We start from the raw sequence: 54,303 nt of genomic DNA, 5'->3' as shown, positions 1-54,303 counted from the left end.
TTCCCATTCCGAACACGGAAGTTAAGCCCTCCAGCGCCGATGGTACTGCGACAAGCGGGAGAGTAGGCCGCCGCCAGTTTTTTTTCAAAATCCCCAACCACAAAGTGGTTGGGGATTTTTTATTTATTGTAATTAGGAAAGGTGAAGGAGTTAAGATTGGAGGGGGGACGTCTCGATTAATTTTTTAGTGTTTTTACCTAGGGAATATCTTTTCGATTTTGTGGCGAGCACTGCGAAAAGAGCACTCTAATGGGCGGAGAAGGACTCCTTGTATTAGTAGAATACACGGATTGGAGCTATATCCTTTTTTGATCGCTGATTGCGAGTTCTAGATCCTCCGTCAAATTATTCTACTAAATAAAGATATCCTTTTCTCTCGGAGGAGACAGAGAGCGGGTCGGTTCATTGACAATCAAGGAGCTTCATGGGTTCTACGAAGAAACCGCCCAATTTCTTGAACGGCTTTAATATTTTTTTGCGTTTATTCTACGATTTCAGCTTCTACAATTTTGTCGTCTTGCCTTTTTTTAGCTTCCCAAGCCACGAATCTTTCGGCCTCTGAAGTAAGCATCGGTATTGCCAAAGCCAGTACCGCTAAATCATCCAAAACTCCAATCACTGGAATCCACTCTGGAATGAGGTCAATTGGCGAAAACACGTATAGCAGCATCAATCCAGGGAGGATCACATTCTTGATTTCTGGTTTGTACCCATTTTTTTTCATGGTCGATTTGATCATTCTAAGGATGACGGGTAATTTTTGGATCAAACCTTTATGTTTGAAAGCTTCCTTTGCAAGTTGTATTTTTGATAATTTCATTTTTGTGTTGGTTTGAAATGCTATTGAGCCCACAAATTACGTACCAATATCTTCTTATTTGGAGTCCATCATTGTGTCGATATATTGTCAATCATATCATGTACAGATTTGGAATTCCAGTCCTTCGCTGCATCCTCCTTTACTAGTATCCTGCCGTTTTTGTCCAGAAGGAATGTAGTGGGAAACGCTTTAGGCAAAACATTGGTGGTTACTGGACTTTCTGCGATATATACGGGAACCGTGTAGTTGTTTTGCTGCAAAAACTTTCTTACATCCTCTTCTTTTTCCTGCATTGCTATGAGCACAAAATCCACTTTATCCTTTTTGCTATCGTAAAGTTTTTGAATGGTTGGCCATTCTTCACGACAGGGCGCACACCAAGTTCCCCAAAAATTAAGCAAAACCAGTTTTTTGCCTTTAAGGTTTTTTAGATTGGTGGAAGTGGTATTGATTCCTTTCAGCTGGATGTCGTAATCGTAATCGTTCAGTGTAACTGCATTTTCCACAGCTGCAATCGGAAAAAACAGGTCTGTCAATTTCAACCGAATTGATGGAAATGCAAGAATTACGACCAGGATTGCGGATGAAATTAAGTAGAAAATATTTTTTTTAATAAAAGTCATGATCTTCATTTAGTATTCTATTCGATGATAATGCATGATGGAATCTAGGATCAGAAACCTATTTTTAATTGATGTCCAACTATTCTAAATTAATTCCAGAATTTCCTCGATAGCGTCTTTGCCACGGTTCTTGGAGTAATATACCTGCAAATCGTTGTAGAATTCTTCTCTTGGGTAGGTTTCGGGATTGGCTTTGAATTTGGCCAGAAGTTCGGTGCCATATTTTGGGCGTGGTCCCCAATGGTTGATGACTTCGAAATCCTTATCGAGAAGAATCACAATTGGAATAGACTGAGTTCCATTTACCAAAAACTGATCGATCAACGAATGGTCGGTATCGCGCAGAAAAACTTTTGCTTCATTACCTGCTGACTCGAAAAATTTTGCAACAGCAGGAACAGTTGCACTCGCATCGCCACACCATGGTTCGGAGATGATCAGAACCTTACCATCAAATTTCTTTGATTTTACTTTTTCCATCTGGGTTTCATCCACTTTAAAAGTTTTTAAAGTTCGTTCCATTCTTTGGAGGCCGAGCTCGTAAAATTCTTGCTTTTCGTCTGTTTTGTCGGGATTGTTGGTTGCCCGAATTTTCGCTACGTTCATGTACTGATCAAAAGTCAGTGCTTTTTGCCAATATTCTTTCATTTTTAAAATTTTACACAAATTTCGTTTATTTGTACCTGATAAAATGTAATCGAAATCACATTCTTATTAAATCCGCCTCATCCGATTAATTAAGAATAGATCTGCCAAGACAAAACTTGCCAGACTTTCCACAATGGGAACTGCTCTGGGTAAAACACAGGGATCATGTCTCCCTTTTCCTTCCACAATGATAGAATTTCCATCCTTGTCTACGCTTTTTTGTGGTCTTAAAATAGTTGCGACCGGTTTAAAAGCCACTCGAAAGTAAACATCCATTCCATTTGAAATTCCGCCTTGAACTCCACCTGAGAGATTTGTCTGTGTGGTGAAATTTTCATTAAATAAATCATTATGGTCTTTGCCAGTCATAGTTGCGCCACAGAAACCACTTCCGTACTCAAAACCTTTAGCTGCATTAATGCTGAGCATTGCCTTCGCCAATTCTGCCTGCAGCTTCCCAAATACCGGTTCGCCAATTCCAGCCGGAAGATTTTTTATGACGCACGTAATGGTGCCGCCAATCGTGTTTCCTTCCTTCTTAATTTCCTTGATTTTTGAAATCATTTTTTCCGCGGTTGCTGAATCTGGGCATCGCACATTATTAGAATCTATCTTGGAGAAATCTAATTCCTGATAGGGTTTTTCGCAAAAAATGTCGCCAACTGAAGAAACATATGCGGTAATTTCAACCTTTTTGGGCAGAAGTTGTTTTGCCAAACTTCCTGCTACGACCCAATTCACGGTTTCGCGAGCAGATGATTTACCGCCTCCCCGATAATCTCTGATGCCGAATTTTTGATCATAGGTGAAATCAGCATGGCTTGGCCGATATGCTGTTGAAATATGATCATAGTCTTTGGATTTCTGGTTTTCGTTTTCAATGAGGAAACCGATCGGAGTTCCAGTGGTTTTTCCTTCAAAAATTCCGGAAAGAAACTTCACGGTATCACTTTCTTTTCTTTGGGTGACGATAGCACTTTGACCAGGTTTTCGGCGGTCGAGTTGGTATTGAACAGCCTCAAAATCAATTTCCAGACCGGCTGGAAAATTATTGATAATACCACCAAAAGCGATTCCGTGGCTTTCGCCAAAAGTAGAAAGTGTGAGGAAATTTCCGAAATTGAACATATGACAAAGTTAATGATTTGAATTGAGTTACAATGCACCAGGTGCAGTGTCAGTTTTACCCTTTGAATTGATTTTCACCAATGAAAAAAGCCGCTCCAAAAATGGAAGCGGCTTATTTGTATTTGATTGATCAATTATAAACTGACGATGATTTTTCTTGTTATTTTTTGTTTGCCCGAGTCTATGGTAAGGAAATAAACTCCATTGGTCAATTTTACGGGAATTTCAGTCATGCCATTTAAATCTTGAATTTGTGTGTAAACGATTCTTCCGGACGCATCGGTAATAATTAAATTTGATTTTTTTATAGGAGTTGTAGTTTTGATCTTCAAAGAATTTTTCACAGGATTTTCAATGGAGATACCATTCAGCAGTTCGTGGTCTGATGCGGCCAAAGTTTGGTCAATTAATATTTCATTTAAAACAAACGGCACGTTTTGATCATCTAAAGTCACGTGATTTTGGTTCGTGGAAGGGACATGATAAGCGGCAAAAGGAGTTGTGGAGGAAGAATTGATGGTGGCGTAATAATTTCCCTGATTATTGCTTACCGCCAGAGAACTTACTGCGGGAATAAAGTCGAAATGCATAATTTTCAAATTATTCATAAATTCTGTAAGCATGAGGTTTCCGGTGGAAGTATCGGCTAAATTGGACATATCGAATCTGCCGCCTGGTGCGGAATCCAGTCCGTCAGAGGTGGCAGGTGATTTTGCGCTGGCCGTACTGGTGTAAACTGAAAACCAGACGATAATCCATTGCTGACCTTGGAAACTGCTGATCTGTGCGGTTGCATTTTTTGCTGGAGTGAAATTGGTTTTTATAATCGCCCGTTGTGTGGAAGAGGAATTGAAAGTGTGATCCATTACCACCATTCCCGGTGTTCCGGTCATGGTTCCGTTGCCGGCACCGTTGCTTATGGCGATATTTCTTATGTTTTGTGGGAATCCCATCGCATTCAGCTCATTTTGAAAAGATGTTCTATAATTGGGTGCTCCAACTGGAAGAAGGATCGCAGGATCAAAATCAGTGATGCTTCCCACTTTCAGGTGACCTTCAAAATGATCAAGAAGCATCTGTCTTGCAGCAGGACTCTTCAACATTCCATTGACCACGCCCTGCATGGTGGTATCGCCAACCGGTCCAAATCCCATATAGTTAAAAAGATGCTGAAATCCTAGAGGGACATTGGCTCCCAAATGCGGCGAGTCAAATGAAACATAAAGTCTGGTATCGGGATTTAAGCTGTTCTGCTCCATATATCGAAGTGCATACCGGGAGATCAGACCGCCCATACTTGGACCGATCACCACATTTTTGGCATTTCCCACTTTGGCAAGGTTGAGCTGATTGAGTAATTCTACCAGAATCATTGCATTTCTTTGAATATAATCCACGCCGCCATCAATAATCGTAGTAGTTCCGGGTCTGGTGTATGTTGGAAAGTTTAGGACAATAATGTCAAATCCTTGCGCTCGGACTAAGTCTCCCAGATTCTGGTTGGTTCCGTAATTGAGGAGTTGATAGATTGCTGCGGTATTTCGGGTATCGCCAGGATCAAAACCGTCAACCAAAATTATTGGTTTGTCTAAGACACCGTCATTACCCATATACACTTCATATTCGCCATTTCCGACGAAAGCTGCGTTTTCACCAAATCCCTGATATGGAATGGTGGAAGAAATGGGAGTGACCAAATTAGGTTCGAAACTTTTTTTTTGCGTGATTTTGGCTGCCCTTTTTTGATACTGAACATCGATGATGAAAGATTGCGTCAGTATTTTTCCATCTGTAAAGTGGATTTTGTAGAGAACTTCATTCCATCCATTATTCGGAAAACTAAGTTTAAAAGGCTGATCTTCACTGATGATTTTCCAGGTTTTTCCGTCTTTAATTTCTATGTGAGAAACTGTTCTTTTCGAGGTGTGAAAAATCAGATCAGTTTTTAAAATGAATTCAGGAAGGTTTGATTTTGTTTTTCCCAAAATCGGTGCTAAAAGATTGACCTGATTTTCCTCAAAAACATTTGGTGAATGATTAGTGATCACATACTGATTTTCAGAATTGAGGGTAACCTGCTTAGATTCTAACGAAGTTGCTTTAATGTTTTCAAATTCAGTAATGAGTAGTGAAAGTGGGATATAATTATTGCTGAAGCCATGATCAGCCTTCGTTTTGATGATTTCTAATTTTGGCAGTCTTTGCAAATAATCCGCACGTTGCATTTCATGATAGACCTGCAAGAAAATCTGTGTAGAAGTCTTCTGGGGTTGCAGCTCTGTTGCTTTTGAAACGGCGAAAACTCGGTCGTAGAGAATTTTGGTTTTGGTATGGTCTTTCAAAAGATCAAATGTTTGATCCTGGGCAAATAGATGGACACAGAATATCCACAAGAAAAGGAATGTAAATTTGATTTTCATCTTAATTATTTTTATCAAATATATACATTCTTTGAATATAATTTCAAAAAGTAGAACATTTGTAATTTAGAGTGCAAAAAAAAGACTGCTCTTTCGAACAGTCTTTAATTTATAGGATGAAGCTTTTTAAACTTTTTCTACCTGCATATAGCTCAATTCCATAGGTGTTTTTCTTCCGAAAATCATTACAGAGACTTCAATTTTCTTTTTGTCTTCATGTAGTTTTTCAATAGTTCCGTTGAATCCGTTGAAAGGTCCGTCTATCACTTTCACATTTTCACCCACCACAAATGGAATTGCGGTTTCTACAGCGAATTCTGAGAGTTCATCCATTCTTCCCAGCATTCTGTTTACTTCAGATTTTCTCATGGGAACCGGATCTCCTCCTTTTGTCAAACTAAGGAATGAGATAACTCCTGGAATATTTTTGATGATATGTGGGATTTCACCGACCAAGTTCGCTTCCACCATTAAGTAACCGGGGTAATAAGGTTTTTCTTTTGGCACCTTTTTCCCGTTTCTCATCTGGATTACTTTTTCCATAGGAATGACTACCTGAGTGACGAAATTTTCGAAGCCAAGACGCTTCATTTCGTTCTCAATATAAGTTTTCACCTTATTCTCCTGTCCGCTGATGGATTTCAGCACGTACCACTTCAAGTCACTCATTTTGGAAAATACTTTTAATTAAATAGGTTGATGAAGAGTGTCAAAATATTATTGATGATCTCGCTGAACGCAGAATCCACCCCAAAAGTAAAGAGCGCCAATATTACAGTGGCCACAGCGGTTACGATTGTTGAGGATTGCAGGTCTGACCATTTTGGCCACTCCACCTTATCTATAAATTCGTGGTAAGAACCTTTTAAATAGTTAATTAAATTGTTCATTATCTCAATTTTGCACGGGCACAAGGATTCGAACCCTGATCAACGGTTTTGGAGACCGGTATCCTACCATTGGACGATGCCCGTAGATTAAAAAACGTTGTTAGCGCATTAAGCGCTAACAACGCTAGTATGCAGTATGTATAAATTAGTCGATGATTTCAGTTACCTGACCTGCACCAACTGTTCTACCTCCTTCTCTGATTGCAAATCTAAGACCTACGTTAAGAGCGATTGGCTGAAGCAATTCTACAGTGATTGTCAAGTTGTCACCAGGCATTACCATTTCTACGCCTTCTGGTAAGAAGATTTCACCAGTTACGTCAGTAGTTCTTACATAGAACTGAGGACGATATTTGTTGTGGAATGGAGTGTGACGACCACCTTCTTCTTTAGAAAGGATATAAACCTCTGCTTTGAATTTTTTGTGTGGCTTCACAGAACCTTGTTTAGCGATAACCATACCTCTCTTGATGTCGGTTTTTTCAATACCTCTCAACAATAGACCTACGTTGTCACCAGCTTCACCTCTGTCAAGGATTTTACGGAACATTTCAACACCAGTTACGGTAGAAGTCAATTTTTCATCACCCATACCTACGATGTCTACAGGATCTCCAGAGTTGATTACCCCTGCCTCGATTCTACCTGTAGCCACAGTACCTCTACCTGTAATAGAGAATACGTCTTCGATTGGCATCAAGAATGGTTTATCTTGCTCTCTTACCGGCTGCTCGATCCAAGTGTCAACAGCATCCATCAATTGTTCAACTGTAGCAACCCATTTTGGTTCACCGTTCAGCGCTCCAAGAGCTGAACCTTGGATCACTGGAGAGTTGTCACCGTCATATTCATAAGAAGAAAGAAGATCTCTCAATTCAAGCTCTACAAGCTCTAGCAATTCAGGGTCATCTACCATGTCAACTTTGTTCATGAAAACAACGATTCTTGGTACGTTTACCTGACGGCAAAGAAGGATGTGCTCTCTTGTTTGAGGCATTGGTCCGTCAGTTGCAGCGCACACAAGGATTGCTCCGTCCATCTGCGCAGCACCAGTTACCATGTTCTTCACATAGTCGGCGTGACCAGGACAGTCAACGTGAGCATAGTGTCTTTTTTCTGTTTCGTATTCAATGTGTGAAGTATTAATGGTAATACCTCTTTCTTTTTCTTCTGGTGCAGAGTCAATTGCAGAGAAATCTCTCTTTTCAGCAAGACCTTTATCAGATAATACTTTACTGATAGCAGCAGTAAGTGTAGTTTTACCATGGTCAACGTGACCGATGGTACCAATGTTCAAGTGCGGTTTGTTACGATTAAACGTTTCCTTTGCCATGATTCAAATTATTTATTTAATTAATTATTTATTTTTTCGGTTTGCAAATATAGTGAATTTTTGAAAATCAAAAACCATTTCATTAAAAAAAGTTTTTAATATTCAATCTCATTATGTTACAGCACAATCCGTTGTGCAAAAACCGGACTGCAAATTTATGGAAATTTATTGTAAATTATGCTGCGGTGATATCTTTTATGAAAATTTTAAATAACAGTTATTCCGTGCCAAGTCTTCCGTTTTCCTCCAGATTACATTATCTTTATATCTGTAAAAAAGGCATGTTGTGGACAACCTCACTCAGGAACTGCGCCGAAAAAGCTTGCAGGCAAACAGATCCAAAGGAACCACGATTAAAGTTCTTTTGGGCAAGGCGCTTTTTGCGAAAGGTTTGAGGTGCCGGAAAAACAACAGGAAAATTCCTGGTTAGCATGACTGAATTAAAGATTGCCCTCTTCGCAGATGGCGAATTCTGGCGCAAAAAAGATGGGGAAACCAGCAGGGAAAAACCCGGTGAAAATGCCGCTTTACGGTTTGAAAAAATGGAGAGAAACATCGAATGAGATTTTAAAGTGAGTTAAAAACTTAGAAGCAAAGGTTGGTAGGTTCTGAGTTTCTGTGAAAGTGACCTTAAGAAATACATTGACGAAATTGCGGGCTTCCTGAAAGATATTGCGGAAATCAAAAAAAAACAGGAAATTCAGTAAGGGAAAGTTTTGCGAAACCAGAAGATCGTCTCCAAAAAGGAGCGCCTTATCCAAAATTATCTGTAAAAAAGAAACGACCATTTTCCTCAAAGTTTTAAGAAAACCGCCTTGAAATACTCCTGGGAATTTCTCTATCAAAAATATCCGGAAGAAATCACCATGCAGGCTGCCGAAGATTTGTTGAAATAGGGAACGCCAAAGCCCAAAAGGCATCTAGCGAAAAAATCATAAAAAATCGCAATCTATTAAATAATCTCCGTCTTTTTGGTTCTGTTGAAAATCCAGAAAATAATCGGGAATATCAATAATGTTAAAACGGTTGCAGTAACCAAACCTCCTATGATGACGATTGCCAAAGGTTTCTGTGATTCCGAACCGATTCCGGTGGAAAGCGCGGCAGGCAACAAACCAATGGAAGCCATCAACGCAGTCATCACCACTGGTCGCGTTCTCACTTTTACGCCTTCCAGGATTCCGGCGGCAACATCCATTCCGGATCTTATGTTTTGGTGAAATTCGGAAATCAGAATTACCCCGTTCTGGATACAGATCCCAAAAAGCGCAATGAAGCCGACTCCCGCGGAAATCCCGAAATTGATTCGAGTGAGATGCAGTGCTATAATTCCACCAATCAAGGCGAAAGGCACGTTGGCCAAAACCAAAAGTGAATCCCTCAAATTACCGAAAAGGATAAATAACAGGAAGAAAATCATCAACAAACTGATCGGAACCACTTGTCCCAGGCGTTTTGTTGCCCGTTCCTGATTTTCAAACTGCCCGGTCCAGCCAATGCTGTAACCTTCTGGAAGTTTGATTTGGGCGACCTTTTTCTGGGCTTCGGCAATCGTGCTTCCCAAATCCCGGTCTCTGATTGAAAACTTGATTCCGATGTACCTTTTAATATTGTCTCGATAGATAAACGCCGCACCATTGTCTGAATGGATTTCCGAAATTTCCTTTAGTGGAATCAATGTTCCAGCCTGGGTCGGAACCATCAGTTGGGCAATATCGGTTTCGTCTTTTCGGTATTCTTTGGCATATCGGATTCTGATGTCGAATTTCCTTTCACCATCAAAAAGTTCCGAGGCGGTTACTCCACCGAAAGCTGTTTCCAGAACAGATTGCGCATCAGAAAGTGCAACGCCGTACATCGCCATTTTATTCCGATCCAAAACTACGCTCACCTCAGGTTGACCGATGTTTTTAATGATTCCCGGTTCTTTGACTCCATCTATATTCTTGATTACTTGAAGAACCTGTTTCGCATATTTATCCAGGGTATTCAGATTGTCTCCGTAAATTTTCACTCCGTTTTCAGCCTTGAAACCCGCTACCGCTTCTGCCACATTGTCGGAAATGGGCTGTGAATAATTATAGGTAATTCCTTGATATTCTTTTAGTTTGCTGTCAATTTCTTCGATCAGTTCGTCCATGCTGATTTTTCTGCTCCATTGATCTTTAGGTTTTAAATTCACGCCAAACTGCACGAAACCAAATCCATTGGGATCAGTTCCATCGTTGCTTCGGCCGGTTTGAGCCAATACTCCGGTTACTTCCGGAAAAGACAGAATCGTTTTCTTCAGCTTATCTGTAGTTTGCAGCGATTGATCTAAACTTGTGCTCATAGGCATTTCGGCGGTGACCCAAAGCGCGCCCTCATTCAGCGGCGGAAGGAACTCCGTCCCTAAAAATTTACCGGAAAACAACGTGATGCCCAAAAAAGCAGCTGCGATAATTAAACTCAATTTTTTATGTTTAAAGGTTATGGTGAAACCTTTTTCCACGATTCTCTCGCAAAATATGACAAAAGGGTTGTGTTTTTCCCGAACATTTTTGTTCAACAAAATATGCGTGAGAACAGGAACCAAAGTGAGGGTGAACAGCAACGCTCCCAAAAGCGCAAATCCCAAGGTGTAAGCAAGCGGCGAAAACATTTTCCCTTCCACTTTTTGGAAAGAAAATATTGGGATCAGCGAGGTGATAATGATTAATTTCGAAAAGAAAATTGCTTTTCCCAAGCCGGTTCCTGTGGTTTTTATCCAACCTCCTTTCGCCAGTTTGTTGAAGCGCTCCATTCCATATTTTTTTGCCTTGTGATCGAGCATTACGAAAATTCCCTCCACCATGACCACGGCTCCGTCAATGATAATACCGAAATCCACCGCACCGAGGGAAAGCAAATTTGCGCTCATTCCCATCATTTTTAAACTTAAAAAAGCAAAAAGCAGCGAAAGCGGAATGATTATCGAAACGATGAGCGTGGTGCGCCAATCTGCCATGAAAAGGAATACAATCACCGTCACAAAAATAATTCCTTCGATCAGGTTGTGCATGATTGTGTGCGTGGTGAAATCCATCAGGGTTTCACGGTCATAGAACGTTTCCAGTTTCACGTCTTTTGGTAGAATCTTATTGTTGAGTTCGTCAATTTTTGCCTTTACTAACTCCAAGACTTCTACCGGATTTTCACCTTTCCTCATGACGATGGTTCCGGCTACCACATCGTCTTTGTCATTATAGCCGGCTTGTCCTACTCTTGGCAGGGAACCTTCCCGAACTGATGCCACGTTTTTAACCAAGATCGGATTCCCATGATCGTTTCGGATGGTGACATTTTCTATATCTTCAATGGATTTCAGCAAACCAATTCCTCGAACCACATAACTTTGACCGCTTTTTTCAATCACATCACCGCCCACATTTAAGTTGCTTTTTGAAACGGCATCGTAAACCTGGGAAGTCGTCAAACCATATTGGTCAAGTTTTCTGGGATCAATACTAAGTTCATAAATTTTTTGCTGCCCCCCAAAAACATTGATGTCTGCAACTCCCGGAATTCCACGCAGGGCGCGATCAACCACCCAGGTTTGCAAAGTAAGCAGCTCCCGGGAATCCTTTTTCGGACTTTTCAGAATGTATCGGTAGATTTCTCCAGTGGGTCCATATGGTGGCTGCACTTCTGGCGAAGTTCCATCCGGTAGTGTGACGGTTCGTAACTGATTGTTCACCTGCTGTCTTGCAAATGCATCGTCCACGCCGTCTTCGAAGATGATTTTGATGATGGAAAGTCCGAACATCGTGGTGCTTCGCACGCTGGTTTTTTTCTGCACCGAACTCATCGAAAGCTCAACCGGTGTGGTCACAAACCGCTCCACTTCTTCGGCACTCCTTCCGTTCCACTGGGTGATAATCACAATTTGGGTATTGGTGACATCAGGAAATGCCTCGATTGGCATATTTTTAAAACTGATGAAACCGGCAATCGCCAAAATTCCTACCCAAACGAAGGTAAACGCCTTGTTCTTAAGGGAAAATGTGATGATATTTTTGATGAACTTGTTCATTGAATTTCCTTTGAATGGTTTGTGCCTGAGATTGTTCAGGTTTTCGACTTCAGATGTTCTACTTCTTCAGAATTCGAATTTTCTATTCGCTTAGGCTTCTGTACAAAAGCAACTGATTGGTGGTGACAATTTTATCTCCTTCACTTAAACCTTCTGAGATATATGTTTTGCTATCATTTTGTTTCAAAATTTTTACTTCCTGAACCCTGATGTTGCTTTGGGATTTAAAAACTACCACGAAATATTTGTTATCGTCGAAAATCAATGCTTTTGTCGGGATAGATACGGCGGTATTGTTTTCGGTACTCACCACTTTGATGGTCGCCTTGCTTTCTGGAATCAAGCTCCCATCAGTATTATTCAAAACTACTCTTGCCTGCATCGAATTGGTTTCCGGATCGATGATTCTAAAGATTTTATCTATTTTTCCGTAATAGACTTTTTCCGGATTGATGAGGGTGGAAACTTCTGCCTTCATTCCGATTGCAATTTTATTGATGTCACTTTCATTTACATTCACGATTGCCCACACATTTGATGTATCGGCTACATCGAAGATGTTATCACTTTTGTCACTTCTCAGCTGCATGTCTTTGTTGATGTTTTTCTGCACGATATACCCGTTGATCGGTGAAGTGACAGAATAGATGTTCCCGTTTTTCACATTGTAAATTTGGCTTACCTGCTGTGATCTTCTTAGTTCGTCCTGTGCTTTCGAAACCTGGCTTTTCGCCTCGATCACCTCTTTTTCTGTGCTGAGCTTTCCTTCGTACATTTCCTTTGCCACACGGAGATTGTTTTCAGCAACAGCGAGTTCGGTCTTTGCGGTGCTCAAATCTCTTTGGAACCCGGCAACTTCGGTAGAGCGAATGGTTGCCAAGACTTGTCCCTTTTTCACATAATCCCCTAATTCAGCGTTGACGGAAATCACGTTTCCTCCCACCAAAGGATAAATGTCGATATATTGATTTCTGTCGGCACCTATTTTCCCGAAGAATCGGGTTTCATCACTGATGTATTCTTTCTGAACTTCCGCAAGGGTCATGGTTTTCATCATGGTATTGCTGATCACGAAAGCTTTTTCACTTTGCTCCTGCTCTTTTTTTATTTCGTTCTTTCCGCATCCCATCAGGATGAAAGCCGTAATTATCAATACTATATTCGATTTCATTTTTTCCTTAGTTAAAGATTTTGGTTTGGGTGAGTCGGCTGAGTTCTTCTGCAGAAATAAGGATTTGTTTTTGGATTTCCAGCAGTTGAAGCGTGGTTTGCTTGTAACTGTCCATGAAATCAGTAAACTCAATGAGTGTCACATTTCCGCGCCTGAAATTTTCGGTCATTCCTTTATATACGGTTTCCAAATCGTGCACGTCTTTTTGCGGCATTTCCTGATACATGTGATATTGGTTGGACCAGGTTTGATAAGCAGATGCCACTGCATTCAGTAAACTCAATTTCTTAAAATCGGTATTTTTTTGGGATTGCTCTATCTGCATTTGCGCTTTTTTCACATTTCCTCCGTTTCTTTTCCAAAGTGGAATTGGGATGCTTACATTGAAGTTGACTTCGTTTTGGTAGAGACCGCTAGATTGATTCCACTGCAAACCTGCGGTCAGGTCTGGAATATTCATCGATTTTTGAAGATTGTAATTAACTTTATTGTTTTCAATGGCCTTTAGACTAAAAAGATAATCTGCATTATTTTGGAGCGCTTGCCGCTGAAGTTCCTCCAAATCTTGAAGCGGTGCGGATTTCAACAGTTCATTCGACTCATTTGCTGAAAGCTCGGCTATGATGATTTGCGAATTCCCAGTCAAAGTCATCATGGTTTGGTTCAATGAAACAATCTCATTATTTATCTGGATTTTGTCGTTGTTTAAGCTTAACACAATCGCATTCAGGCGAACCTGGTCTTTCAAAGAAATATTTCCTTTTGCAGTTTGAACGCGGTATGCTTTTAGCAAATCGCTCATATAACTGAGCTGGTTATCTATATTTTTGATTTTTTTCTGGTTGAAATAAAGGGAGTAAAATGTTTGGCGAAGCTGCGCCTTCAAATCCACCAGAAGCTGGTTGAACTGAAGTTGGGCAAGTTCCTTATTTGATTTTGCAAACTCTATTTCGAGTTTTCTTTTACCACCAAGTAGGAAGAGTTGCTGAATCCCGGCACTTTTGGAGGATCCCAGATTAAAGAAGCTGGGCTGGTTTGGATCCACCATATTGCCCTCAAAATTCACCTGCGGCAGATCCCAGATTTTTGCCTGCATCATATCGGCATCATTAAAGCTGATATGATATTGCTCGGCAATCAGTTGAAGGTTGTTTTTCAGGAATTCTTCTTCGCATTGCTGCAGCGTTTTGGGTTGCTGCGAAAAGCAAAGAAACGGCATGAAAAGAAAGATTGCAAGATTTTTTATCACGATTAAATGAATTGGATTAATCGTGCGCAAAGGTTCGGGAATTAACTTAAAAGCTTCTTTAAAATAGCTTAAAAAAAGCTTAAAATGGCTTCTTCCGCCTTATTTTACTCGGAAGTTCAGTTCGAAGACATTGGTTTCGGGCAGTTCCTGTTTGTAGGAAATGGTTGCCTCATGAAAATCCAAAATACGTTTGCAAATCCGGAGCCCCAAACCCGAGCCGGCTATTTGTTGGGAATTGGTTCCCCTTTTGAAGGCATTGAAAATCCGCTTGGAATCTTCTTCTGAAATAAGGACACCGCGGGATTTCACTTTTGTGGTCAGTTCGGTTTCACTTTCAAGGATTTCCACTTCTACTTCCGGTTTGAAAGAATATAGGCAGGCATTTTTGAACAGGTTGATGAACACGATTTCCAGAAGTGGCTTGATTCCCTTAACAGTCAGATTTCCGAATTCATTTTCTTCATTGATATTGAAATTCAGCTCAAAATCAGCATTGTTTTTTTTCACTTTTTCAAAAGCATCAAAAATCACTTCATCCAGACGGACTTCTGAAAAATCCTCTTTAAGATGTTCTTCCTCGAGTTTTGAAAGCAGCAGGAGCGAATTCACGGTGTCTGAAAGGTGGTAAACTTCATGGGTAATTCCCTTGGTGTATTTTTCGAACTCCGGATTTTGATTTTCCAGTTTAGTTAAATTCTCCAGCTGGAATGCAATTCTCGTAAGCGGCGTTTTGATTTCATGGGATGCACTGGCTGTAAACTCTTTTTGTGAAGAATAGGATTTGTCAATTCTTCCGAGCATGGTGTTGAATACTTTAGCGAGGAGGTTGATTTCGTCTTTCTTTTCGGTTTCGGGAAGTCTTTCAGTCAGGTTATTCGCAGAAATTCGCGTGATTTTTTGCTGAAAAACATCCAGGGGAGCCATCATTTTTTTTGCAAACGAAAAGCTCAGAACCCACATCAGTGCGGAAGCTAAAAAGAAAGAAACCAAGACCAGCGTTCCTAAATAAGAAAGTTTTTCCTTTCCCATGATGTCGGTAGATTCTATCAGGAAATAGTGGTTTTTGATTTTTTCTCCATAGACCTCGGAATTTTTTTCACTGTGATACACTTTGTGCTCATTCTTCATCGTCACCAAGTCCTCTCGGTCCCAATCCACGGTTTTGTCTTTGATACTGCTGTAAACCAAATCGAACTGTTCATTAAAAACCAGAATTTCTTCCTGCTGTATGGAGTAGGTAGGAGTGTTGTAAATCTTGGAGAAATCCCTGATGTTGTCGCCGTCTTCATCAAAATAATTGGCCACGGTGGAAATCCTGTCTTTAAGAATGGCCACGAATTCGTCTTTCCGGAATTTGGCAAAAAACAGGTAAATGAAAATCAGGATAAATCCCAAAAAAAGGGAAAAGAGCAAACTGAGGTTCAGTGCAATCTTATTCTTTATATTCACTGCTGGACTTTTAAGTAATAACCAAATCCAGAGCGGGTGTGGATTAATTTGGTGTCAAAATCCTTGTCTATTTTCTTCCGCAAAAAGTTGATGTAAACCTCAACGGTATTGGTATTGGTATTGAAATTGTGTTGCCATACCAACTCCGAAATCTGTTGTTTGGAAAAGGTTCTGCCGGGATGTTCCGCCAATAATAAAAGGAGTTGAAATTCCTTTACAGTAAGTGGGATTTCCTGGCCGTTTCTGAAAACTTTCTGTTCTGTTTTGTTGATGGTCAGGTTGTCGATCGAGATTACTTCGTCACCGGACTTGTTTTCCGCACTGTTTCTTCGGGTGAGTGAATTGATCCTCATAAGCAATTCTTCAAACTGGAATGGCTTTACCAAATAATCGTCCGCCAATCTGTTAAAAGCATCCTTTTTGTCTGAAAGGTCTCCGTAAGCGGAAATCATGATTATTGGCGTGTTTTTGTCGTCCAGCCGGATTTTTTCACACACTTCCAATCCGTTTATTTTTGGAACATTGATGTCGAGAAGGTAAATGTCATATTGTTTTTGTTGAACTTCACGCAAAAAAAGTTCACCATCATATACTTTTTTGACTTCGAAATCATTTTGTTCCAAAAATTTTCCCAGCTCCGCCGAGAGAATTAGGTCGTCTTCTAATAAAAGGATTTTCATAATTATTTAAGATGTAGACAAATTTAATAAATTATGATTGATAAAATGCTATTTGATTATCTTGTGAAGGCAAAATTAGGTTGTCATTATTAAGATAAATCAGTTGAAATTACGAAATTCATAAATAATTGAAAAATTTACTGACCGTTTTGATGCTAAAGGGAAACTGGATTTTCATGATCAGCTTCTGACGGTTTGAAATATCTTTAAGATACGCTAATCTGCTGAAATTAAGGCGAAACCGTTTAAATTTTGGGTATTTTTTGGTTCGCTTCAGTTCGGGGAATTCCTCAATATTATTCAAATGCGTTCCAGAACTTTCCCAATCAAAAATAAATCAGGAAATTTAACCCGTGAAAACTTTAATCTCTGTCATCGGAACCACCGGAATCGGGAAAACCAAACTCGCCATCGGAATTGCAAAACATTTCAACACTGAAATTGTTTCCTGCGATTCGCGACAGTTTTTCCGAGAGATGAAAATCGGGACCGCAACTCCGTCTAAAGAAGAATTGGCTGAAGTTCCACACCATTTTATTGGGAATCTTTCGGTGAACGATTATTATTCCATCGGCCAGTTTGAAAAAGAAGCAGAAGAAAAATTGGCAGCACTTTTCCAAAATCATGATGTCGTGGTTCTGGTAGGTGGAAGTATGATGTACGAAAAAGCTGTTATACAAGGTCTAAACGATTTGCCGGAAGCCGATGAGGAGAACCAAAAAAAACTTCAGCAAATCTGGGACGAAAACGGGATTGGGGAACTGCAAAAAATGCTCGAAAAACTTGATCCAGAATATTACAAAACCGTTGACAAAGACAATCCAAGAAGATTATTGAGAGCCATCGACATTATCTGGCAAACCGGTAAGTCCTATACCGAAAACGTTAGTTCACAAATAAAAAAACGTGATTTTCAAGTGATCCGAATCGGAATTGAAGCGCCTCGAGAAGTTATTTACGAAAGAATCAATCAACGGGTGGACCAAATGATTTCCGAAGGTTTAGAGAAAGAAGCCGAAGGACTGATCCCGTTCAAAAATCTGGTTCCGCTGCAAACTGTGGGCTACACCGAATTGTTCAAATATTTTTCCGGAGAGTGGACTTTGGATTTCGCCATCGGGGAAATCAAGAAAAACTCCCGGAGGTTCGCGAAGAGGCAACTCACCTGGTACCGAAAAGAAGAAAACATCAATTGGGTCAATTTTGAAAATTCGCTCAAAGAATGCTTATCTTTGCTCAAGAAATTAATGTGAAAATGCTACGATTTACCACTGGTTCAATCGCTGATCCGGATAAAAATTGGTAAATTGCTTCATTGATAAATTGTTAAATTAAGAAAATGGCAAATACTCCTTCAAATATGCTGGAACTCGGAACCAAGGCTCCGTTTTTTGAACTTCCGAATCCTTCACACAGCAATGAAATCCAATCCTTGAACGACCTGAAAGGCGAAAAAGGAACTTTGGTGGTTTTTATGTGCAACCATTGTCCGTTTGTGCTCCACATTATCGATAAACTCTCTGAATTGTACGAAGATTATCAGGAAAGAGGAATTGAGTTTATCGCCATCAATTCAAATGACGTGGAAAAATATCCCGCGGATTCTCCAGAAAAAATGGTGGAATTTCAAGTGGACAAAAAATTTGATTTTCCGTATTTATACGATGAAAGTCAGGCGATAGCAAAAGCTTACGACGCTGCATGTACACCGGATTTTTATTTTTTCGATGATAAACTGGATTTGGTCTATCGTGGACAGATGGATGATTCCAGACCGGGAAACAATAAAGAAATTACCGGCGAAGATTTAATTATTGCTTTCGAGAATCTTCTTGCAGGCGAACCGCAGGAAGAATTGCAAAGACCAAGTATGGGTTGCAATATCAAGTGGAAAGAATAAAGAGCCGGCAAAAGATCAAATCAATAAAGCCCTTTTTTTGAGCCGGTTCTTAAAAGAAAGGGTTGTGTTGCCGCTCAAACCCTATATTAGTCGGATTTCCATGACCGTTGAAAACTTTTGTTTCCGCATCCAAAACGAAAAGTTTAGTTCTTATGCTTTCCAAAAGTTGTTTGTGATTCCCTTTGTATAAATCCGTTCTTCCAATACTTTCTTCAAAAAGTACATCCCCTGAAATTACGAATTTCTGTGCTTCGTGGTGAAGAGCGATATGTCCTGGCGAATGTCCGGGAACATGCAGGATTTTAAGAAAATCTTCACCTAAATTGATCGTTTCGCCTTCTTTCAGGAAGTGGATTTCTCCGGAAAATGGTCTGAAGAAAAAACCGAACCGTTGTGCATCCATCGGGTTTCTCTCCAGGATTTCCTTTTCGGTTTCATGCATCAAAACCGGAATCTGAAATCGATCATAAACGGTCTGCAAACCTAAAACGTGGTCGATGTGTGCATGAGTAAGAATAATATTTTTGACTTCAAGTTGATTTTCAGCAATAAAATCTACCAGGATCTTCGTTTCATCTTCTCCGAAATTTCCCGGATCGATGATGAATGCGTCTTTATTTTCATTATAGAGCACATAGGTGTTTTCTGAAAATGGATTGAATGCGAAAGATTTGATTTGAATCATGATTGAGGAGTAATGATTTTTGATTACTTGCAAAATTACGGTATTAATTTTTTTTTGACTCATTTTTTGAGGGACTCAAAAACAAAAAACCATCCGCAATTTTCTGCCTCAATTTTCGTTATCTTCGTATCGATGAAACAGCTATCTTTTTTCCTGATCGTTTTCAGCACTTTTCTTTTTGGTCAGCAGATCAGAAGTGTGCAGTTATTTAATCCTCAAACCAACGATGAAACGCCGGTAATCGGCTTTAATGAACAGTTGATTTTAAGGTTTGACGACCTTTCCAATTCCAGCACAATTTACCGCTATACCATCAAACATTATGACCGAAACTGGAATGACGACGGGCTTTTCTTCACCGAATATGCAAACGGAAGCTTGAATGGTCTGATTGACCAGTTTCAATATTCTTTCAATACGTTGCAGGCCTATACCAATTACACTTTGATATTCCCCAACGATAAAATTCAGCCAAAAATCTCCGGAAATTTTGAGCTGATTGTCTATTATGATTCGCCGAGCAAACCTCTTTTCACCAAGAGATTCTGTGTAGTCGAAGACGGTGCAAACCTGGGCGTAAAGGTGACCAGAATGGCAGATGCCAGAAAGCCGAATTTCAATCAAAGGATAGAAGTTCAGGCGATTGGAAATAATTCGGTTTTGAATTCAAATCTGAATTCGGTCTCATTAAACGTAGTTCAAAATAACAACTGGAACGTTTCTGTCCTCAATCAGAAGCCGAGTACCGTTTTGGGGAGCAAACTGCTTTTCCAGCAAATGAACTTGGTTTTTCCCGGAAACAATGAGTTTTATTACTTTGACAACAAAAATATGATCGGCGCGTTCGATATGGTGGCGAATGGCGAAATTATTGACGGCGTGAATTATACTTATCTCTATCCGGTTTGGGCATATCCGCTAAATTATCAGTATCAACCAGATGTAAACGGTGCGTTTTATTTTAGAAGGAATGATTTGGGAATAGAGCGGAATGCTGACCGGGAAGCAGATTATTCCTGGGTTTATTTTGCCCTGGATTCTGAGAAAACCGATAGGGAAATCTTTGTTTTAGGTGGGTTCAATGATTTTATCCCATCAAAGGAAAATCAAATGACTTTCGATCAAAACTCCAAAAAATACATCGCGAAGATTTATTTGAAACAAGGATTCTACAATTATATGCTCGCCACAAAAAATCCCGATGGATCCTTGAATTTTGGCGAGATTAACGGAAATTTTTGGCAGACCGAAAATCTTTACCAGGCGTTTCTTTATTATCAACCTTTTGGAAGAAATTATGATGGACTGATTGGTTACGGAGAATTCCGGACTCCAGTGAGGTAGTAAGCGTTTTTCCGGATCATCAATCTTGTGAAGACTCTACACCAAATAAAATTCCTTGAGTTTCTCTTCGCATAGTATTTTCACCACTTCAATCCAACGGTCTTCGTCATTCAGACAAGGGATGTAGTGGAAGTTTTCGCCTCCTCCATGAAGAAACTGCTCTTTTCCTTCTACCGAAATTTCTTCCAGAGTTTCCAGACAATCGGAAACAAATGCCGGACAAACAACCGCCAAATTCTTGATTCCTTTTTTTCCCAGGCTCATCAATGTTTCATCGGTATAAGGTTCAATCCACTTGTCTTTTCCTAATCTGGACTGAAAGGAAATGATCGCTTTATCCCGCGGCAAACCTAATTTTTCAAGAACCAGTTCGGTGGTTTTGAAACACTGATGACGATAGCAAAACTGGTGGCTTGGATTATTTTCTCTTTGGCAGCAGTCGTTAAGGTTACAGGTTTTGGTGGGATCGGTTTTGTAAATATGTCTTTCCGGAACACCGTGATAAGAAAACTGCAAAGCGTCAAAGTTTTCGGGAAGTTTTTCTTTAATGCTTTCCGCCAAACAGTTGATGTAGATGTCGCGGTCGTAAAAAGGTTGCACGTAATTGATTTTTAAATCTGGAAAAAATGCTTTCCGAACTTCCTCTGCTTTATCAACCACGGTTTCAGTCGTACTCATCGCATATTGCGGGTAAAGTGGGAACAAAGCTATTTCGTTTACACCTTGGTCAACCAGCTTTTGAATTCCAGTTTTAATGCTTGGTTCTGCGTAACGCATCCCGATTTCCACAGGAACGTCCACCAACTTCTGAAGTTTTTTCTGAATGTGTTCGGTGATGACAATCAAAGGCGATCCTTCTTCGGTCCAAACCGTTTTGTAGGCTTCAGCAGATTTTGCGGGGCGCGTTCTCAAAATGATTCCACGAACCAGAAGCGAACGGAAAAACCAGCGGTAATCGATGACTTTTTCGTCCATTAAAAATTCGTCGAGATACTCTTTTACATCTTCAACTTTTGTCGATTTCGGCGAACCGAGATTGACCAATAAAATTCCTTTTTTATTCATAAGTAATTAGCGGAAAGCAATGAATAATCTTGGGTGATTACCATTATTTAATAATACGCACTGTTCAATTTTTTCACCCATTCACGGCTTCCACTTTTTCCACCAGTTCCGGGACAAACTGTTTTAAAATATTTTCGATTCCGCCTTTCAGGGTTGCGGTAGAACTTGGGCAGCCGGAACATGCACCTTGAAGGAGCATTTTCGCCACTTTAGTTTCTTCATCATAACCAATCAGCGAAATTTTTCCGCCATCACCTTCCACAGCTGGAGCAACGTATTCATTCAGAATGTCAGAGATTTTCTGCTCTTTTTCTGTGTAGTCTCTGTTTATCAGCTGTTCTACCGGATTTTCATGTTTTGCAGCCGGAATATGGGAAACCACTTTATGATTTTGCAAATAATCCGCTATGAAATCACGAACTTCTACCATGATTTCATGCCACTGAAAAGAATCGTCCTTGGTCACTGCCACGACATTATCCGAAATAAAAACTTGCGTGACATATGCAAACTGGTCAAAAATTGCTTTTGCCAAAGGTACTTCTGCTGCCTCCTCAGGAGATTTCAATTCCAGAAAACCATCTAGCAAAGTCCGGTTTGCAACGAATTTCATCACATTTGGATTGGGAGTCATTTCCGCAAAAATCTGCGTATCTTCCTTAGATTTCTGGAGATAAACTCTAGGGTTTTTTGAAAGTTCATCTTCAATCACATCCTTCAAACTTTCGGCAATATGTTCCCATTCCACGGAATCCTGTTTTGCAACGGCCACAAAATTGGCAGTAATGAAGATCCGCTCCACGAATGGGTACTTCAAAAGTTCCTGAGCCAAAGGAATTTCTGAGAGATCTGAATTTCGGTCAAGCTCCAAAGAACCGGGAATCAGGTTGTAGTTTGCCACAAACTTCATCACTTTTGAATTCTCGGTAGGCTCTATGATCATCTTTGTCATTTTATTTATTAAATTTGAGATGCAAAAATACGGATAAAATAACGGAGTTTGGGATTGTGATTTTAGACTTTGTCAATGGTTTATTTTGAAAATAGAAATTCGTTTTAAACCTTAACATTAATAAACCTTGAACTAATATTTATGGCAATAATTAAAGAACTTTTGGGAAAATCCCCACAAATAGGAGAGGGAGTTTTTTTGGCGGAAACAGCAACCGTCATCGGAGAGGTAGTGATGGGCGAAAACTGCAGCATTTGGTACAATGCGGTCATTCGCGGAGATGTACACTACATCAAAATGGGAAATAAGGTGAATGTTCAGGATAATGCGATGCTGCACTGCACTTATGAAAAATTCCCCCTGAATATCGGCAATAATGTCTCCATCGGTCACAATGCGATTGTTCACGGTTGCACGATTCAGGACAATGTACTGATCGGAATGGGCGCCATCGTGATGGATGATTGTTTGGTGGAAAGCAATTCCATAGTCGGTGCAGGTTCGGTGGTCACTCAAGGAACTCACATCAAATCCGGTGAAGTTTGGGGCGGCGTTCCGGCAAGAAAAATTAAAGACATTTCCGCTGAACTTTTGGAAGGCGAAGTGAACCGGATTGCGAATAATTATGTGAAGTATTCCAGTTGGTACAAGTAAGTACCAAAACCAAGGTTATCACTTGTTGTCAAACGATCTGTCATTAAACAAAAAATGAAATCTTTTCCCGAATTACAAACCGAACGGTTAATGCTTAATCGTCCGCTTCATACCGATGCGGATGATTTGGTGCAATATCTCGGTGCTGATTCTGCTTTTTCGGAAAATACCTTAAACATTCCTTTTCCCTACAAAAAAGAAGATGCCGAGTTTTTCCTGAACGAATTAGTGGATAAAGGTTTTGAAAACGGAAACAATTTTATTTTTGCCATCCGCAAAAAAGGAAATCCAAAATTAATTGGCGCCATAGGAATTCATCCAGACAAAAACCACCACAAAGCGGAAGTCGGTTATTGGCTCGCCAAAGAGTTTTGGAACAATGGCTATATTTCGGAAGCCTTAAAGCAAATCATCCAGTTTGGTTTTAAAGAATTAAAACTCCAAAAAATATACGCCAGTCATTTTCCCCATAATCCGGCATCAGGAAAAATTATGATGAAATGTGGAATGGAAATGGAAGCTTGTTTGAAAAAGGAATATTTCAAAAACGGCCAATTCATGGATGTTTACCGGTATTCAATTTTAAAATAGTCCTCAAAATAATTAGATTCACAATCCGCCAAAATGAAAAAATAAGAGTTTCTATTTTTGAATTATTGTACTTCTGAAACGCTTGAATTACTACCAATCAAAACCAATTTTCCGCCTTCACAACGAATTCCGGAAGGAGCCGGAACTACCGCACAATCCGAAACCAGTCCGTATTTTTTGTTGAATGCGGATTGCGCATCGGTGAAATTTTTGATTTTCAGCAAGATCTCGTTTTCAATTTTTACAGGATATGCAATGAAAGAACTCGGTCCGCCGCAAGGTTTCGAACCGATTGGGGAGATTCGCCATAATGTTTCATCAGTACATTTTTCTTTCCCAATTTCCGATTCAATTTCTTTGATCATCGCCGATAATTTCTCTCGGTCGCTTTGTTGCAAAAGGTTATTGTCCGGTTTCAGGGCCACATCTTTCGGAAGCGTTTCCTGGGTCATGTTTTTTTTCGATTTACAGGAATTTAATGCTAAGACAAATATGGAGATCAGGAGGAAATACTTCATGTTTAACTATTTCTAAAGTCTTGCAAAAATAATGTCTTTTTTCTGGATTGGCTGTTTTGTGAAGAAAATTTTTTAGGTGTTTTCACTTGCAAAATGCTCAGACTTTTTTCAGTATTTTTGAAGAATGAACGAATCTCTCTTCAATTTAGTAGAGCATACCAACAGAAGCATCTTTCTCACTGGAAAAGCCGGAACGGGGAAGACCACTTTTCTGAATGATTTCGTGCTGAAAACCAAGAAGAAACATATTGTGGTCGCACCTACAGGAATTGCGGCGATCAATGCCGGAGGAGTTACGATTCACTCGATGTTTGGACTTCCACCGCGGACTTTTCTTCCCACAACTGAGAGAATTGATGGCAATCTGGCGATGAACATTGCCGATTTAATGCACCATTTTAAATACCGGAAAGACAAACTGAAACTCCTTCGTGAAATCGAAATCATCATCATCGATGAGGTTTCTATGCTTCGAGCAGACGTTCTGGACATGATGGACTTTTCTTTGAGGCACGTCCGGCGAAATCAGCAGAAATTTGGCGGAGTTCAAATGCTTTTCATTGGGGATTTGTACCAACTTCCACCAGTTGTTCGGGATGAGCATATTCTCAGTCAATATTATCAATCGCCGTTTTTCTTTGAAAGTTTGGCGCTGAAAGAAATTCCATTAATTACCATCGAACTGACCACAGTTTACCGCCAAAAAGACGAGAAATTCTTAGATATTCTTAATGAAATACGGGATGGCGAAATCCGCGACATCGATTTTGATGCCTTGAACGAAAGATATATTCCGGATTTCGAGCCTACCGATGAACAATATGTTTATCTGACTTCGCATAACAGAATGGCGGATGAAATCAACCAGAAAAAATTGGCGGAACTTCCCGGGAAAACATTTTCCTTCGACGCAGAAATTGTGGGGAACTTTAATGAAAATCAATATCCGAATGATGAAGTTTTAGAACTGAAAATCGGGGCACAGATTATGTTTATCCGCAATGATGCAAGCGGCGAACGGAGATATTTCAACGGAAAATTGGCAGAAGTAGTGGATTTGGATGAAAAGGAAATCACGGTGGTCATCGATGGAGATGAGGAAAGCTATGTTTTAAAGAAGGAAATTTGGGAGCAGAAGAAATATTCCCTGGATTCGGAAAAGAATATTACCGAAGATGTATTGGGAAGTTTCAAACAATACCCGATCCGCTTGGCTTGGGCGGTTACGATCCATAAAAGTCAGGGACTCACTTTTGACCGGCTGATCATTGATGCGGGGAAATCTTTTGCTTCCGGACAGGTGTACGTCGCGCTTTCCCGATGTCGGACTTTGGAAGGAATTGTCCTAAAATCGAAGATCACTCCCGAAGTTATTTTCGCAGATAGAAGAGTTTCCAAATTCCAAGACGAAACCCATGCAAATGAACGAATCGAGGAAATCTTAAACGCCGAAAAATATGATTATTCCATTGGGAAAGTGCTGAACCGACTGGATTGCAAATGGTTTATATTTTCTCTCGATCAGTGGAATAGATCCGCACGAAGCGCAAAAGCTATCGATAAAGACAAGGTGAACTTTCTGTTTTCTGCGATCCGGCCGGAAATTGAGCATCTGATTGGTATTTTCGAAAAATTTGAGAAAGTCATCAGGCAAAAAACCCAGAGGTTTATTTTGGGAACTGAAGACTGGAATGAGGTGGAAATCAAATCTAAAGGCGCCGTAAATTTCTTTTTTAAGAACGTGAACGAAAAAGTATTCTCGCCATTACTCGATTTTTATGCTGAAAACAAAGGTTCGAAAGGATTGAAGCAATACAATGAAGATTTCCGGGTTTTTGTGGATGATTTGGAAGATTACCTGAACGATTTGAAAAAAGTTTATCTTTTGGAAACCCTGCTTTTCGATGCGGAAAATGATGTAAAAGTCACTACCAAAATTTCGAAGGTTCCCTCCCATATCCTCTCTTTCCAACTATTTGAGGAGGGAAAGACTATTCCCGAAATCGCTAGAGAACGCGGTTTGGTCACCGAAACCATTTTTGGTCACCTCTCCAGATTCGCCTCGCAGGGAATTTTGGATCTCAACCGGATTTTCGACAAAGAAAAAATCAAAATCTTTGAAGAAGAGTTCAGGCAAAATTTTGAAAAACACCAGTCTTTAAATGATTGGAAAAGGTCGTTGCCAAAAGAATTTGAGTTTAATGAGATTCGGATATTGATGAATCATTATGTCCATAAATACGAAAAAAAACAACCGTAGTTGGCAATTGAAATTGGTTGGTTTTGCTCCAATGCTCTGCTCGTAATGTTGTTGAAATTTAAGATTTCTTAGTATTCTGTATTTTCTTGATCAGTGTATAAAACACCAAAAATCCCAAAACAAAAATCGAAATTCGGGATAGCAAATCTCCGGTTCTGGTGTAAAAAGTCATTCCGTCATAAAGATTCACTTTGGCGAATAATGCGGTTTTATCTCCATAAAGCGTGTCTGCCAGTACCTCTCCTTTTGCATCGATATGTGCGGAAATTCCACTGTTTGCGGAACGGGCAATTTCACGGCGGGTTTCAATTGCGCGGAGTTTTGCATAAGACATCAGCTGCTTGTGACCTTGCGTGACTCCCCACCACGAATCGTTCGTCATGATCGCTAAAAAGTTCGCACCCTTTTTCACATATTCGGTGGTGAATTCGCCATAGATACTTTCGTAACAGATGATAGGCGCCAGTTTTCCTTTATTGAAAGGATTCGTGAAAACCTTGCGCTCCTGATCAATTCCCAAAGAAGCTACCGTTCCACCCAGATTCAGCATCGCATCGCCGAGAATCGGTTTCAGCACGTTCATATAGGGAAAAATTTCAACACCTGGAACGAGTTTTCCTTTATGGTAAACTTCCACCTTTTTGTCCGGGATAATTTGCACAGCGGAATTATAGCTTTCTGCAAAAATACCTTCTGAAACTTCGTATGCTGCATCGCTTTTCGCTTCTTCGCCCCGAAAAAAACGGTGCGAGGAAATTCCTGTTGCAAAAACGGATTTCGGGTGTTTAGAGAGAAATGCCTTGATGCTGTTTAAAAGCAAACTGTGTTCAAAACCTTTCTCCGAAATCGAGCCGAAACCGGGCAGTGAAGTTTCGGGGCCGATATAATAATCGATTGGTCCTTTGGAATTTTGTTCTGCCAAAGTCAGCAATTCATTCAAAATCGTCAAGCTGTCTTTGGCATATTTTTCATGATAGGGGTCCAGTTCCGGTTGGAGCATTAAGACATTGATTTGGCCAATCGGCTTTTCATCGAAACTATGGTATTTTGCCATTGAAATCAACATCGGAACAAAAATCAAGACCGCAAGAACTGAAGTGTTGATCATCAGAGATTTTCGTTTTTTTCCGGCATCCCAAATTCTTACGGTATAGAAAACGTAAACATTAATCAGCAAAATCCAGAAACTTCCGCCGGTGGCACCCAAGGTGTCGTACCACTGGATCAGTTTGGGATATTCTGAAAAAGCATTTCCCAGATTCAGCCACGGCCAAGTCAGCTCCCAACTCATATGGAATTTTTCGAAAGCCATCCAGATCGCAACCAAAAAAGTGAGTCCCCAATACGTTCCCTGCGCCTTTTTGTACCAGTGATAAAGCTGGAAAACCAGCGAATACAGGAGAGAGTTCACCAAAACCGGAAACACCACCGCCATCAGAGAATGTGTGCCATCAGGATTTTTTGAGCCATAAAGCCAGCCCGTTGTCACGATGTTCCAAATCATAAAACACAGATAAGAAAGACCGAAAATCGCCCAACCTTTCCTTTTTATTTTAGAAAATTTGGTGAGGTCGTGTTCCATCATCATTAAAGGAACCAGAGCGAAAAAGAGGAAGAACGGGATTCCGTAAGTGGGCCAGGAAATGCTGAGAAGTACCGCTGATAAAAGCGTGAGGATGATGTATTTCATAGAAAAAGGTTTGCAAAAAGGAGATTTAGATCCTTTTTCAAAATGCCAAATTTAAAACAAACCTTTAATGATTCAAAATTCTGGATAGGTTAATGCACAGGAAAATCACTCTTGATCTCCACGCTCACTCCGTCCATTTCGCCCTGCATCGGCGGATTGGTTTTGGTCATTTTTACTTTGATGAAAGTGACTTGCGGAAATTTCAGTTTGATTTTTTTCAGGATTCTTCCACAAACGTGCTCCATCAGTTCGGAAGGGATTTTCATTTCTTTGTGGATGATATCGTTGACTTCCGCATAATTGATGGTGTCATTTAAGTCGTCTGTTCCCACTGCTTTCCACAGATCCGCATGGATTTCTATGTTCAAAATAAAGTGAGTCCCGATGATTTTCTCTTCTGGTAAAACGCCATGATAAGCGAAAATCTTTAGGTTTTCAAAAAATATTTTACTGGTCATCTGAAATACGAATTAAGAAAGTTGAAAGAGGAATTTTTGAATTAAGATTATTGTGCAGCGAATTCAGCACGAAATTACTGCATGTTATCTACTTAATCGTCTTAGACAACTCCATCATTTTCTCGATCGGAACCAGCGCTTTCAACCTCAATTCCTCATCAATGACGATTTCGGGGAGTTCATATTTCATGCACAGATAAAGTTTTTCCAACGTGTTTCTTTTCATGTAGAAACATTCCGAACAATTGCAGCTTTCGTCGAAAACCAATGCGGGAAGCAGGGTTTTGTGTGGTGCGCGTTTTTGCATTTCGTGTAAAATTCCTTCCTCGGTTGCGACGATGAATTTCTGTGAATCATCCTTTTCTACAAAGTTCAAAAGTGCAGAAGTGGAGCCTACAAAATCCGCCAAATCCAAAACCGGAGTTTCACTTTCAGGGTGTGCAATGAGTTTCGCATCCGGATTTTCAGCCAGCTGTTTCGCAATTCTTTCCATGGAAAACGCTTCGTGCACGATGCAGCTTCCATCCCAAAGAATCATGTCGCGGCCGGTTTTTTTCATCAAATATCTGCCGAGGTTTTTATCTGGGGCAAAAATAATCGGCCGGTCTTCCGGGAGTGATTTGATGATGGTCTCCGCATTGGAGCTGGTCACAATGATGTCGGATTCGGCTTTGGTTTCCGCATTACAGTTGATATAAGTGGCGATTAATGCATTCGGATGCTTTTCTCGCATTTTTCTTAAACCTTCGCCACTGCAGCCATCGGCGAGCGAGCAACCAGCCTGTGTATCTGGAAGGACGACTTTTTTGGTCGGGTTCAAAATTTTTGCGGCTTCCGCCATGAAGTGAACGCCGCAAAACGCAATCATATCCGCATCGGTGTCTCTCGCCGCTCTAGCCAATTGCAGCGAATCCCCGAGATAATCTGCGATATCCTGAATTCCCGGCGGTTGATAATAGTGTGCCAGAATGATGGCGTTTTTTTCCTTTTTTAGGTCCATGATGGCCTTGATCAATTCTTCACCTTGCGGAATCACAAGGTCGTCGATTTTTAAGAATCCCTTCACTGGGAGGTTTGAAATCGCCTTATCTAAAGTTGCTGTGCTCATTTGTTTTGGTTTAAAGTCTGTCTGCCGACAGGTAGATTTCAAGTTATAAGTTGGTAGCTGGTTTCAGGTTTTGGAACCGGTTCTCCAATTCGGACCCTAAATTTAAGAATTAATAAATGCTCCGACCAATTTTTCAATATCCGATTTTGCTTTGTCCAAATCTTCGTTCACCACCGTTTTGTCGAACTCATTCTGAAAGGTCATTTCCAGCTCCGCTTTCTCCACTCTGGTTTGGATGGTTTCTGGGTCGTCTGTTCCTCTGGCAATCAGTCTTCGTTCCAATTCCTGAATGGATGGCGGCATGATGAAAATGGAAAGAGCTTTGTCACCGAAATACTTTTTCAGGGAAATTCCACCTTTTACATCCACATCGAAAATCACGGTTTTGCCTTTTTTCCAGATTCGCTCCACTTCGGATTCCAGTGTACCATAATATTTGTCTTCGTATACTTCCTCAAATTCTACGAATGCTGCTTTCCAAATTTTCTGCCGAAATTCTTCGGGAGAAATAAAATAGTAATCCACCCCGTCTTTTTCTACTCCGCGCGGTTTTCTGGTGGTGCATGAAATGGAAAACTCCAACTCCGGAAAATGTTCCAGGCAATGCTTTACCAAAGTAGTTTTTCCACTTCCTGAAGGGGCTGAAAATATGATGACTTTATTCATGAAATTCTAGATTTTGAGACATGAGCGTAGAGGATTATACTCCTTTATTGCTCATCTTTAAGTCTCACGTCTATAATACGTTTAATGTTTGTTCCTTGATTTTTTCCAGATCATCCTTCATTTTTACCACGAGTTTCTGAATTTCGGCGTGGTTTGCTTTTGAACCTAAAGTGTTGATTTCCCGACCGATTTCCTGCGAAATGAATCCGAGTTTCTTGCCATTAAAATCTTCATCGTTCATCACTTCCAGATAATATTTTAGATGTTGCGCAAGTCTGACTTTCTCTTCCGAAATATCTAATTTTTCCGTGAAATACGCCATTTCCTGATAGAAGCGGGTCTCGTCGATATTGTCGAACTCATTCAAGGTTTTTCGGTAGCGTTCTTTTACACCATCCATTCTTTCGCTTTCAAATGGGATCACTTGAGAAAGACTTGATTCGATGCTTCTGAGGTTTCTTTTCAGTTCCTCTTGCAGCGTGTCGCCTTCTGTTTTTCTAAACTGGTCGAACTTTTCTAAAGCTTCATTTAATAGTCCGGAAAGGAAGATCCATTCATTTTCATTCAGTTCGTCTGGTCTTGTGGAGACGGCTTCTGGAAATCGGATCGCCATTTTTAGGTATTCAAAATCGGGTCCGTCCGAAGAAATTTTCTTTAATTCTTCCATATAGGATTTTACCAGGTCTTTGTTGATGCTCACATCGCTGGAATCTGTGAGGCTTTCCATGTTGATGAAGCAGTCTACTTTTCCGCGCAGGATTTTATCGTTCAGTATTTTCCGGATATCGAATTCTTTTTCCTTATACCTTAAAGGCATCTTGATATTCAGGTCAAACGATTTGCTGTTGAGCGATTTCAGGTCGATGGTGATTTTTTTTCCGTCGAAAACACCTTCACTTCTTCCGAAGCCGGTCATTGATAAAATCATAGTCTGGGTTTAATCAGCAAAGATAAAAATTTCAAAATCTATTTGCGGTTTTCTATGGTCATATTTTCGAAAAAGGGGAGAGATTTCCCTAATTACCGAAAAGATTATTTTATATATTTGCAGATATAATTAAAGTATTGGCAATATGCTTAAATCACTTTTCCACTGGAAGGTTTTGGTAAATTTACTTGTTGCAGCCGCTGTTTTTGTGGGTCTGGTCTGGCTTACTTTCCGTTGGTTGGAGATTCATACCAATCATGGCAAGGAAATCCCGGTACCGAATGTGATGAACAAGACTGTGCAGGAAGCCATCAAAATTCTGGACGATTCTGGACTTGAATATGAAGTGGACAGTTTTAAATACGACCCAAAATACCGTCCGTTCCAAGTTCTGCAGATCTATCCGTCTCCAGGTTCCAGAGTAAAAGATGGGCGAACCGTCATTTTGAAAGTGAATCCAAGAACTTATGCGCAAGTTTCTGTTCCGGATATTCTGGATAGATATAAGGGTTTGGCTTTTAGGCAATTGGAGCAGGTGGGCCTTAAAGTGGGTGACACCATTTTTGAACCAAGCATTCAGCGGGATGCAGTAATCAGGATGCTCTATAATGGATCCACTTTAAAACCAGGTGCTCTTCTCCCCAGATTTTCCACCATTGATTTGGTCATCGGAGCGGGGCCGAGGCGAAATATTTCGGTGCCTAATTTGGTAGGACTTACTGTGCAACAAGCTAAAGCAATTATCACACAAAATTTATTTGAAGTTGGATTAGTAGAATATGAAGACGGCGGCAAAGATGAATCTGACATTGTCTATTTCCAAGATCCGCCATCAATGGATGTCCGCGACCAGGGAATGCAGATCGATCTATGGGCAAGCAAGAAAACACCAGCCGAGTTGGGTGCAAAAATTTCGCAACTGAATTCGATCTACAGAATTAAAATCGATACCACCATATCGTCTTCAAGCTATAGAACCCCTGTTTATCAAAAACCGGCACCGCAGAAAGTGGGCGAACCGAATCCCGAACAAACTGTTACCGAGCAAACGAAGACAGAAATTCCAAAGACAGAAGTCGCTAAACCTACAGTTGAACCAAAACCCAAACTGACTGAAGTCAAACAGAAAACAGCAAATACTACGGCACCAAAGCCGGCTGCGCCAAAGCCCGAAGAAAAGCCAAAAGCCAAAAAAGTGATTGTTGAATAATTTTCAATCTAAATAGATATAAAACTTCAACGGAAAGTTGGAGTTTTTTTGTACATGAAATGAAGGAAGAAAACGAAGAATTTTCAGACGAAGATTTACTCAGCCAGGAATCAAATGACGCTGAATCTGATGGGCTTTATGAACACTTTAGCATTAAAGTGGACAAAGGTCAGGAGATCATGCGGATTGATAAATACCTGCACAATATCCGCCAAAATTCTACACGGAACAAGATCTCGCAAACGTGTAGAGCGGGAAATGTGGTGGTGAACGGTAAAGTCGTCAAACAAAATTACCGCGTAAAACCAGGTGACGAAATTTCGGTTCTGCTCACCCGTCCTCCAAGAGAAAATGTAATCATTCCACAAGATATTCCCATCAATATCGTTTATGAAGATGATGATGTGGTGGTGGTGGACAAAGAAGCGGGAATGGTAGTGCATCCTGGATTTGGAAATTGGGACGGAACTTTGGTCAATGCACTGGCTTTCCACTTCCAAAAAAATGGTGAAAAATCCGATTTGGATCGGGTAGGACTGGTTCATCGGATAGATAAAGATACCTCCGGACTTTTGGTCATCGCAAAAAATGAATATGCCCTGAGTTTTTTGGCAAAGCAGTTTTTTGACCGGAAAACCAAGCGCCTATATTGGGCTTTCGTCTGGGGAAATATTGCAGATGATGAGGGAACCATTCGAGGGAATATCGGAAGACATTTGAAAAACCGAATGCAGATGGCGGTTTTTGAGGACGGAAGTTTAGGAAAGCACGCGGTTACTCATTATAGAGTGATTGAAAGATTCAAATACATGACCTGGGTAGAATGTAAACTGGAAACGGGAAGGACACATCAGATCAGGGCCCACTTCAAACATATTGGTCATACTTTATTTAATGACGAAAGATATGAAGGCAACCAAATCCTGAAAGGAGTCAATCTGCCGAAGTATAAACAGTTCGTGAAGAATGTTTTCGAGGTTTTGCCCCGTCATGCACTCCATGCGCATACTTTGGGTTTCATACATCCTACCACCAAAAAGGAAATGTACTTTGAAAGTCCAATGCCAAAAGATATGCAAGAAGCAATCAATAAGTGGCGCAAATATTTGGAGTGATTGTTTTTAAAAGTTTTTTATATTTGCAAGAATTCCCCTGAAGTTAATTATGAGAAAATTATTAGTACTAATTATTGCTGTTTCCTTTGTCGGCTTTTTCAAAAGTCAGGAAACATTGCCTTATTATCAGCAATACCTACTGGAAGGTGATTTTCTTTTTAATCCCGCACTTTATGGGAAAACGGATGACGTGGTGGTGAATTTGAACTATCAGAAACAGTTTGCAAAATTTGATCAGTCCCCCAATGTACAGTCAATTGGTATTCACGCCAATGTTTTTGACCGGGTGGGAGCGGGACTTCATTTTTTCCGGGATCAAAACGGACCGGTTTCCTCAAACGGAATTTCTGCGGGTGCCTCTTACTTTATCCCAATAGACGACGATGGCGAAAGGCAAAGTCAGTTTTCTTTCGGAACCAATGTCAATTTTTACAATATGCATGTGGACTTGGGAATGCTGAATCCGGAAACGGCGGGTGATCCCACAATCGCACCGGAAAACAGCAGTCTGTTCCTTGTTTATGCCAATCTTGGGATGGCGATTAGCTTTCGCAAATTCTTCGCCGGATTTTCAGTAAATGATATAGCTTTGACCAATGACATCCCGATTGTTGCGGGAATTGAGCCAGAACCCACAAAACTGATGTTTAATGCGGGATACAATGTGCATTTAGGTGAAGATTTTTTTGTCACTCCATCAGTCCTGATGAACTTCAGTACCAACGCCGCCAAAATGATCGACCTGAATCTGATGGCAACTGCAAGAGGTGAATCCAGTTCATTTTCTGCCGGTGCAAGTTTCCGGACGGCGAGTAACAAATTCGGAAATCAAAGTCTGGGAATCGCCCCCGTTGTGAAAGCAACCGTGAACAGATTCTTTTTTGGCGCAAGTTACAATTTCGGACTCTCAGATATCCAGCAATATGCGGGAAGCAGCTTCATGTTGAGCTTAGGTTACAATATTGAAAACTTCATCAATCAGCGTGGATTTAGATATTAAGAAAATCGTGCTGCCGAATCGCTAAAATGTCAATTTTACGATAGGTGAATTTTGGTACACATTGAAACTCACCTGTTTCTTTTGCCTCGTTTCTTGTATTTTTAACCAATGCTTTATTTCCATATCCCTTTCTGCAAGCAAAAATGCAGCTACTGCAATTTCCACTTTTCCACTTCTCTGGATTTTAAGGACGAGATGATCTCTGCCATAAAAAAGGAATTGTTTTTACGCAAAGATGAACTTCAAGACAATAATCTGCAATCCCTCTATTTTGGGGGTGGAACGCCTTCCATTCTAAAAGCAGATGAATTAAAGTCCATTATTGATGAGGTTTTAAAGTACTTCACTTTTGACAAAGACATCGAAATTACCATTGAAGCCAACCCGGATGACCTGGACAAAAATTTTCTGAAAGACTTATCGAGAACCGAAATCAACCGGCTTTCTATTGGAACCCAGAGTTTTTTTGATGATGATCTGAAAATGATGAACCGCGCCCACAATTCCTCGGAAGCAGAAAGCTCCATCAAACGTTCCCAGGATTTTGGTTTCGAAAACATCAGCATCGACTTGATTTACGGCTCGCCAACTTCCAATTTCGGGATTTGGAAACAGAATTTAAACAAAACGATAGAGCTTGAAGTTCCGCATGTTTCTTCCTATGCTTTGACGATTGAGCCAAAAACAGCCTTAAACCAGTGGATTAAGCAGAAAAAAATCGCAGCACCCAATGAATCTGAACAGAACAAGGAATTTTATTACATGTCGCAATTCCTGAAAGACCACGGTTTTAATCATTATGAAATTTCCAATTTCGGGAAACCCGAATTTCACTCCAAGCACAATTCGGCTTACTGGAAATATCGGGAATATTTGGGAATCGGACCTTCCGCACACTCCTACAACGGGCGAAATGAGCGCAGCTGGAACATCGCCAACAACAAAAGATATATCGATTTTTTGAATAAAAACCAACTCGCCAAAGAAACCGAAATCCTGTCCGAAAAAGACCAGTTCAACGAAATGCTGATGATTGGTTTAAGGACCACTTGGGGAGTAGATTTAGTTTCATTAAAGGAGAAATGCTCTGCAGAAACATTTGATTATCTTCAGAATGAAATCCAACAAAAAGTGGAAGACGGAATTTTGATTATGGAACACAACCATTTGAAAATTCCCGAAAAACACTGGTTTATGGCCGATGGAATTGCAAGTGATCTGTTCCTTGTCTGATGCTTTAGCTTGAATCGGCGGGCAGGCTTGAAAATTTCTTACCGCATCTCACTTCCCACTTGCAGCTAAATCCTTATTTTTGCACAAAGATTTTCCTTTGAAAAAGAAAAAACAAGATTTCAGCCATCTCTCTGCCAATCAACCGATCGGGATTTTCGATTCCGGTGTGGGCGGATTGACCGTGGCTAAAGAAATTAAAAGATTGCTCCCACACGAAGATCTGATCTATTTCGGTGATACGAAACACCTTCCGTATGGCGACAAGTCCAAAGAAGCGATCGTGGAATACTCGTCAAAAATCACCAATTTTCTGCTTGAAAAAAATTGCAAAGTAATCGTGATTGCCTGTAATTCGGCCACTGCAAATGCTTTGACCGAAGTTCTGGATTTGGTGGCAGAAAAAGTTCCGGTGATCGACGTGATCAATCCGGTTGCGGAAAAAGTTTCCTATGAAATCCACAACAACGTGGGTGTGATCGCCACGAAAGCCACAGTGAATTCTGGGCTTTACCGAAAATCCATCCGAAAGCATAACAAATTCATCAAAGTGGATGAATTGGCGACGCCGCTTTTGGTTCCTGCAATTGAGGAAGGGTTCAAAAATCACCCGATTACGCATGCGATTATCTATAATTATCTGAGCAATAATAAATTAAAGAATATTGAAACCTTGATTTTGGGTTGCACGCATTATCCATTATTGATAGACGAAATCAAACAGTATTACGGAAACCGAGTTCGAGTCATCGATTCCCCGAATATTGTAGCAAACCAGCTAAAGATGATTTTAGAGAAACATCATTTGCTAAATAATGACAATCCAAAACCGAAGACCCACTTTTATCTTTCTGATATTACCAAAAACTTTGAAAAGATCTCCAAGAAATTCTTCGGCAAGAGCATTGAATTGGAATTGAAGGTACTTTAGGAATTTTTTATCGGAGAATTTTCTGAATTTTTTAGAAGTCGAAATAATCTTGCGAAATATGTTTCAAGTTGCTCCGCAGAAACGGACGGTCTGCATAAACTCTTGAAAAAAAAGCGGTTTCGTACCATAGGTGCAAACAGATCGGAAGTAAATTTCAGCAGAAGAAAATGCATAGTTATTTTTAATGGTTTGCTCCTAGAGCGCAATTTTTCTTAATCCACCATTTTTCTGCAGACTGTCCACATCTATAAAGTCATCTGCAAATAATTTTCATCGATAATCTTTTCCCTTTTCTCTTCTGTTTTTCACCGCTGGAAATTTCTTATTTTTGACTAAATTTGCACCACAATCATGCGAAAACTTTCCCTGCTTTTCACCAAAGACGGTTTACAATACCGGATTTCCAAAAATAAATCTGTTTTGGAAGAATCTGTTTTTTTTGTTTCCGGTGAAGCTCCCGGTGATTTTATCGAACAAAAATTAGACGAAATCTTTTCCCAAAAGGAGTTTGATGAAATTTCAGTCATTTCTGCATTGAATCATTTTACCTTAATGCCTGCAGATTTTTCCAGGCACGAACTGGGATTCGATCTGATATCTTATAACTCCGAGATTAATCGTGAACACGAGGAGCTGATGCTTGCGGTCAACAAAAAATTTGGTGTCCAGTTTTATTTTTCGCTTCCCAAAAAATACTATTTAACAATCAAAAGTTTAAATAAACCAACGAGATTTAATTTTTCGGGCGAACAATTCCTGAATAATTTAACTGCGAAAAATCAAAAAGAAATCCACATCAATCTGTATCACAATCAATGTGAGTTTTTTGCATTGGCGCAGAAAAAGGTAATCCTTTATAATAATCTGGATGTGAATTCAGAAGTTGATTTTCTTTATTTTGTGATGTTTACTTTAAGCAAAATCGGTTTCGGAACTGATGAAACCAACTTTTTTGTCTATGGGGAAACCACTGAAAACGAAACATTCATTTCCGAGCTCCAGAAGTTTGTGAAGCACCTAAAAATTGTTTTTGACAATATTCCGAAGAAGAATTTTATCTTTACTTGAATCGGAAGGAAATGTGGACACCAGGATTTCAGATCTTATCAATCATTCAATAAATTTATCAACCAAAAATGTACAGAATAATCAGCGGAAGATGGAAGTCCAAAAGGATTTCGGCACCGAAAAATTTCGATGTCCGTCCAACAACGGATTTTGCGAAAGAGGCCCTTTTCAGTATTCTCGAAAATCGTTTTGATTTGGAGTTCGAGTTTATCTCTGCGCTGGATTTGTTCGGGGGAATCGGCTCCATTGCTTTGGAACTGGCCTCCAGAGGTTGCAAAGACGTTACTGCCATGGAAATGAATCCAAAACATGCGGCCTTTATTAATTCCACCGCTTCTGATTTGGATATGGCTTTGCAAATTTCTGTGCAGAGAGCCGATGTTTTTGAATATCTAAAGAAAAACCGAAACCACAAAAAATTTGATTTGGTGGTTGCAGATCCACCTTTTGAGACTCCTGTGGAAAAATATCATGAGCTGATTGGATTGGTTTTAAACAATAAATTTCTAAAAGAAGATGGTGTTTTTGTGCTTGAGCATCAAAGCCGCATAAAGCTTTCCCACCCCAATCTACTCGATACCCGAAAATACGGAAATGTGAGTTTTTCGTTTTTTAAACCTAATCAAGAAGCTGAAACTTTGGAAACGCCATCCGAAAATTGATGATCCGCCCAAATTACCGGAACCAGACCATCACATTTCCGGCGGAATGATAGAAAAACACATCCTGTTCGAAATCGATGTTTGTTTGACCAATTAGGAAATCATGAACCATTTTCTGAACAACGCCATCTCCGATCCCGTGCACAATTTCGAGTTGTTTCAAATGATTTTTCCGGCAGAATTCAAAAGTTTCCATCAATTTTTCCTTTTGAATAAAAATTCTTTCCGTGGAATCATAAAATTGTGGATTTTCTACCAGTTTTTCAAAATGCAGATCAAGAATGAGGTGCTTTCTCTGATGTTTCCTGGAAACCGGTTTGGGGGATTCAGATTTTTGAATGGTTTTTAAGCCTTCATAAATATTTGGATTTTGTAAAACCAGTTCGTTCATTTTGTACTGATGGGTAAATCCAAATTCATCCCTGAAAACTACAGTTTCACCGTGTACCGAAGTCACGAGTCCCTTCAAATTGTCATCAACCACAGAAACTTTATCGCCAATTTTCATCGCTCCAAATTTTTGTGCAAAGTTAAAGTCTATCATTCAATTCTGAAACTTGCTGATTCTTAATTTGATTTTAGTGCTGAAAATTCACTAAATTTGGAGCTATCTATAATCAATATCAAACTCCAGTTATATATCATGGCCAACGAAACAATTTTTGACCTTATCGAAAAGGAAAGACAAAGACAGACACACGGAATTGAACTCATCGCATCTGAAAATTTTGTTTCAGAGAATGTGATGAAGGCAATGGGAAGCGTGCTCACCAATAAATATGCGGAAGGTTATCCGGGAAGAAGATACTATGGAGGTTGCGAAGTGGTGGATGAAGTGGAAACTTTGGCGGTCAACCGAGCGAAGGAGCTTTTTGGGGTGGAGTATGCGAATGTGCAGCCACATTCCGGTTCGCAGGCAAATGCGGCGATTTATCTTGCGGTTCTAAAACCCGGCGATAAAATTTTAGGCCTGGATTTGTCAATGGGAGGACATTTGACGCATGGTGCAGCGGTGAACTTTTCCGGAATTCAGTACCACGCAAATTTTTACGGCGTGGAAAGAGAAACCGGCAGAATCGATTACGAAGCAATGCGTCAAAAAGCGCTGGAAGTTCGTCCCAAAATGTTGATTGCAGGATATTCCGCCTATTCCCGAGATTTGGATTTCAAGAAATTCCGCGAAGTTGCTGATGAAGTAGGTGCCACTTTGTGGGCAGATATTGCGCATCCAGCAGGTTTGATGGCGAAAGGTTTGCTGAGTACCCCATTCGAACATTGCCATATCGTGAGCACAACTACTCACAAAACACTTCGTGGACCGAGAGGCGGAATGATCATGATGGGTAAAGATTTCGAAAATCCATACGGACATAAGACTCCAAAAGGAGAAATCAAAATGATGAGCCAAGTTCTGGATGGCGCGGTTTTCCCGGGAATCCAAGGTGGTCCGCTGGAACATGTGATTGCAGGTAAAGCTGTGGCTTTTGCAGAAGCGATTGATTCCAGATTTGAAGTATATGCAAAACAGGTGGTTGCAAATGCACAGGCTTTGGCAAAAGCAATGATGGACAATGGTTTTGACATTGTAAGCGGTGGAACAGACAACCATTTGATGTTGGTGGACCTTAGAAATAAGAATGTGAACGGAAAGGAAACCGAAAAAGCATTGGTTAAAGCTGATATTACTTGCAACAAAAACATGGTTCCATTTGACGACAAATCGCCATTCACCACTTCAGGAATCCGCTTGGGAACGGCTGCAATTACCACCAGAGGTTTGAAAGAAAATCATATGGAAATCATCGCCGGGTTAATCAACGAGGTGGTGATGAACATTAAAGATGAACATGTAATTTCTGAAGTCCGCAAAAAAGTTAATAATTTGATGGACGGGAAAGCGCTATTTAATTATTAAAGAATATTCAGTCTTAAAATTCAAAAACAGTTCAGGCCCTTTCTGAAAAAAAACGGAAAGGGTTTATCTTTTCCCAAAATTTCAAAAAACCGTATCTTTGAAAAATCCACAAAAATCTTAATTTTCTTTATGGAAACCACAAAATACGAACCTAAAAATAAAGTAAGAATTGTAACCGCAGCATCGCTTTTTGACGGACATGACGCCGCCATCAACATTATGCGCAGAGTGATCCAGGGAACGGGTTGCGAAGTCATCCATCTTGGTCATGATAAATCGGCCGAAGAAGTGGTGAACACTGCGATCCAGGAGGATGCAAATGCAATTGCGCTCACTTCTTATCAAGGTGGTCACAATGAATATTTCAAATATATCTACGACCTTTTGCATGAGAAAGGTGCTCCCCAAATCAAAATTTTCGGTGGAGGTGGAGGTGTGATTCTGCCTCAAGAAATCAAGGCGTTGATGGATTATGGAATCGACCGGATTTATTCACCGGATGATGGAAGGGCACTTGGTTTACAAGGAATGATCGACGATTTGGTGAAAAAATCCGATTTTGCCACCGGTGAAAATGTGACGGTTTCAGATTTGGATAAAATCACTTTTGAAGATTCAAAATCCATCGCACAGGTTATTTCCGCCGTGGAAAATTTTTCTGAAGAAAAAGCAGATTTGGTAAAGGCCATTGATGAAAAAGCGAAAAATTCAAGTATTCCAATCATCGGAATTACCGGAACCGGCGGTGCCGGAAAATCTTCATTAACCGACGAATTGGTCCGCAGATTTCTGCGTTCAAATCCGGATAAAAAAATGGCGATTATTTCCGTGGATCCTTCCAAAAAGAAAACGGGAGGCGCACTCTTGGGAGATCGCATCAGAATGAATTCCATCAACGATCCACGGGTCTATATGCGTTCCATGGCGACGCGTGAGAACAATGTTTCAGTTTCGCCATATATCCATTCCGCCATCAATATTTTGAAAATCGCAAAACCGGACATAATTATTCTGGAAACCTCCGGGATTGGTCAAAGTGGTTCAGAAATCACAGAAATCGCCGATGTTTCCATGTATGTGATGACGCCGGAATATGGCGCTTCCACGCAGTTGGAAAAGATCGACATGTTGGATTATGCCGATTTGATCGCTTTAAATAAATCCGATAAACGCGGTGCTTTAGACGCACTTCAAGCCGTTAGAAAACAATATCAGAGAAATCATCTGTTCTTTGACCAGCCACTGGAAGAAATGCCGGTTTTCGCCACCAAAGCAAGCCAGTTCAATGATTGGGGAATGACCGAATTGTACAATACATTAATTAAAAAGGTCAACTCCAGGTTTGAAAATCACCATTTCAATGAATATGTGGAACACCATGTTGCGGAGGATTCCACCATCATTCCGCCGAAAAGGGTTCGTTATCTTTCCGAAATTGTGGAAAACAACAGGCAGTACGACAAAGAAGTGGAGGAACAGGCTCTAATTGCAAAGAAAATGTACTTAATTGACGGTGCAAAAGCATTGATCGCCGATGATGAACATACCCACGACAAACTGGAAAAAGTCTTCATCAAGACAAAAAAAGAACTGACGGAAGAAAATACCCTTTTCCTTCAAGGCTGGAAGAAGTTTAAGGAGGAAATGAAAGAGGATGCTTTCACCTATCTCGTTCGTGGAAAGGAAATCAAAGTGGAAACCAAATCCGAATCACTTTCTGGCTTGAAGATTCCGAAAATTTCTCTGCCTAAATTCCAGGATTGGGGAGATCTAATCAGATGGAAAGGTCAGGAAAACGTTCCGGGGCAGTTTCCATATACCGCCGGAATTTATCCCTTCAAGCGAACCGGGGAAGATCCAACCAGAATGTTTGCCGGAGAAGGCGGCCCGGAAAGAACCAACCGAAGATTTCATTATGTTTCCGCAGAAATGCCTGCGAAACGACTTTCTACCGCATTTGATTCAGTAACACTTTACGGACAGGATCCCGCTTTACCACCAGATATTTATGGAAAAATCGGGAATGCCGGAGTTTCGATAGCAACTTTGGATGATGCCAAAAAACTCTATTCCGGGTTTGACCTCATTAACGCACTGACTTCGGTTTCCATGACGATTAACGGTCCCGCTCCGATGTTGCTTTCGTTTTTTATGAATGCGGCGATTGACCAAAACTGCGAAAAATATATTGAGGAAAATGGACTTCAGGCAAAAGTTGAGGCTAAACTTAAAGAAAAATTCGACGACAAAGGTTTGAAAAGACCTTCCTACCATGGCGAACTTCCACCTTCCAATAATGGTTTGGGATTAAGACTTTTGGGAATTACCGGTGACGAGGTTCTGGATGCAGAAGTTTACGGCAGAATCAAGGCAGAAACCATCGCCAATGTCCGCGGAACCGTTCAAGCAGATATCCTGAAAGAAGACCAGGCTCAAAATACGTGTATCTTCTCCACTGAATTTGCTTTGAGATTAATGGGCGACGTTCAGGAATATTTCATCGACAATAAGGTGAGGAATTTCTATTCGGTTTCTATTTCCGGGTACCACATTGCGGAAGCGGGAGCGAATCCGATTTCGCAATTGGCATTTACTTTGGCAAATGGTTTCACTTATGTGGAGTATTATTTGTCAAGGGGGATGAATATCAACGATTTCGCTCCGAATCTTTCCTTCTTTTTCTCCAACGGAATTGATCCGGAATATGCCGTAATAGGAAGAGTGGCGAGAAGAATTTGGGCTAAAGCGATGCGCGAGAAATACCATGCGAACGACCGAAGCCAAATGTTGAAATACCATATCCAGACTTCCGGAAGGTCGCTTCACGCCCAGGAAATTGATTTTAACGATATCAGAACTACTCTTCAGGCACTTTACGCCATTTACGATAACTGCAACTCCCTTCACACGAATGCCTATGACGAAGCGATTACCACTCCGACTGAAGAATCCGTGCGAAGGGCAATGGCTATTCAGTTGATTATCAACAAAGAATTGGGATTGGCGAAAAATGAAAATCCGCTTCAAGGTTCGTTTATTATTGAAGAATTGACTGATTTGGTGGAAGAGGCGGTTTATGCCGAATTCGACCGAATTACCGAAAGAGGCGGCGTTCTGGGTGCGATGGAGACGATGTATCAGCGCTCAAAGATCCAGGAGGAAAGTATGCATTACGAAATGCTGAAACACACTGGAGAATATCCCATCATCGGTGTGAATACTTTTCTTGGGAAAGACGGTTCGCCAACGGTCTTGCCGGGCGAAGTCATCCGTTCGACTGAAGAAGAAAAACAGTTGCAGATTCAGAATTTAGAAAACTTCCAGAAATCCCATGCCGACAAATCTGGTGAAATGCTGGAAAAGCTCCAACATGCCGCCATCAACCAGCAAAATCTTTTTGAAGTAATGATGGAAGCCGGAAAATATTGCTCACTCGGTCAGATTACGAATGCGCTGTTTGAGGTGGGCGGGAAGTATAGGAGGAATATGTGATGCCGCTTTCTGCTGATAATTGCGTAAAAGAAAAATGGTAATTACCATATAAGAGTTGAAGGATTCCGGAAATATGGAAATAACATCTAAATCAAATGCAGAAATATTCAGTAAACCAGCAACTAATAGAAACATTATTGGCTTGGGTAAATTCAGGAGAAATCGCGATTCCTGAGATTCAAAGGCCTTTTGTGTGGGACACCTCAAAAGTAAGGGACTTAATGGACAGTCTTTACCAGGGATTTCCGGTTGGTTATGTAATCGCTTGGAAAAATCCGAATGTGCGGCTAAAAGACGGCAGTTTTAGTGATGGAAAGAAAATATTAATTGATGGACAACAAAGAGTTACTGCTCTTACCGCCGCAATTTTGGGAAAATATGTCATCAATAAAGAATATGAAAGAGTAAAAATAAAAATTGCATTTAATCCTATAGATGAAAAATTTGAAGTGCAAAACCCTGCGATTCTGAAAGATAGAACATGGATTCACGATATTTCATCAGTTTTCAATGGCAGCATCAGTTTACTCAAATTAACTAGAGATTATTTAACCCATAATCCTGAAGTGGATGAAGAATTAGTGGAAAGAACGCTCACTAATCTTGTAAATATTCCGAAAAAACAAATTGGAATTATTGAATTATCTTCCGATTTGGATATTGAAACAGTCACTGAGATTTTTATCAGAATTAATTCTAAAGGAGTTGTATTAAGTCAGGCGGATTTTGCTATGAGCAAGATTTCATCAAATGAGAAATATGATGGCAGCATTTTGCGTAAAGCGATCGATTATTTCTGTCACCTTGCAATTTCTCCAGAATTTTATAAGCACATTACTGATCATGATCCTGAGTTTTCAAAAACAGAATTTTTCCAGAAAATGTCGTGGCTTAAATCAGAAAATGAAGATTTGTATGATCCCACATACACAGATCTGATTAGAGTTGCATTTACTTCACAATTTAATCGTGGAAGACTTGCTGATTTAGTTAGTTTACTTTCAGGAAGAAATTTTGAAACTCGCACTTTTGAGGAAGAAATCGCCGAAAAGTCGTTTGAAATGTTAACTAATGGAGTTTACAATTTCATGAACGAAACAAATTTCAAACGTTTCCTTTTAATTATTAAATCTGCGGGTTTCATTTCGCCAAAACTTATACGGTCTCAAAACTCTCTTAATTTTGCGTATATCGTTTATTTAAAATTAAAGGAATTAGGCTATCATTCAAACCACATAGAAAAGTATGTGAGAAAATGGTTTGTTTATTCAATACTTACAGGAAGGTATTCTAGTTCACCAGAAAGTTTCTTTGATTTCGATATCAAACAAATTTCACAAAAACCTTTTGACGAATATTTAAAAGAAAAGGAAGACGGTGAATTATCCGATGCTTTCTGGAATGCTTCATTAGTTCAAAGTCTTGATAGTTCTGTTGCAAGTAGTCCTTATTTTAACGTTTTTCTTGCTTCTCAAGTAAAAGCAAATGACAAAGGATTTTTGTCAAGAGATGTTACCGTAAGTGATTTGGTTTCCATAAAAGGCGATATTCATCATTTGTTTCCAAGGGATTTCTTAAAGAAGAATGGTTTGGAAAGAGGTAAGTATAATCAGATTGCAAACTATGTTTATATGCAATCAGAAATTAATATCAAAGTGGGAAACAAGGCTCCGAAAGACTATTTCGGCGGAGTGATTTCAGATATTGAGAATGGTAAACCTTTAGTTTCTGGAATTGAGAATATGAAAGACTTATTTGACAATTTAGAAATAAACTGTATTCCGGAAAATATAATAAACAGCGGTTTCTCGGACTATGAAGATTTCCTTTTCGAAAGGAGAAAGTTAATGGCCGAAAAGATCAAGAAATATTATTTTAGTTTATAGAAATTAGAGCTCATTTTAGTAGAGAAAAACTACTTGAAAATAGAAGTCTTAAGAAAATCTTCCGAAATCTCCGGGAGATTTTTTTTGCTGAAACTCCAAATGGTTTCCCGACAATGGGAATCATGTTCGCCAAACTCTGGCTGGAATTCCTTCGGAGTCAATTTCTTTAGAAATGCTTGAAAATATATATCTTTTCACGTGGTATGCGTAAAATGAATCTTCATTTTGTTCAAAAAATAAATATTTTTTTATTTTGCATTTGATTTCTTTGTAACTTCCCACTTACAATAAAAAAGCCTTTCGAAGGAAGAACAGGGAATTTTAAAAGCATGTGAAACCACATTGGAGATGGGTTTGATAGGATGGTGTTTGGTTTTAAGGAGTTGATTGCGGATGGTTGACTTTCGAAATTCTTTCGTGCAGCGCCAATTTTTGTACACCTAAAAACTAATATTATGAACTCTTTTTTTTCACAGCTCCCAAATGCTTGGGAGGTCTTAAAGGATCCCGCTTCCATTGTGGTAATTTCCATTTTTCTTATTCTAATGATTGCGGAAGAACTTGCTCCCGGCAGACAGCTTCCTCCCGTTAAATTTTGGCGGATCAAAGGCATTATTGCATTTATTGCCTATTTCTTTTTGTCCACATATTTGCCATTGATTTGGGGCGAAACCTTGGATAAGTACCGGATCTTTGACCTCACTTTACTCGGTGATTATTGGGGAGCTCTGATTGCTTTGCTGATTTATGAGCTCGGAGTCTATATTTGGCACCGGTCGATGCATAAAAACAACATTTTGTGGCGGGTTTTTCACCAGATGCACCACAGTGCCGAAAGGGTGGATACTTATGGGGCATTCTTTTTTAGCCCGATGGATATGATTGGATTTACAGTTTTAGGCAGTCTCACGATGGTCTGGATCGCCGGTTTCACGCCGCAGGCAAGTATCTATGCGCTCTATGGTGCCACCTTTTTAGCGGTCATCCAGCATACCAATATCAAGACACCGCAATGGATGGGCTATATTTTTCAAAGGCCGGAATCGCATTCCCTGCATCACGCCAAAGGAATACACGCCTACAATTATTCAGATCTGCCTTTGTTTGATCTTATATTTGGAACATTCAGAAACCCGAAGGAATTCTCGAAAGAAACGGGATTTTACGACGGGGCTTCATCCAAAATCACCAAAATGATGCTCTTCAAAGACATATATTTGGACCGGAACTAATTGTTATTGTCCGGAAAATAGAATTATAGGATGTGTTCATTGATTTTGAAGCAAAAGCCTCCATTATTTTCTGGGCAAGAAAACTTCTGCCAACATGCATCTAGCGCTTCCACCGCCGTTTGTTTCGATGGTGTTCAGATCAGCATAAATGATTTCCGAATATTTTTCGATGGAAGAAATTTGTTTGGGCGTGAGCGATTTATAGGCGGTTTCGCTCATCACCAAGAAAGTCTTTCCCTCGGAATTCCTTACCTGGAGCATATTTCCGGCGAATTGCTGCATTTGGTCTTCCGAGATTTCAATGATTTCTTTGTCGCTGGATTTGAGGACTTCCTGTACTTTCTCGCGTTCCAGTTCATCATCGATACAGTCCAGACAAATCACCACAAATTGGTCGGCAACGCACATCATCACATTGGTGTGGTAAATCGGTAGTCTCTCACCATTTACATTCTGAAAGGAATGAAAAATCACCGCAGTGAAACCGTATTTCGCGCAAAATTTTCTGAAAAGCTCTTCGTGCAGTCGCAGGGAAACTGATCCATAAGCAATTTTATGGTCATGGTCGAAAATCATGCTTCCGGTTCCCTCCAAAAATTGGTCTTGATTCTCGAAGTGCGAAAAGTCGTCCACTTCCGTAATTTCAAATCCTTTTGATTTCAATGTTTCCAAAATATCTGCACGCCTTTCCACTCGTCGGTTGGGTGCAAACATCGGATAAAGTACCGCTTTCCCGTCACTGTGGAAACTCACCCAGTTATTGGGAAAAATGGAATCCGGCGAATGTGGCTCCAACGTGTCTTTGATGGTGATGACATTAATTCCTTTAGAGCGTAATTTTCCCACAAAATGATTAAATTCGGCAAGTGCTTTTTCCTGAATGTCGGAATCTTTTTGTTCCACTTGGAAATAGTTGTTTTCGGCAGTTTGCGCATTATATCCGAAAGCAATCGGCTCAATCATCAGAACGGTATCTGTAGCTTGCATTAATGGTTGTTTTTAATATTGAAATGGTTTCAAAAATACTTAAATTTATACAGAATAAAAAATGATATGTTAGAAATCGCTTGCTTTGAAATGACCTCCGCCGAAACTGCCCTGAAATCTGTTGCGGACCGGATTGAATTCTGTGCCGAACAGCAGTTGGGCGGAACAACTCCCTACATCGAAGAATTCAGATATTTGAAGTCGGTCTATCGAAAACCTATTTTCGTAATGATCAGACCGAAAGGGGGCGAATTTCTTTATTCGGACATGGAATTTGAGCAGATGAAAAAAGACATTAAAGAATTCAAAAAAGCTGGAGCAGACGGTTTTGTTTTCGGAATTTTAACTGCAGGAAATAATATTGATTCAGAAAGAAACCGGGAACTGGTGGAACTGGCCGGAGAAATTCCGTGTACTTTTCACCGTGCGTTCGACAGAACTCCGGATTTGGATCTTGCCATCAAAAAGCTCATCAGCATTGGATTCCGAACCGTTCTTACTTCCGGAGGTGCCGAAAATGCTGTGAAAGGGAAGGAGAAATTAAGAGAACTTGTCCAGAAATATGCTCATCAGATTAATATTCTGATCGGAGGCGGCGTGCGCTCCGGGAACATTCATGAGCTGAAAGAATTTACCGGCGGATCAGATTTCCACTCTTCTGCAATTCCTTCTTATGAGACTTTTGCCGATGATGACGAAATCAAAAAACTGAAAAATGCATTATAACATTCCTTAGAAAAAACTATTCCCGAACCAAAGGCAAAGTGGAACATCTCAGCAAACCGCCCATTTTCGAGATTTCCCGGTAAGGAATTTCCTCCAAGGTCATTCCCCATTCGTTTCGGAGGTGGTTGTTCATTCTGGTAAAAGCGCTGTCGGAAACCACTATTTCAGGAGAAATTGAAAAAATATTGGGGTTCATCTCAAACATTTCTTCCGCAGTGACGTGGAAACAGTTTTCCTCGCCGAAGATATCCAGGATCAAGTTGTAGTCGCTTTCATCCACGAAACCGTCTTTGTAAATAATACACTTGTCTTTGCCAACCGGATTAAAAGTGCAGTCCAAATGGAGAATTCCCTTGAAAGGTTCGTGGTCGTTTTTCTTTAATTCAAAGTCCAGGATTCTTTTTTTTGGAAAATATTCCTTTAAAATATCGATGGCGTAACCGTTGGTTCTTGCGGTTTTGAAACTTCTGTAATCCTCGCTGTAGCAAGTCCCGATGAAAAGATAGTCGTTCCAGACAATCACATCGCCGCCTTCGATGTGTGCGGATTCTGGCAGATTGATAATGTCTCTCCATTTTACCTGTTCGAAGATTTTCTGGTAAGCGTCTTGCTCATCGGCTCTGTCGGAAATCACATTGGAAATGATCATTTTGTCATCAATCACGAAAGCTACGTCTCTTGCGAAAACCTGATTGTAATCTTCGATGATTTCCGGGCGGAAAACCTTTACTCCATATTTTTTCAAAACGTTCTCGAATGCAGTCATTTCAGCTACAATGTCTTCTTCCTTCGGATAAATTCCTTTTTGGATGGTGTCATAGGATTTGGCGTCATAACTTTCTTCAAGGGTCGGAATTTTTCCCATAGAACCAGGTTGTCCCAGAACAACGGACTTTAATCTTCCAGTTTCGTTTTTGATATTCAATTTCATAAAAAATCGGCTTTTCACAAATTTAAACAAAGGAACCGAGCTGGGAAAATATTTGTTTCTTTTTAAATTTGGTTTGGTTGGGTTTGATGATTGACATGTGTTTTAAAATTCCGGAATCTGCCAATATTTCCGATTTTTAATGGTGCTGTATTTTATTTTTTCCGTCATATCTTTAAGAATACATTAAAAAATACTAATTCGTGTTAAATTATAGTTAAAACTGAAACAGTCGCATGATCATCAATACTTATTTAGCACTAAATTTGTTAATTAGAATTCAATAAAAGTAAAAGATAAATAATTTATGACGATGAAGAACAACTTGAAAAAACTGTTGCCTTATGCTTTTGTCGGAGTCATTTCCGGCGCAACCACTTTTGGAGCAATTAATTATTTCGGAGTCAAAAACCATGACTCGGAATTTTCCTATTTCGCTCCGAAGAAAAATACTGATGCCAGTTTTGCATCATTTAACATGGCGGGAGTAGGCGATGATTTCGTGAAGGCCGCAAAAATGACGGTGCCTGCAGTGGTGAGCATCAAGAATTTCTCGAACCGGACTTCGCAGCGAAGTGACCAGGATTTGTTTGACCTGTTTTTTGGAAATCCTTTTGGGAATAGCCAGAGACAGCAGCAGCCACAGCAGGAAATGCCCCGTGGAATGGGCTCCGGAGTGATTATTTCTCCCGATGGCTACATTATTTCAAACAACCACGTGATTGCCGGTGCTACAAAACTTGAGGTACAGCTATCGAACAAGAAAACCTATATCGCAAACCTTATTGGAACCGATCCAACCACCGATATCGCACTTTTAAAAATAGAAGAAAAAGGATTGCCTTATCTTTCTTTTGCCAATTCTGACAACGTGGAAGTGGGACAGTGGGTTTTGGCGGTGGGAAATCCTATGGGACTAAATTCTACTGTGACGGCAGGAATCGTTTCTGCTAAAGGAAGAAGCATAGACTTATTAAGTCAGCAATCCAGAACGCCGATAGAAAACTTCATCCAGACTGATGCGGCGATCAACCCGGGAAACTCTGGCGGAGCTTTGGTTAATCCAAATGGCGAACTGATCGGAATTAATTCTGCAATTTCCTCTAAAACAGGATATTATGAAGGTTATGGTTTTGCGGTGCCATCCAATCTTGCGAGGAAAGTGGTGGAAGATATCAAGAAATTTGGCATGGTCCAGAGAGGATTCCTGGGTGTGAGATCCTTGGATCTTTCGGATACGAGACAAGTTGCGCAATACAACCAACAAAACAAAACCAACATTAAAGCCAATGAAGGTGTTTACATCACAGAGGTAACTGCAAAAGGTGGAGCGGAAGATGCAGGTTTGAGATCTGGCGATATCATTACGAAAGTAGACAATACTGTGATTTCAAACTATTATGACCTTTCATTTGCTGTTGGAAGTAAAAGACCAGGAGATAAAGTGGCGGTGACTTACCTAAGAAACGGTAAAGAAGCCACAGCCAATGTGACCCTGAAAGATGAAAAAGGGAATACCACTTTCCGAAGTAAAGCGGATTTGAGCGTGACCGAAAAAATTGGAGCCGAATTTGAGCCATTAAGTGAAAAATTCAAAACCGATTATGGCTTGAACAGCGGTGTGATCGCCAAAAATGTGCTGGATGGAAGTGAGATGGCGAAAATTGGAATCGTGGATAATTATATCGTGATCGAAATCAACGGAAAACCAGTGAATTCACAGAAAGATGTTGAAAAAATTCTGGACAAGTACCAAGGAAATGTGCAGGTGAAATATGTGGATGATTTCGGAAGAATTACAACCAGAGGATTTAGAATGCCGTAATTATCAAGAAATATAAGGATGAAAGCGCGACTGAAAGGTTGCGCTTTTTATTGCTTCAATCTTCGGCTTCGTTTCTTCTTTCTTTCATAAATCACTTCTGTGATTTTTCCGCCGATCCATGCGAAAGGGAAAAAGGTGAGAAAGATCAAAATCTTATAAAAGGTCGGATGATAAGGAAAAATGATAATGTCCAGCATCGCGATGAAAAGCAGGATAAACCCTATTAGAATGGCATAAGCTACTTTGGCGTATTTCACGATGATAGCCGTCACCACCCCACCCACGGTTGCCGCAATGCCTGAGGAAATCAGCAGTACTACAAAGAAGTATGGATTATGCTCCACACTTTTCAGAACTTTTTCCCATTGCTGAAAGGGCGACATGGCATCATAATTTACCCAGGACGGATTCAAACGGATTCCGATCGTGATAATAAGTGCCGAAACAGCGAGGCCAATAAGTACCGCCAAAGTATTCCGAAGAAAATTCATTTAGTTTTCGTGTGCGATCATCGAGATTTCAATATCCACATTTTTTGGCAGGCAGGAAACCTGAACTGTTTCTCTTGCAGGAAAACTTTCCGGATCCAGGTAAGAAGCATAAACTTCATTCATTGCTGTGAAATCGTCCATGTTTTTTAGAAAAATCGTAGCTTTCACCACATTTTTGAAAGTCATACCCGCTTCATTTAAGATGGCTTCCAGATTTTTCATGACCTGATGGGTTGCTTTTTCGATGCCTTCTTCAAGTTTTCCGGTTTCAGCATTCACTGGAATCTGTCCGGAAATATATAAGTTCCCATTGACCAAAATTGCCTGCGAATAAGGACCAATTGCAGTGGGGGCTTTATCAGTGGAGATTATTTTTTTCATAATACTTTTCTCTTAGATTTAATCTGCAAATATAAAGTTTTTTCAAATTGTTTAATCGGAGTTGTAAAGTTTGAGATCTTCCTTCGCAAATTTCAATATTCCAACATGGTCCTAAAATGGCGCGTTCGGCTGATTGAAGCTTCTGTCCTTGTATTTCAGGGCATCCTGCAAAATATTGGCTTTGATTCCGATGAAGAAGTCATAAACTTTATATTGCCCATAAGGAATCCAGTTGAAATTGATGGTGAAACTTCTTTGATCACGAGCGAAGCCAATTCTGGTGTTGGCAATCTGTTTCGTGACTACATCATAATAGAGGTTTCCGTTGAGGTTCCAGTAAGGTGTCAGTTTAAGGCTCGCGTCTAAACCTACGGATGCCACTTTGTTTCCAAATTTCGATAAATTTTTGCTGTAACCGTATTGTGCGTTGATGTTTAATGTCCACGGTTGCTGGAATCTGGCGTAATTATCGTCATCAAAATAGTAGTTCTCATTCCGGATTTCCCCTTTCTTAGAATACTTTTTTGAAAGATCAACTTTTTCCTTGCCTGTGAAAATTGCCTCACTCAATGGATAAGAAATCTGTGCATTGAATCCCTGAATGCTGAAATGCCCAAAGTTTTCCGTTCTGATCCCTGTATCTGATCCGGGTTCGAAAACAATTTGATAGGGCTCCAAAGTCAAACTGGTGTTCAGATTTAGCTTTTCAAAAAGGGTGGTTTGCCCGCTAAACTGAAACATTGCCCACTTGTGGCTTGGCGCGGCGAAATTGTAACTGGTGTTAAAGTTCAGACTTTCAAATAGTTTCAATTTTCTTACTCCGGTGGAATCTTTTCTCGACTTTACCTTCATCTCCAAATTATTACCGATACTGAAAGTCATCGCCTGAACCAGCTGCGAACTCGGAGTTCCGATGATTCCCCGGTCAAAGATGGAATACATTGTCATTTCTCCACGTTCATTGTAATAATTCTTATAGTATCCAAAACTGGCTCCAGAAAAATCGGGAGCGTAGGAGAATCCAATCTGTGGAGTCATCATGTGTCTGATTGCCTGAACTGCGGAACCCTTCTTAAAGTTCATCATGCCGTAAAGTACCGTCTGCAAACTAGCACTTGTAGAAAAAGTGGAATATCCAGCAATTTTTTTATTGAGCACATCTTCCAGCTTATTATTGACTGGATCGTAAAATCTGGTTAAAGTTTTAGTGGTCAGTGCGTTATCAATATTTGCAGAAAGCGAGAAGGTGAAATACTTCGCCAGCGTAGTATTTGTTCCCAAACTGATGTTGTTTTTCAGTCCGGTCTGCATCTTGTCAAACATGGGTTTGGTAAAGAGCTCGCCTGCAGTGGTTTGCACATAATTATTGAGGTTTAAACCGGTATTTACGGTGATGTTTTCCAAAAGTCCCTGTCTGATTCCTGTTTTTGGTTTGAAAAGATAAAACTGATTGATCGCCACATTCATGATCGGAAGTTTTATATCTGAGAGTCCGGTAGAGAAGTTCTGGGAATAGGACGCCGAACCCGTGATGGTGACTGGCAGGGTCAAAAACCTTTTCGTGATACTAATGGATGAGTTTTGCTGAGCGTTCAGGTTATTTTGGTTAAATGCATAGTTGTTATTAACGGTATTGCTGTAAAACTGATTACTTACCATATCTACAGAAGCAGAAAAAGTGAGGAAAGGATTTGCTTTGGAATCCTGTTGATGCCTCCAAGCAATCCGGTATGATGCCGTTTTTGAATAATCTGAAAGACCCTTAATTCCACGAATCGTATTACCAATGTCTGCCGAGAAATTCCCGGAATACCGGTATAGTTTCCGGTAATTGACTTCAGGTTTGAAATTCCAGCTGCCTTTGGTGTAAATGTCAGTAAGTATCTTAAGGTCAAAATGTTCACCGATGGGTTGATAATAACCTAACCCGTTAAGGAAAAATC

General features: G+C 40.2%; 49 protein-coding genes, 1 tRNA gene and 1 rRNA gene (1 of these 51 cut by a window edge). 22 read left to right on the top strand and 29 right to left on the bottom strand.

Features of this window, described 5'->3' with window-relative positions:
• Positions 1 to 79 (top strand): 5S ribosomal RNA (gene rrf, locus L0951_RS08740); the annotation flags it as partial.
• A 402-nt stretch (positions 80 to 481) separates the two neighbouring features.
• Here the strand turns inward: rrf and L0951_RS08735 are convergent.
• The 9 genes from L0951_RS08735 to tuf form a co-directional block, all read right to left on the bottom strand.
• Positions 482 to 820, bottom strand: coding sequence for a YkvA family protein (locus tag L0951_RS08735; protein ID WP_234110847.1), 339 nt, complete (start codon positions 818 to 820; stop codon positions 482 to 484).
• 68 nt (positions 821 to 888) lie between these two features.
• Positions 889 to 1,443, bottom strand: a complete 555-nt coding sequence (locus L0951_RS08730) for a TlpA family protein disulfide reductase (protein ID WP_234110846.1) — start codon at positions 1,441 to 1,443, stop codon at positions 889 to 891.
• An 84-nt stretch (positions 1,444 to 1,527) separates the two neighbouring features.
• Positions 1,528 to 2,091, bottom strand: coding sequence for a thioredoxin family protein (locus tag L0951_RS08725; protein ID WP_234110845.1), 564 nt, complete (start codon positions 2,089 to 2,091; stop codon positions 1,528 to 1,530).
• 66 nt (positions 2,092 to 2,157) lie between these two features.
• Positions 2,158 to 3,219, bottom strand: coding sequence for a chorismate synthase (aroC, locus tag L0951_RS08720; protein ID WP_234110844.1), 1,062 nt, complete (start codon positions 3,217 to 3,219; stop codon positions 2,158 to 2,160).
• Positions 3,220 to 3,353: 134 nt separating this feature from the next.
• Positions 3,354 to 5,639, bottom strand: a complete 2,286-nt coding sequence (locus tag L0951_RS08715; protein ID WP_234110843.1) for a T9SS type A sorting domain-containing protein — start codon at positions 5,637 to 5,639, stop codon at positions 3,354 to 3,356.
• 126 nt (positions 5,640 to 5,765) lie between these two features.
• On the bottom strand, positions 5,766 to 6,308 hold the full coding sequence (gene nusG, locus L0951_RS08710) for a transcription termination/antitermination protein NusG (protein ID WP_048500046.1): 543 nt from the start codon (positions 6,306 to 6,308) through the stop codon (positions 5,766 to 5,768).
• A 14-nt stretch (positions 6,309 to 6,322) separates the two neighbouring features.
• A complete protein-coding gene (gene secE, locus L0951_RS08705; RefSeq protein ID WP_234110842.1) occupies positions 6,323 to 6,529 on the bottom strand; it encodes a preprotein translocase subunit SecE in 207 nt (68 codons plus the stop codon).
• A 13-nt stretch (positions 6,530 to 6,542) separates the two neighbouring features.
• Positions 6,543 to 6,613 (bottom strand) — tRNA-Trp (locus tag L0951_RS08700).
• 61 nt (positions 6,614 to 6,674) lie between these two features.
• The gene (gene tuf, locus L0951_RS08695) at positions 6,675 to 7,862 is read right to left on the bottom strand and encodes an elongation factor Tu (protein WP_234110841.1); all 1,188 of its coding nucleotides are present in this window, start codon (positions 7,860 to 7,862) and stop codon (positions 6,675 to 6,677) included.
• Positions 7,863 to 8,148: 286 nt separating this feature from the next.
• Here tuf and L0951_RS08690 point away from each other — a divergent pair, with 286 nt between their 5' ends.
• On the top strand, positions 8,149 to 8,292 hold the full coding sequence (locus L0951_RS08690) for a very short patch repair endonuclease (protein ID WP_234110840.1): 144 nt from the start codon (positions 8,149 to 8,151) through the stop codon (positions 8,290 to 8,292).
• A gap of 1 nt (position 8,293) precedes the next feature.
• Positions 8,294 to 8,425 (top strand): hypothetical protein, encoded by a 132-nt coding sequence (locus tag L0951_RS13705; RefSeq protein ID WP_262908474.1) that lies wholly within the window; start codon positions 8,294 to 8,296, stop codon positions 8,423 to 8,425.
• Between the two features lie 389 nt (positions 8,426 to 8,814).
• Here L0951_RS13705 and L0951_RS08685 read toward each other — a convergent pair whose 3' ends face one another.
• The 5 genes from L0951_RS08685 to L0951_RS08665 all read right to left on the bottom strand — a co-directional run bounded on the left by L0951_RS08685 (position 8,815) and on the right by L0951_RS08665 (position 16,462).
• Positions 8,815 to 11,913: an efflux RND transporter permease subunit gene (locus L0951_RS08685; RefSeq protein ID WP_234110839.1), complete on the bottom strand. Its 3,099-nt coding sequence runs from the start codon at positions 11,911 to 11,913 to the stop codon at positions 8,815 to 8,817.
• Between the two features lie 82 nt (positions 11,914 to 11,995).
• Positions 11,996 to 13,084 carry an efflux RND transporter periplasmic adaptor subunit gene (locus L0951_RS08680; RefSeq protein WP_234110838.1) on the bottom strand — a complete coding sequence of 363 codons (1,089 nt, stop codon included), beginning with the start codon at positions 13,082 to 13,084 and terminating at the stop codon, positions 11,996 to 11,998.
• 7 nt (positions 13,085 to 13,091) lie between these two features.
• A complete protein-coding gene (locus L0951_RS08675; protein ID WP_234110837.1) occupies positions 13,092 to 14,303 on the bottom strand; it encodes a TolC family protein in 1,212 nt (403 codons plus the stop codon).
• Positions 14,304 to 14,432: 129 nt separating this feature from the next.
• Positions 14,433 to 15,782 carry a histidine kinase dimerization/phospho-acceptor domain-containing protein gene (locus L0951_RS13745; protein WP_234110836.1) on the bottom strand — a complete coding sequence of 450 codons (1,350 nt, stop codon included), beginning with the start codon at positions 15,780 to 15,782 and terminating at the stop codon, positions 14,433 to 14,435.
• Positions 15,779 to 16,462: a response regulator transcription factor gene (locus L0951_RS08665; protein WP_234110835.1), complete on the bottom strand. Its 684-nt coding sequence runs from the start codon at positions 16,460 to 16,462 to the stop codon at positions 15,779 to 15,781. The genes L0951_RS13745 and L0951_RS08665 overlap by 4 nt, the downstream gene beginning before the upstream one ends.
• A 353-nt stretch (positions 16,463 to 16,815) precedes the next feature.
• Between L0951_RS08665 and miaA the strand changes: the two genes are divergently transcribed.
• Positions 16,816 to 17,715, top strand: a complete 900-nt coding sequence (miaA, locus tag L0951_RS08660; RefSeq protein WP_234110834.1) for a tRNA (adenosine(37)-N6)-dimethylallyltransferase MiaA — start codon at positions 16,816 to 16,818, stop codon at positions 17,713 to 17,715.
• An 86-nt stretch (positions 17,716 to 17,801) separates the two neighbouring features.
• A complete protein-coding gene (locus tag L0951_RS08655; RefSeq protein ID WP_234110833.1) occupies positions 17,802 to 18,362 on the top strand; it encodes a thioredoxin family protein in 561 nt (186 codons plus the stop codon).
• A gap of 49 nt (positions 18,363 to 18,411) precedes the next feature.
• On the opposite strand, the gene L0951_RS08650 is transcribed toward L0951_RS08655, so the two are convergent.
• On the bottom strand, positions 18,412 to 19,047 hold the full coding sequence (locus L0951_RS08650; RefSeq protein WP_234110851.1) for an MBL fold metallo-hydrolase: 636 nt from the start codon (positions 19,045 to 19,047) through the stop codon (positions 18,412 to 18,414).
• Positions 19,048 to 19,179: 132 nt separating this feature from the next.
• Here L0951_RS08650 and L0951_RS08645 point away from each other — a divergent pair, with 132 nt between their 5' ends.
• The gene (locus L0951_RS08645; protein ID WP_234110832.1) at positions 19,180 to 20,391 is read left to right on the top strand and encodes a type IX secretion system plug protein domain-containing protein; all 1,212 of its coding nucleotides are present in this window, start codon (positions 19,180 to 19,182) and stop codon (positions 20,389 to 20,391) included.
• Positions 20,392 to 20,427: 36 nt separating this feature from the next.
• On the opposite strand, the gene hemH is transcribed toward L0951_RS08645, so the two are convergent.
• Both hemH and L0951_RS08635 read right to left on the bottom strand, forming a co-directional pair.
• A complete protein-coding gene (gene hemH, locus L0951_RS08640; protein WP_234110831.1) occupies positions 20,428 to 21,456 on the bottom strand; it encodes a ferrochelatase in 1,029 nt (342 codons plus the stop codon).
• 73 nt (positions 21,457 to 21,529) lie between these two features.
• Entirely contained in the window at positions 21,530 to 22,408 is an 879-nt protein-coding gene (locus L0951_RS08635; protein ID WP_234110830.1) for a NifU family protein, read from the bottom strand.
• 141 nt (positions 22,409 to 22,549) lie between these two features.
• Between L0951_RS08635 and L0951_RS08630 the strand changes: the two genes are divergently transcribed.
• Together L0951_RS08630 and L0951_RS08625 are read left to right on the top strand one after the other, a co-directional pair.
• Positions 22,550 to 23,062: a gamma carbonic anhydrase family protein gene (locus L0951_RS08630; protein ID WP_234110829.1), complete on the top strand. Its 513-nt coding sequence runs from the start codon at positions 22,550 to 22,552 to the stop codon at positions 23,060 to 23,062.
• A 54-nt stretch (positions 23,063 to 23,116) separates the two neighbouring features.
• Positions 23,117 to 23,653: a GNAT family N-acetyltransferase gene (locus L0951_RS08625; protein ID WP_234110828.1), complete on the top strand. Its 537-nt coding sequence runs from the start codon at positions 23,117 to 23,119 to the stop codon at positions 23,651 to 23,653.
• A gap of 62 nt (positions 23,654 to 23,715) precedes the next feature.
• On the opposite strand, the gene L0951_RS08620 is transcribed toward L0951_RS08625, so the two are convergent.
• Entirely contained in the window at positions 23,716 to 24,171 is a 456-nt protein-coding gene (locus L0951_RS08620; RefSeq protein WP_234110827.1) for a hypothetical protein, read from the bottom strand.
• Between the two features lie 124 nt (positions 24,172 to 24,295).
• Here L0951_RS08620 and L0951_RS08615 point away from each other — a divergent pair, with 124 nt between their 5' ends.
• Complete coding sequence (locus tag L0951_RS08615) at positions 24,296 to 26,431, top strand: helix-turn-helix domain-containing protein (RefSeq protein ID WP_234110826.1); 2,136 nt, start codon at positions 24,296 to 24,298, stop codon at positions 26,429 to 26,431.
• Between the two features lie 58 nt (positions 26,432 to 26,489).
• Here L0951_RS08615 and lnt read toward each other — a convergent pair whose 3' ends face one another.
• The 5 genes from lnt to L0951_RS08590 all read right to left on the bottom strand — a co-directional run bounded on the left by lnt (position 26,490) and on the right by L0951_RS08590 (position 31,281).
• Complete coding sequence (lnt, locus tag L0951_RS08610; protein WP_234110825.1) at positions 26,490 to 28,121, bottom strand: apolipoprotein N-acyltransferase; 1,632 nt, start codon at positions 28,119 to 28,121, stop codon at positions 26,490 to 26,492.
• Positions 28,122 to 28,210: 89 nt separating this feature from the next.
• Positions 28,211 to 28,579 carry a dihydroneopterin aldolase gene (gene folB, locus L0951_RS08605; protein ID WP_234110824.1) on the bottom strand — a complete coding sequence of 123 codons (369 nt, stop codon included), beginning with the start codon at positions 28,577 to 28,579 and terminating at the stop codon, positions 28,211 to 28,213.
• Positions 28,580 to 28,667: 88 nt separating this feature from the next.
• Entirely contained in the window at positions 28,668 to 29,687 is a 1,020-nt protein-coding gene (nadA, locus tag L0951_RS08600) for a quinolinate synthase NadA (protein WP_234110823.1), read from the bottom strand.
• Between the two features lie 102 nt (positions 29,688 to 29,789).
• Positions 29,790 to 30,353, bottom strand: coding sequence for a guanylate kinase (gene gmk, locus L0951_RS08595; RefSeq protein WP_234110822.1), 564 nt, complete (start codon positions 30,351 to 30,353; stop codon positions 29,790 to 29,792).
• A gap of 70 nt (positions 30,354 to 30,423) precedes the next feature.
• Positions 30,424 to 31,281: a YicC/YloC family endoribonuclease gene (locus L0951_RS08590; RefSeq protein WP_234110821.1), complete on the bottom strand. Its 858-nt coding sequence runs from the start codon at positions 31,279 to 31,281 to the stop codon at positions 30,424 to 30,426.
• A 145-nt stretch (positions 31,282 to 31,426) separates the two neighbouring features.
• Here L0951_RS08590 and L0951_RS08585 point away from each other — a divergent pair, with 145 nt between their 5' ends.
• The 7 genes from L0951_RS08585 (at position 31,427) to L0951_RS08555 (ending at position 38,497) form a co-directional block, all read left to right on the top strand.
• Positions 31,427 to 32,491, top strand: coding sequence for a PASTA domain-containing protein (locus L0951_RS08585; RefSeq protein WP_234110820.1), 1,065 nt, complete (start codon positions 31,427 to 31,429; stop codon positions 32,489 to 32,491).
• Positions 32,492 to 32,550: 59 nt separating this feature from the next.
• Positions 32,551 to 33,606, top strand: a complete 1,056-nt coding sequence (locus L0951_RS08580) for an RluA family pseudouridine synthase (RefSeq protein ID WP_234110819.1) — start codon at positions 32,551 to 32,553, stop codon at positions 33,604 to 33,606.
• A gap of 49 nt (positions 33,607 to 33,655) precedes the next feature.
• Positions 33,656 to 34,606, top strand: coding sequence for a PorP/SprF family type IX secretion system membrane protein (locus tag L0951_RS08575; RefSeq protein WP_234110818.1), 951 nt, complete (start codon positions 33,656 to 33,658; stop codon positions 34,604 to 34,606).
• Positions 34,607 to 34,714: 108 nt separating this feature from the next.
• Positions 34,715 to 35,839 carry a radical SAM family heme chaperone HemW gene (hemW, locus tag L0951_RS08570; RefSeq protein WP_234110817.1) on the top strand — a complete coding sequence of 375 codons (1,125 nt, stop codon included), beginning with the start codon at positions 34,715 to 34,717 and terminating at the stop codon, positions 35,837 to 35,839.
• Between the two features lie 97 nt (positions 35,840 to 35,936).
• Positions 35,937 to 36,767: a glutamate racemase gene (gene murI / locus L0951_RS08565; protein ID WP_234110816.1), complete on the top strand. Its 831-nt coding sequence runs from the start codon at positions 35,937 to 35,939 to the stop codon at positions 36,765 to 36,767.
• 351 nt (positions 36,768 to 37,118) lie between these two features.
• Positions 37,119 to 37,835, top strand: coding sequence for a DUF3822 family protein (locus tag L0951_RS08560; RefSeq protein WP_234110815.1), 717 nt, complete (start codon positions 37,119 to 37,121; stop codon positions 37,833 to 37,835).
• Positions 37,836 to 37,903: 68 nt separating this feature from the next.
• Entirely contained in the window at positions 37,904 to 38,497 is a 594-nt protein-coding gene (locus L0951_RS08555; protein ID WP_234110814.1) for an RsmD family RNA methyltransferase, read from the top strand.
• A gap of 13 nt (positions 38,498 to 38,510) precedes the next feature.
• On the opposite strand, the gene L0951_RS08550 is transcribed toward L0951_RS08555, so the two are convergent.
• On the bottom strand, positions 38,511 to 39,005 hold the full coding sequence (locus L0951_RS08550) for a Smr/MutS family protein (RefSeq protein ID WP_234110850.1): 495 nt from the start codon (positions 39,003 to 39,005) through the stop codon (positions 38,511 to 38,513).
• Positions 39,006 to 39,140: 135 nt separating this feature from the next.
• Between L0951_RS08550 and glyA the strand changes: the two genes are divergently transcribed.
• The 4 genes from glyA to L0951_RS08530 all read left to right on the top strand — a co-directional run bounded on the left by glyA (position 39,141) and on the right by L0951_RS08530 (position 47,022).
• A complete protein-coding gene (gene glyA / locus L0951_RS08545; protein ID WP_234110813.1) occupies positions 39,141 to 40,412 on the top strand; it encodes a serine hydroxymethyltransferase in 1,272 nt (423 codons plus the stop codon).
• 129 nt (positions 40,413 to 40,541) lie between these two features.
• Positions 40,542 to 43,904 (top strand): methylmalonyl-CoA mutase family protein, encoded by a 3,363-nt coding sequence (locus L0951_RS08540; protein WP_234110812.1) that lies wholly within the window; start codon positions 40,542 to 40,544, stop codon positions 43,902 to 43,904.
• Between the two features lie 95 nt (positions 43,905 to 43,999).
• Positions 44,000 to 45,790, top strand: a complete 1,791-nt coding sequence (locus L0951_RS08535) for a DUF262 domain-containing protein (protein ID WP_234110811.1) — start codon at positions 44,000 to 44,002, stop codon at positions 45,788 to 45,790.
• Positions 45,791 to 46,245: 455 nt separating this feature from the next.
• Complete coding sequence (locus L0951_RS08530) at positions 46,246 to 47,022, top strand: sterol desaturase family protein (RefSeq protein ID WP_234110810.1); 777 nt, start codon at positions 46,246 to 46,248, stop codon at positions 47,020 to 47,022.
• Positions 47,023 to 47,085: 63 nt separating this feature from the next.
• Here the strand turns inward: L0951_RS08530 and ctlX are convergent, their stop codons facing one another.
• Positions 47,086 to 48,009: a citrulline utilization hydrolase CtlX gene (gene ctlX / locus L0951_RS08525; protein ID WP_234110809.1), complete on the bottom strand. Its 924-nt coding sequence runs from the start codon at positions 48,007 to 48,009 to the stop codon at positions 47,086 to 47,088.
• Positions 48,010 to 48,075: 66 nt separating this feature from the next.
• Between ctlX and L0951_RS08520 the strand changes: the two genes are divergently transcribed.
• Positions 48,076 to 48,735 (top strand): copper homeostasis protein CutC, encoded by a 660-nt coding sequence (locus L0951_RS08520; RefSeq protein ID WP_262908471.1) that lies wholly within the window; start codon positions 48,076 to 48,078, stop codon positions 48,733 to 48,735.
• A gap of 16 nt (positions 48,736 to 48,751) precedes the next feature.
• Here L0951_RS08520 and L0951_RS08515 read toward each other — a convergent pair whose 3' ends face one another.
• Positions 48,752 to 49,666 (bottom strand): dimethylarginine dimethylaminohydrolase family protein, encoded by a 915-nt coding sequence (locus L0951_RS08515; RefSeq protein ID WP_234110807.1) that lies wholly within the window; start codon positions 49,664 to 49,666, stop codon positions 48,752 to 48,754.
• A gap of 310 nt (positions 49,667 to 49,976) precedes the next feature.
• Here L0951_RS08515 and L0951_RS08510 point away from each other — a divergent pair, with 310 nt between their 5' ends.
• On the top strand, positions 49,977 to 51,488 hold the full coding sequence (locus L0951_RS08510) for a Do family serine endopeptidase (RefSeq protein ID WP_234110806.1): 1,512 nt from the start codon (positions 49,977 to 49,979) through the stop codon (positions 51,486 to 51,488).
• A gap of 47 nt (positions 51,489 to 51,535) precedes the next feature.
• Here the strand turns inward: L0951_RS08510 and L0951_RS08505 are convergent, their stop codons facing one another.
• The 3 genes from L0951_RS08505 to L0951_RS08495 form a co-directional block, all read right to left on the bottom strand.
• Positions 51,536 to 51,979 (bottom strand): hypothetical protein, encoded by a 444-nt coding sequence (locus L0951_RS08505; protein WP_234110805.1) that lies wholly within the window; start codon positions 51,977 to 51,979, stop codon positions 51,536 to 51,538.
• On the bottom strand, positions 51,980 to 52,360 hold the full coding sequence (locus tag L0951_RS08500) for a RidA family protein (RefSeq protein WP_234110804.1): 381 nt from the start codon (positions 52,358 to 52,360) through the stop codon (positions 51,980 to 51,982).
• A 111-nt stretch (positions 52,361 to 52,471) separates the two neighbouring features.
• Positions 52,472 to 54,303, bottom strand: the 3' portion of a protein-coding gene (locus L0951_RS08495; RefSeq protein ID WP_234110803.1) for a putative LPS assembly protein LptD. 760 nt of this gene lie beyond the right edge of the window; the window shows 1,832 of its 2,592 coding nt (coding positions 761-2,592); its start codon lies beyond the right edge, outside the window — the gene reads right to left on this strand; its stop codon occupies positions 52,472 to 52,474.

Origin of the sequence: Chryseobacterium sp. R2A-55, from assembly GCF_021401085.1 — a bacterium.
Lineage (GTDB): Bacteria > Bacteroidota > Bacteroidia > Flavobacteriales > Weeksellaceae > Kaistella.
Note: the sequence above shows the minus strand (reverse complement) of the source record. Positions and strands in the feature narration are given on the sequence as shown.

Bases quoted from the DNA above. Each gene is read 5' to 3' on its own strand.
- L0951_RS08735 (WP_234110847.1), bottom strand. From the start codon at position 820: ATGAAATTATCAAAAATACAACTTGCAAAGGAAGCTTTCAAACATAAA.
- L0951_RS08730 (WP_234110846.1), bottom strand. From the start codon at position 1,443: ATGACTTTTATTAAAAAAAATATTTTCTACTTAATTTCATCCGCAATC.
- L0951_RS08725 (WP_234110845.1), bottom strand. From the start codon at position 2,091: ATGAAAGAATATTGGCAAAAAGCACTGACTTTTGATCAGTACATGAAC.
- aroC (WP_234110844.1), bottom strand. From the start codon at position 3,219: ATGTTCAATTTCGGAAATTTCCTCACACTTTCTACTTTTGGCGAAAGC.
- L0951_RS08715 (WP_234110843.1), bottom strand. From the start codon at position 5,639: ATGAAAATCAAATTTACATTCCTTTTCTTGTGGATATTCTGTGTCCAT.
- nusG (WP_048500046.1), bottom strand. From the start codon at position 6,308: ATGAGTGACTTGAAGTGGTACGTGCTGAAATCCATCAGCGGACAGGAG.
- secE (WP_234110842.1), bottom strand. From the start codon at position 6,529: ATGAACAATTTAATTAACTATTTAAAAGGTTCTTACCACGAATTTATA.
- tuf (WP_234110841.1), bottom strand. From the start codon at position 7,862: ATGGCAAAGGAAACGTTTAATCGTAACAAACCGCACTTGAACATTGGT.
- L0951_RS13705 (WP_262908474.1), top strand. From the start codon at position 8,294: ATGACTGAATTAAAGATTGCCCTCTTCGCAGATGGCGAATTCTGGCGC.
- L0951_RS08685 (WP_234110839.1), bottom strand. From the start codon at position 11,913: ATGAACAAGTTCATCAAAAATATCATCACATTTTCCCTTAAGAACAAG.
- L0951_RS08680 (WP_234110838.1), bottom strand. From the start codon at position 13,084: ATGAAATCGAATATAGTATTGATAATTACGGCTTTCATCCTGATGGGA.
- L0951_RS08675 (WP_234110837.1), bottom strand. From the start codon at position 14,303: ATGCCGTTTCTTTGCTTTTCGCAGCAACCCAAAACGCTGCAGCAATGC.
- L0951_RS08665 (WP_234110835.1), bottom strand. From the start codon at position 16,462: ATGAAAATCCTTTTATTAGAAGACGACCTAATTCTCTCGGCGGAGCTG.
- L0951_RS08655 (WP_234110833.1), top strand. From the start codon at position 17,802: ATGGCAAATACTCCTTCAAATATGCTGGAACTCGGAACCAAGGCTCCG.
- L0951_RS08650 (WP_234110851.1), bottom strand. From the start codon at position 19,047: ATGATTCAAATCAAATCTTTCGCATTCAATCCATTTTCAGAAAACACC.
- L0951_RS08645 (WP_234110832.1), top strand. From the start codon at position 19,180: ATGAAACAGCTATCTTTTTTCCTGATCGTTTTCAGCACTTTTCTTTTT.
- hemH (WP_234110831.1), bottom strand. From the start codon at position 21,456: ATGAATAAAAAAGGAATTTTATTGGTCAATCTCGGTTCGCCGAAATCG.
- L0951_RS08635 (WP_234110830.1), bottom strand. From the start codon at position 22,408: ATGACAAAGATGATCATAGAGCCTACCGAGAATTCAAAAGTGATGAAG.
- L0951_RS08630 (WP_234110829.1), top strand. From the start codon at position 22,550: ATGGCAATAATTAAAGAACTTTTGGGAAAATCCCCACAAATAGGAGAG.
- L0951_RS08625 (WP_234110828.1), top strand. From the start codon at position 23,117: ATGAAATCTTTTCCCGAATTACAAACCGAACGGTTAATGCTTAATCGT.
- L0951_RS08620 (WP_234110827.1), bottom strand. From the start codon at position 24,171: ATGAAGTATTTCCTCCTGATCTCCATATTTGTCTTAGCATTAAATTCC.
- L0951_RS08615 (WP_234110826.1), top strand. From the start codon at position 24,296: ATGAACGAATCTCTCTTCAATTTAGTAGAGCATACCAACAGAAGCATC.
- lnt (WP_234110825.1), bottom strand. From the start codon at position 28,121: ATGAAATACATCATCCTCACGCTTTTATCAGCGGTACTTCTCAGCATT.
- folB (WP_234110824.1), bottom strand. From the start codon at position 28,579: ATGACCAGTAAAATATTTTTTGAAAACCTAAAGATTTTCGCTTATCAT.
- nadA (WP_234110823.1), bottom strand. From the start codon at position 29,687: ATGAGCACAGCAACTTTAGATAAGGCGATTTCAAACCTCCCAGTGAAG.
- gmk (WP_234110822.1), bottom strand. From the start codon at position 30,353: ATGAATAAAGTCATCATATTTTCAGCCCCTTCAGGAAGTGGAAAAACT.
- L0951_RS08590 (WP_234110821.1), bottom strand. From the start codon at position 31,281: ATGATTTTATCAATGACCGGCTTCGGAAGAAGTGAAGGTGTTTTCGAC.
- L0951_RS08585 (WP_234110820.1), top strand. From the start codon at position 31,427: ATGCTTAAATCACTTTTCCACTGGAAGGTTTTGGTAAATTTACTTGTT.
- L0951_RS08580 (WP_234110819.1), top strand. From the start codon at position 32,551: ATGAAGGAAGAAAACGAAGAATTTTCAGACGAAGATTTACTCAGCCAG.
- L0951_RS08575 (WP_234110818.1), top strand. From the start codon at position 33,656: ATGAGAAAATTATTAGTACTAATTATTGCTGTTTCCTTTGTCGGCTTT.
- hemW (WP_234110817.1), top strand. From the start codon at position 34,715: ATGCTTTATTTCCATATCCCTTTCTGCAAGCAAAAATGCAGCTACTGC.
- L0951_RS08560 (WP_234110815.1), top strand. From the start codon at position 37,119: ATGCGAAAACTTTCCCTGCTTTTCACCAAAGACGGTTTACAATACCGG.
- L0951_RS08555 (WP_234110814.1), top strand. From the start codon at position 37,904: ATGTACAGAATAATCAGCGGAAGATGGAAGTCCAAAAGGATTTCGGCA.
- L0951_RS08550 (WP_234110850.1), bottom strand. From the start codon at position 39,005: ATGAAAATTGGCGATAAAGTTTCTGTGGTTGATGACAATTTGAAGGGA.
- glyA (WP_234110813.1), top strand. From the start codon at position 39,141: ATGGCCAACGAAACAATTTTTGACCTTATCGAAAAGGAAAGACAAAGA.
- L0951_RS08540 (WP_234110812.1), top strand. From the start codon at position 40,542: ATGGAAACCACAAAATACGAACCTAAAAATAAAGTAAGAATTGTAACC.
- L0951_RS08535 (WP_234110811.1), top strand. From the start codon at position 44,000: ATGCAGAAATATTCAGTAAACCAGCAACTAATAGAAACATTATTGGCT.
- L0951_RS08530 (WP_234110810.1), top strand. From the start codon at position 46,246: ATGAACTCTTTTTTTTCACAGCTCCCAAATGCTTGGGAGGTCTTAAAG.
- ctlX (WP_234110809.1), bottom strand. From the start codon at position 48,009: ATGCAAGCTACAGATACCGTTCTGATGATTGAGCCGATTGCTTTCGGA.
- L0951_RS08520 (WP_262908471.1), top strand. From the start codon at position 48,076: ATGTTAGAAATCGCTTGCTTTGAAATGACCTCCGCCGAAACTGCCCTG.
- L0951_RS08515 (WP_234110807.1), bottom strand. From the start codon at position 49,666: ATGAAATTGAATATCAAAAACGAAACTGGAAGATTAAAGTCCGTTGTT.
- L0951_RS08510 (WP_234110806.1), top strand. From the start codon at position 49,977: ATGAAGAACAACTTGAAAAAACTGTTGCCTTATGCTTTTGTCGGAGTC.
- L0951_RS08505 (WP_234110805.1), bottom strand. From the start codon at position 51,979: ATGAATTTTCTTCGGAATACTTTGGCGGTACTTATTGGCCTCGCTGTT.
- L0951_RS08500 (WP_234110804.1), bottom strand. From the start codon at position 52,360: ATGAAAAAAATAATCTCCACTGATAAAGCCCCCACTGCAATTGGTCCT.